57 protein-coding genes and 2 pseudogenes (2 of these 59 running past the window's edge) are annotated in these 57,671 nt (G+C 40.5%); 19 read left to right on the top strand and 40 right to left on the bottom strand.

Translation table 11 applies throughout. The features are described 5' to 3' along the window. A protein-coding gene (locus tag ACIQCE_RS00880) for a CcdC family protein (RefSeq protein WP_353855629.1) crosses the window boundary here: on the top strand, positions 1-292 show its 3' portion. 191 nt of this gene lie to the left of the window's left edge; the window shows 292 of its 483 coding nt (coding positions 192-483); its start codon lies off the left edge, out of view; the stop codon is at positions 290-292. A gap of 21 nt (positions 293-313) precedes the next feature. On the opposite strand, the gene ACIQCE_RS00875 is transcribed toward ACIQCE_RS00880, so the two are convergent. From ACIQCE_RS00875 to sspO, 4 genes and pseudogenes are all read right to left on the bottom strand, one after another. Then, on the bottom strand, positions 314-742 hold the full coding sequence (locus tag ACIQCE_RS00875) for a DUF2621 domain-containing protein (protein WP_400493220.1): 429 nt from the start codon (positions 740-742) through the stop codon (positions 314-316). 258 nt (positions 743-1,000) lie between these two features. After that, entirely contained in the window at positions 1,001-1,402 is a 402-nt protein-coding gene (locus ACIQCE_RS00870; protein WP_400493219.1) for an Hsp20/alpha crystallin family protein, read from the bottom strand. Between the two features lie 101 nt (positions 1,403-1,503). Then, entirely contained in the window at positions 1,504-1,650 is a 147-nt protein-coding gene (locus ACIQCE_RS00865; protein ID WP_400493218.1) for a small acid-soluble spore protein P, read from the bottom strand. 15 nt (positions 1,651-1,665) lie between these two features. Beyond that, positions 1,666-1,764 (bottom strand): annotated as a pseudogene (sspO, locus tag ACIQCE_RS00860) (small acid-soluble spore protein O); the annotation flags it as partial. 232 nt (positions 1,765-1,996) lie between these two features. Here sspO and acnA point away from each other — a divergent pair. The 7 genes from acnA to ACIQCE_RS00825 all read left to right on the top strand — a co-directional run bounded on the left by acnA (position 1,997) and on the right by ACIQCE_RS00825 (position 6,786). Further along, positions 1,997-4,729, top strand: a complete 2,733-nt coding sequence (gene acnA / locus ACIQCE_RS00855; protein WP_400493217.1) for an aconitate hydratase AcnA — start codon at positions 1,997-1,999, stop codon at positions 4,727-4,729. A gap of 63 nt (positions 4,730-4,792) precedes the next feature. Then, entirely contained in the window at positions 4,793-5,299 is a 507-nt protein-coding gene (locus tag ACIQCE_RS00850; protein ID WP_400493216.1) for a TlpA disulfide reductase family protein, read from the top strand. Between the two features lie 68 nt (positions 5,300-5,367). Continuing rightward, positions 5,368-5,493 (top strand): FbpB family small basic protein, encoded by a 126-nt coding sequence (locus ACIQCE_RS00845; protein ID WP_353855623.1) that lies wholly within the window; start codon positions 5,368-5,370, stop codon positions 5,491-5,493. 51 nt (positions 5,494-5,544) lie between these two features. Next, positions 5,545-5,688 carry an acid-soluble spore protein N gene (locus ACIQCE_RS00840; protein ID WP_008357830.1) on the top strand — a complete coding sequence of 48 codons (144 nt, stop codon included), beginning with the start codon at positions 5,545-5,547 and terminating at the stop codon, positions 5,686-5,688. A gap of 14 nt (positions 5,689-5,702) precedes the next feature. After that, on the top strand, positions 5,703-5,945 hold the full coding sequence (tlp, locus tag ACIQCE_RS00835; protein WP_400493215.1) for a small acid-soluble spore protein Tlp: 243 nt from the start codon (positions 5,703-5,705) through the stop codon (positions 5,943-5,945). Positions 5,946-6,048: 103 nt separating this feature from the next. Continuing rightward, positions 6,049-6,471 (top strand): acyl-CoA thioesterase, encoded by a 423-nt coding sequence (locus ACIQCE_RS00830; protein WP_400493214.1) that lies wholly within the window; start codon positions 6,049-6,051, stop codon positions 6,469-6,471. 3 nt (positions 6,472-6,474) lie between these two features. Further along, positions 6,475-6,786, top strand: coding sequence for a hypothetical protein (locus tag ACIQCE_RS00825; RefSeq protein WP_400493213.1), 312 nt, complete (start codon positions 6,475-6,477; stop codon positions 6,784-6,786). Positions 6,787-6,822: 36 nt separating this feature from the next. On the opposite strand, the gene ACIQCE_RS00820 is transcribed toward ACIQCE_RS00825, so the two are convergent. Both ACIQCE_RS00820 and plsY read right to left on the bottom strand, forming a co-directional pair. Beyond that, entirely contained in the window at positions 6,823-7,098 is a 276-nt protein-coding gene (locus tag ACIQCE_RS00820) for a HesB/YadR/YfhF family protein (protein WP_400493813.1), read from the bottom strand. 126 nt (positions 7,099-7,224) lie between these two features. Next, positions 7,225-7,806 (bottom strand): glycerol-3-phosphate 1-O-acyltransferase PlsY, encoded by a 582-nt coding sequence (gene plsY, locus ACIQCE_RS00815; RefSeq protein ID WP_400493212.1) that lies wholly within the window; start codon positions 7,804-7,806, stop codon positions 7,225-7,227. Between the two features lie 155 nt (positions 7,807-7,961). Here plsY and ACIQCE_RS00810 point away from each other — a divergent pair, with 155 nt between their 5' ends. The 3 genes from ACIQCE_RS00810 to parC all read left to right on the top strand — a co-directional run bounded on the left by ACIQCE_RS00810 (position 7,962) and on the right by parC (position 13,193). Further along, positions 7,962-8,375: a CoA-binding protein gene (locus tag ACIQCE_RS00810; protein WP_353855617.1), complete on the top strand. Its 414-nt coding sequence runs from the start codon at positions 7,962-7,964 to the stop codon at positions 8,373-8,375. Positions 8,376-8,787: 412 nt separating this feature from the next. After that, a complete protein-coding gene (parE, locus tag ACIQCE_RS00805) occupies positions 8,788-10,755 on the top strand; it encodes a DNA topoisomerase IV subunit B (RefSeq protein WP_400493211.1) in 1,968 nt (655 codons plus the stop codon). Positions 10,756-10,757: 2 nt separating this feature from the next. Then, on the top strand, positions 10,758-13,193 hold the full coding sequence (parC, locus tag ACIQCE_RS00800) for a DNA topoisomerase IV subunit A (RefSeq protein ID WP_400493210.1): 2,436 nt from the start codon (positions 10,758-10,760) through the stop codon (positions 13,191-13,193). Positions 13,194-13,254: 61 nt separating this feature from the next. Here the strand turns inward: parC and ACIQCE_RS00795 are convergent, their stop codons facing one another. The 3 genes from ACIQCE_RS00795 to ACIQCE_RS00785 all read right to left on the bottom strand — a co-directional run bounded on the left by ACIQCE_RS00795 (position 13,255) and on the right by ACIQCE_RS00785 (position 15,122). Continuing rightward, positions 13,255-13,380 (bottom strand): hypothetical protein, encoded by a 126-nt coding sequence (locus ACIQCE_RS00795; protein WP_353855614.1) that lies wholly within the window; start codon positions 13,378-13,380, stop codon positions 13,255-13,257. A gap of 43 nt (positions 13,381-13,423) precedes the next feature. Then, the gene (locus ACIQCE_RS00790) at positions 13,424-13,753 is read right to left on the bottom strand and encodes a hypothetical protein (protein WP_400493209.1); all 330 of its coding nucleotides are present in this window, start codon (positions 13,751-13,753) and stop codon (positions 13,424-13,426) included. Positions 13,754-13,949: 196 nt separating this feature from the next. Next, positions 13,950-15,122: an MFS transporter gene (locus ACIQCE_RS00785; protein ID WP_400493208.1), complete on the bottom strand. Its 1,173-nt coding sequence runs from the start codon at positions 15,120-15,122 to the stop codon at positions 13,950-13,952. Between the two features lie 327 nt (positions 15,123-15,449). Here ACIQCE_RS00785 and ACIQCE_RS00780 point away from each other — a divergent pair, with 327 nt between their 5' ends. Further along, complete coding sequence (locus ACIQCE_RS00780) at positions 15,450-15,650, top strand: hypothetical protein (protein WP_400493207.1); 201 nt, start codon at positions 15,450-15,452, stop codon at positions 15,648-15,650. Between the two features lie 14 nt (positions 15,651-15,664). Continuing rightward, positions 15,665-15,877 (top strand): bacteriocin-like WGxF protein, encoded by a 213-nt coding sequence (locus tag ACIQCE_RS00775; RefSeq protein WP_400493206.1) that lies wholly within the window; start codon positions 15,665-15,667, stop codon positions 15,875-15,877. 503 nt (positions 15,878-16,380) lie between these two features. On the opposite strand, the gene iolG is transcribed toward ACIQCE_RS00775, so the two are convergent. The 18 genes and pseudogenes from iolG to ACIQCE_RS00685 form a co-directional block, all read right to left on the bottom strand. Continuing rightward, positions 16,381-17,412, bottom strand: a complete 1,032-nt coding sequence (iolG, locus tag ACIQCE_RS00770; RefSeq protein WP_400493205.1) for a bifunctional inositol 2-dehydrogenase/D-chiro-inositol 1-dehydrogenase — start codon at positions 17,410-17,412, stop codon at positions 16,381-16,383. A 63-nt stretch (positions 17,413-17,475) separates the two neighbouring features. Beyond that, entirely contained in the window at positions 17,476-18,936 is a 1,461-nt protein-coding gene (locus ACIQCE_RS00765) for a CoA-acylating methylmalonate-semialdehyde dehydrogenase (RefSeq protein WP_400493204.1), read from the bottom strand. Further along, on the bottom strand, positions 18,909-19,949 hold the full coding sequence (gene iolC / locus ACIQCE_RS00760; protein WP_400493203.1) for a 5-dehydro-2-deoxygluconokinase: 1,041 nt from the start codon (positions 19,947-19,949) through the stop codon (positions 18,909-18,911). Before iolC ends, ACIQCE_RS00765 begins: the two co-directional genes overlap by 28 nt. Beyond that, a complete protein-coding gene (iolB, locus tag ACIQCE_RS00755) occupies positions 19,949-20,779 on the bottom strand; it encodes a 5-deoxy-glucuronate isomerase (RefSeq protein ID WP_353855608.1) in 831 nt (276 codons plus the stop codon). The genes iolC and iolB overlap by 1 nt, the downstream gene beginning before the upstream one ends. A 28-nt stretch (positions 20,780-20,807) precedes the next feature. Continuing rightward, positions 20,808-22,736, bottom strand: coding sequence for a 3D-(3,5/4)-trihydroxycyclohexane-1,2-dione acylhydrolase (decyclizing) (iolD, locus tag ACIQCE_RS00750; protein WP_400493202.1), 1,929 nt, complete (start codon positions 22,734-22,736; stop codon positions 20,808-20,810). A gap of 56 nt (positions 22,737-22,792) precedes the next feature. Continuing rightward, entirely contained in the window at positions 22,793-23,566 is a 774-nt protein-coding gene (locus ACIQCE_RS00745) for a DeoR/GlpR family DNA-binding transcription regulator (protein WP_400493201.1), read from the bottom strand. A gap of 225 nt (positions 23,567-23,791) precedes the next feature. After that, positions 23,792-25,207, bottom strand: a complete 1,416-nt coding sequence (locus tag ACIQCE_RS00740) for a sugar porter family MFS transporter (protein ID WP_400493200.1) — start codon at positions 25,205-25,207, stop codon at positions 23,792-23,794. Beyond that, the gene (gene iolE, locus ACIQCE_RS00735; protein ID WP_400493812.1) at positions 25,204-26,121 is read right to left on the bottom strand and encodes a myo-inosose-2 dehydratase; all 918 of its coding nucleotides are present in this window, start codon (positions 26,119-26,121) and stop codon (positions 25,204-25,206) included. The genes ACIQCE_RS00740 and iolE overlap by 4 nt, the downstream gene beginning before the upstream one ends. Positions 26,122-26,617: 496 nt before the next feature. Then, positions 26,618-27,943, bottom strand: coding sequence for an alpha-glucosidase/alpha-galactosidase (gene melA, locus ACIQCE_RS00730; RefSeq protein ID WP_400493199.1), 1,326 nt, complete (start codon positions 27,941-27,943; stop codon positions 26,618-26,620). Between the two features lie 35 nt (positions 27,944-27,978). Continuing rightward, complete coding sequence (locus ACIQCE_RS00725; protein ID WP_353855603.1) at positions 27,979-28,809, bottom strand: carbohydrate ABC transporter permease; 831 nt, start codon at positions 28,807-28,809, stop codon at positions 27,979-27,981. Beyond that, positions 28,809-29,744, bottom strand: coding sequence for a carbohydrate ABC transporter permease (locus tag ACIQCE_RS00720; protein WP_400493198.1), 936 nt, complete (start codon positions 29,742-29,744; stop codon positions 28,809-28,811). The genes ACIQCE_RS00725 and ACIQCE_RS00720 overlap by 1 nt, the downstream gene beginning before the upstream one ends. A 41-nt stretch (positions 29,745-29,785) precedes the next feature. Beyond that, on the bottom strand, positions 29,786-31,042 hold the full coding sequence (locus ACIQCE_RS00715; protein WP_400493197.1) for an ABC transporter substrate-binding protein: 1,257 nt from the start codon (positions 31,040-31,042) through the stop codon (positions 29,786-29,788). A gap of 217 nt (positions 31,043-31,259) precedes the next feature. After that, complete coding sequence (locus ACIQCE_RS00710) at positions 31,260-32,300, bottom strand: LacI family DNA-binding transcriptional regulator (RefSeq protein ID WP_400493195.1); 1,041 nt, start codon at positions 32,298-32,300, stop codon at positions 31,260-31,262. 185 nt (positions 32,301-32,485) lie between these two features. Beyond that, positions 32,486-33,178 (bottom strand): D-allulose 6-phosphate 3-epimerase, encoded by a 693-nt coding sequence (alsE, locus tag ACIQCE_RS00705; RefSeq protein ID WP_400493194.1) that lies wholly within the window; start codon positions 33,176-33,178, stop codon positions 32,486-32,488. Between the two features lie 18 nt (positions 33,179-33,196). Beyond that, on the bottom strand, positions 33,197-34,459 hold the full coding sequence (locus tag ACIQCE_RS00700) for a PTS ascorbate transporter subunit IIC (protein WP_400493193.1): 1,263 nt from the start codon (positions 34,457-34,459) through the stop codon (positions 33,197-33,199). Positions 34,460-34,486: 27 nt separating this feature from the next. Continuing rightward, positions 34,487-34,753 (bottom strand): PTS sugar transporter subunit IIB, encoded by a 267-nt coding sequence (locus ACIQCE_RS00695; RefSeq protein ID WP_400493192.1) that lies wholly within the window; start codon positions 34,751-34,753, stop codon positions 34,487-34,489. 14 nt (positions 34,754-34,767) lie between these two features. Continuing rightward, entirely contained in the window at positions 34,768-36,810 is a 2,043-nt protein-coding gene (locus tag ACIQCE_RS00690) for a BglG family transcription antiterminator (protein ID WP_400493191.1), read from the bottom strand. 179 nt (positions 36,811-36,989) lie between these two features. Beyond that, positions 36,990-37,330, bottom strand: a pseudogene (locus tag ACIQCE_RS00685) (MarR family transcriptional regulator); the annotation flags it as partial. 195 nt (positions 37,331-37,525) lie between these two features. Here ACIQCE_RS00685 and ACIQCE_RS00680 point away from each other — a divergent pair. Then, entirely contained in the window at positions 37,526-38,929 is a 1,404-nt protein-coding gene (locus ACIQCE_RS00680; RefSeq protein ID WP_400493190.1) for a phospholipase D-like domain-containing protein, read from the top strand. Positions 38,930-39,059: 130 nt separating this feature from the next. Here the strand turns inward: ACIQCE_RS00680 and ACIQCE_RS00675 are convergent, their stop codons facing one another. Next, positions 39,060-39,224 carry a hypothetical protein gene (locus ACIQCE_RS00675; RefSeq protein ID WP_400493189.1) on the bottom strand — a complete coding sequence of 55 codons (165 nt, stop codon included), beginning with the start codon at positions 39,222-39,224 and terminating at the stop codon, positions 39,060-39,062. A gap of 256 nt (positions 39,225-39,480) precedes the next feature. Between ACIQCE_RS00675 and ACIQCE_RS00670 the strand changes: the two genes are divergently transcribed. Both ACIQCE_RS00670 and cysI read left to right on the top strand, forming a co-directional pair. Beyond that, positions 39,481-41,292, top strand: coding sequence for an assimilatory sulfite reductase (NADPH) flavoprotein subunit (locus tag ACIQCE_RS00670; RefSeq protein WP_400493188.1), 1,812 nt, complete (start codon positions 39,481-39,483; stop codon positions 41,290-41,292). Positions 41,293-41,324: 32 nt separating this feature from the next. Further along, positions 41,325-43,040 carry an assimilatory sulfite reductase (NADPH) hemoprotein subunit gene (gene cysI, locus ACIQCE_RS00665; protein WP_400493187.1) on the top strand — a complete coding sequence of 572 codons (1,716 nt, stop codon included), beginning with the start codon at positions 41,325-41,327 and terminating at the stop codon, positions 43,038-43,040. A gap of 27 nt (positions 43,041-43,067) precedes the next feature. Here cysI and ACIQCE_RS00660 read toward each other — a convergent pair whose 3' ends face one another. From ACIQCE_RS00660 to ACIQCE_RS00610, 11 genes are all read right to left on the bottom strand, one after another. After that, a complete protein-coding gene (locus ACIQCE_RS00660; protein WP_400493186.1) occupies positions 43,068-45,011 on the bottom strand; it encodes an AMP-binding protein in 1,944 nt (647 codons plus the stop codon). A gap of 13 nt (positions 45,012-45,024) precedes the next feature. After that, entirely contained in the window at positions 45,025-46,548 is a 1,524-nt protein-coding gene (locus ACIQCE_RS00655; protein ID WP_400493185.1) for an acyl-CoA carboxylase subunit beta, read from the bottom strand. Positions 46,549-46,566: 18 nt separating this feature from the next. Then, positions 46,567-47,349 carry an enoyl-CoA hydratase gene (locus ACIQCE_RS00650; RefSeq protein WP_400493184.1) on the bottom strand — a complete coding sequence of 261 codons (783 nt, stop codon included), beginning with the start codon at positions 47,347-47,349 and terminating at the stop codon, positions 46,567-46,569. Between the two features lie 12 nt (positions 47,350-47,361). Beyond that, positions 47,362-48,270 (bottom strand): hydroxymethylglutaryl-CoA lyase, encoded by a 909-nt coding sequence (locus tag ACIQCE_RS00645; protein ID WP_400493811.1) that lies wholly within the window; start codon positions 48,268-48,270, stop codon positions 47,362-47,364. A gap of 13 nt (positions 48,271-48,283) precedes the next feature. After that, positions 48,284-48,499 (bottom strand): acetyl-CoA carboxylase biotin carboxyl carrier protein subunit, encoded by a 216-nt coding sequence (locus tag ACIQCE_RS00640; protein ID WP_353855587.1) that lies wholly within the window; start codon positions 48,497-48,499, stop codon positions 48,284-48,286. After that, positions 48,496-49,845, bottom strand: a complete 1,350-nt coding sequence (locus ACIQCE_RS00635) for an acetyl-CoA carboxylase biotin carboxylase subunit (protein WP_400493183.1) — start codon at positions 49,843-49,845, stop codon at positions 48,496-48,498. Before ACIQCE_RS00635 ends, ACIQCE_RS00640 begins: the two co-directional genes overlap by 4 nt. A gap of 8 nt (positions 49,846-49,853) precedes the next feature. Next, complete coding sequence (locus ACIQCE_RS00630; RefSeq protein WP_400493182.1) at positions 49,854-51,488, bottom strand: AMP-binding protein; 1,635 nt, start codon at positions 51,486-51,488, stop codon at positions 49,854-49,856. 45 nt (positions 51,489-51,533) lie between these two features. Further along, positions 51,534-52,676 (bottom strand): acyl-CoA dehydrogenase family protein, encoded by a 1,143-nt coding sequence (locus ACIQCE_RS00625; protein WP_400493181.1) that lies wholly within the window; start codon positions 52,674-52,676, stop codon positions 51,534-51,536. A gap of 183 nt (positions 52,677-52,859) precedes the next feature. Beyond that, the gene (locus ACIQCE_RS00620) at positions 52,860-54,398 is read right to left on the bottom strand and encodes a glycoside hydrolase family 10-like protein (RefSeq protein ID WP_400493180.1); all 1,539 of its coding nucleotides are present in this window, start codon (positions 54,396-54,398) and stop codon (positions 52,860-52,862) included. A 24-nt stretch (positions 54,399-54,422) separates the two neighbouring features. Beyond that, positions 54,423-54,641, bottom strand: coding sequence for a tyrosine-protein phosphatase (locus tag ACIQCE_RS00615; protein ID WP_400493179.1), 219 nt, complete (start codon positions 54,639-54,641; stop codon positions 54,423-54,425). Continuing rightward, entirely contained in the window at positions 54,577-54,807 is a 231-nt protein-coding gene (locus ACIQCE_RS00610) for a tyrosine-protein phosphatase (RefSeq protein WP_400493178.1), read from the bottom strand. Before ACIQCE_RS00610 ends, ACIQCE_RS00615 begins: the two co-directional genes overlap by 65 nt. Positions 54,808-54,914: 107 nt before the next feature. Here ACIQCE_RS00610 and ACIQCE_RS00605 point away from each other — a divergent pair, with 107 nt between their 5' ends. After that, complete coding sequence (locus ACIQCE_RS00605; protein ID WP_400493177.1) at positions 54,915-55,667, top strand: DeoR/GlpR family DNA-binding transcription regulator; 753 nt, start codon at positions 54,915-54,917, stop codon at positions 55,665-55,667. Between the two features lie 144 nt (positions 55,668-55,811). After that, a complete protein-coding gene (locus ACIQCE_RS00600) occupies positions 55,812-56,012 on the top strand; it encodes a tautomerase family protein (protein ID WP_400493176.1) in 201 nt (66 codons plus the stop codon). An 84-nt stretch (positions 56,013-56,096) separates the two neighbouring features. Here ACIQCE_RS00600 and ACIQCE_RS00595 read toward each other — a convergent pair whose 3' ends face one another. Next, positions 56,097-56,675 carry a branched-chain amino acid aminotransferase gene (locus tag ACIQCE_RS00595; RefSeq protein ID WP_400493175.1) on the bottom strand — a complete coding sequence of 193 codons (579 nt, stop codon included), beginning with the start codon at positions 56,673-56,675 and terminating at the stop codon, positions 56,097-56,099. A 121-nt stretch (positions 56,676-56,796) separates the two neighbouring features. Between ACIQCE_RS00595 and ACIQCE_RS00590 the strand changes: the two genes are divergently transcribed. Next, on the top strand, positions 56,797-57,671 hold the 5' portion of the coding sequence (locus ACIQCE_RS00590; protein WP_400493174.1) for a CdaR family transcriptional regulator. 259 nt of this gene lie beyond the right edge of the window; 875 of the gene's 1,134 nt are visible here — the first part of the coding sequence; it begins with the start codon at positions 56,797-56,799; the stop codon falls past the right edge of the window.

The raw sequence follows: 57,671 nt of genomic DNA, 5'->3' as shown, positions 1-57,671 counted from the left end.
TACAGTGGGGATGTTTTTCTCGATCTTTTTAATTAAAACATCAAAATTTGAAATTAGAGACAATGAAATTTACTTGAAGCGGTCAAAAGCATTCGTTTTCATCTTGATTGGACTTCTCATTCTTCGTATCGGCATGAAAACGATACTAAGCTCTTCAATTGATTATGGTTCATTAAGCGGGATGTTTTGGATACTTGCCTTTGGTATGATTGTACCGTGGCGGGTGGCAATGTATTTATCCTTCAGAAAGCTGTCTAAAAAATTAGATCCACAACAGATTCAAGTGAATTAAACCTCCTTTTAAATAAGGAGGTTATTTTAATAAAGATTTATAAGGTGTATAATCGATGTTTTTCTCTTGAAGACATTTCAGCAAAAACTTATGATCGCGTTTTGGTGTAGCCATAATATACCCTCTAATGATTAAATCTAAGTTAATGCTGGCAGCCTGTTCTTTTAATGCTAGTTCTCCAATTTTTCCAGCGATTTTTTCTTTAGCGACATCCCTAAATAGCTCTGGAACGGGTAATACTAGTTCATTTAAAAGCTGTTTGTCCTCATCTCGCCATAAATGAAGGCTCTTTTGAATATATTCATCCTGCCAATCAAGCTCTGATTTACCGTCTTCTTTTGGCAATCGTTTTAAAAATTTGCGAAACATAAAAAAGCCACCGACTGCTAGTAATCCAATCATGATGGTACCCCAAAATAAAATAAACCACAAAAACCAGCCGCTTAGCATGTTCTCACTCCTTATACCCCTTATCTCTATCTTATTTTACATGAATAGATGATAGAAGAAAATAACAAAAATGTATAAAGGTCTTTGCTATAAACGCCTCTTTTTCCTTGATAGATGCCCATTTACTAGAATAACCCAAACAATTCAATAGAAAAAGAATACGTTATCATATAGCGACTCTACTATTTGGCCATGGTAGTTCGCAAGGTATTGACTTGAAACGTACGGGAAAGAGCCCACCGCAATTAAGGTGGGCTTTTATTGATTGAAGTGAGTCATTTGAAAGGAAAATATGCCTTCTTGTTGAACAGTATATTTTTTAATTTTGATCGAAAAAATCTGGTTTTCATAATCTGTGTCAATTTCTTTATCATTCAAGTAAAAGGGGAGCATCATGCTCTTTTCGATGAGATGTTCCTCCTCGTTATTTGTCTGATGAGCAGCATAGGCTAAAATGAGTTCATGACCAGCAAAAGTCAGCTTTAATTTATTGATTGACAAGGAAGATAAATCCATTTCAATAATATATTCACAGCTTGTTTCATAAAGATCAATTGGAAGCTGTTCATCATACCAAGCAAATGGATCGTCCATTAATAAATTGAGCCAATCATCTATCTCAATAAAATCAGAGGAATTCGATTGCTTTTTATTATCCATAAACACTCCTCCATCACATCTCATATTCAATCATATGATGACAACTGAAATGTGTGAAAGACCTAAAACATTCCGCTTGGTAATGGGATGAGGAGAAATGTTTACATATCATGATGCGTGTTATGCTTTTGTCTTGAGTGGTTACGATTTTTTACTTTTTTACTGCCAGATAATGGTTCTGGCTGCCCGCTATGATGCTCCTTTGGGGAGTTTTGACGGATGTCTTTACCTGGTTTTTTATTTGTCAAGATGATACTCCTTTCCTATTGATTTTTTTTACGTTTTTTATTGTTTTGCCTTTGTTCTTCTGTTAAAACGAGCTGATCATTTTCGATAGAACCTGCACCTTTTCCTTGGCTTTTCGTTTTGTCATTATTATCTCCTTACTTGTAGTATGATCCTGAGCACCTTGGTTTATGAAGAGAGTATTCATATTCCTTATGATAAGATAAACTTATTGAATTTAATAAAAGCATTGTTATTTACTTATGTATGAAATTGTTTTAAGATGAAATTGTGAGAAAATTGTGGTGAAATACGACGATTTTTCTGAGAATTGAATTGATCTTGATCATCAAAAGGGGGATTTTGGACATGTCGAAACAGCAGCAAGTCGCTAAACAAGACGCTTTTCAATCTAGAAAAACGTTTTCGACAAATGGGAAGACTTATCACTATTATTCGTTAGAAGCACTTGAAAAACAAGGAATTGGAAATGTTTCTAAATTGCCTTATTCCATTAAGGTGCTGTTAGAATCAGTGCTTCGCCAAGTAGACGGTAAAGTGATCAAAAAGGAGCACGTTGAAAACTTGGCAAAATGGGGAACTGCCGAGGTAAAAGATATTGATGTTCCATTTAAACCATCACGTGTTATTTTACAAGATTTCACGGGTGTACCAGCCGTCGTTGACCTTGCTTCTTTAAGAAAAGCAATGGCTGATGTCGGTGGAGATCCAGATAAAATTAACCCTGAAATTCCAGTTGACCTTGTCATTGACCACTCTGTACAAGTCGATAAAGCTGGAACTGAAGACGCATTAAACTTTAACATGGATTTGGAATTTGAACGTAATGCAGAGCGTTATAACTTCCTTAGCTGGGCAAAGAAAGCGTTTAATAACTATCAAGCTGTTCCGCCTGCAACAGGTATTGTTCACCAAGTTAACTTAGAGTATCTTGCAAGTGTTGTTCATGCGGTTGAAGAAGATGGTGAGATCATCACATACCCAGACACACTGGTTGGGACTGACTCTCATACAACAATGATCAACGGTATTGGCGTTCTTGGCTGGGGCGTTGGCGGTATTGAAGCTGAAGCTGGTATGCTCGGTCAGCCTTCTTACTTCCCAGTGCCTGAAGTAATTGGTGCAAAACTAGTCGGCGAACTTCCAAATGGAACAACAGCAACTGACTTAGCGCTAAAAGTAACACAAGTATTGCGTGAAAAAGGTGTAGTAAACAAGTTTGTTGAATTCTTTGGACCAGGTGTAGCACAGTTGCCATTAGCTGATCGTGCAACAATTGCAAACATGGCTCCTGAATATGGTGCTACTTGCGGTTTCTTCCCGGTAGATGCTGAAGCACTTGCATACCTGCGTCTAACTGGTCGTGATGAAGAGCAAATTAATATCGTTGAAGAATATTCGCGCGCAAACGGACTATTCTATACACCAGATGCGGAAGAACCAATTTTTACTGACATCGTGGAAATTGACCTTTCTAAAATTGAGTCAAACTTGTCTGGACCAAAACGTCCACAGGATTTGATTCCACTTTCTAAAATGAAAGATACATTCCATAAACAACTTGTCAGTCCAGCAGGTAACCAAGGGTTTGGTTTAGACAAATCAGAGTTAGATAAACAAATCGAGTTCAATCTTCAAAACGGTGAAAAAGCTGTCATGAAGACGGGAGCAATTGCGATTGCAGCAATCACTAGCTGTACAAATACGTCTAACCCATACGTGTTAGTCGGTGCAGGTCTTGTTGCGAAAAAAGCAAGTGAACTTGGCATGAAAGTGCCAAATTACGTGAAAACATCACTTGCGCCAGGTTCTAAGGTCGTCACAGGATATCTTAAGAATTCAGGCCTTCTTCCATATCTGAAAAATCTCGGTTTTAATATTGTAGGTTATGGCTGTACGACATGTATTGGGAACTCTGGTCCACTTGAAAAAGAAATCGAAGAGGCTGTGGCAGAAAATGATCTGCTTATCACGTCTGTTTTATCAGGAAACCGTAACTTTGAAGGTCGTATCCATCCGCTTGTCAAAGGTAACTACCTAGCATCTCCACCATTAGTTGTGGCTTATGCACTTGCTGGTACAGTTGATATTGATTTAACGAAAGACCCTATCGGTGTTGATAAAAACGGTGAAAATGTGTATTTCAATGACATTTGGCCGACAATGGATGAAATCAACAGTGTGGTGAAGAGCACAGTTACACCTGAACTTTTCCGTTCAGAATATGAAACTGTTTTTGACAGCAATGAGCGTTGGAATGAAATTAAAACAACAGATGATGCTCTCTATAAATGGGATGAAGACTCAACATATATTGCGAATCCGCCATTCTTTGAAAACCTATCCGTTGAGCCTGGTAAAGTTGAACCGCTTAAAGGCTTGCGCGTCGTTGCTAAGTTCGGCGATTCTGTGACAACTGACCATATTTCTCCTGCTGGAGCAATTGGTAAGGATACACCTGCAGGGAAATACTTGCAAGAAAGAGGCGTTTCGCCTAGAGACTTTAACTCATACGGATCTCGCCGTGGCAACCATCATGTCATGATGAGAGGTACATTTGCAAACATCCGTATCAAGAACCAAATTGCACCAGGAACTGAGGGCGGATATACAACTTATTGGCCAACTGGTGAAGTGACATCAATCTATGATGCATGCATGCGTTACAAAGAAGATGGAACGGGTCTAGCGATCCTAGCAGGTAAAGATTATGGAATGGGTTCTTCACGTGACTGGGCTGCAAAAGGAACAAAACTTCTCGGTATTAAATTTGTTCTTGCTGAAAGCTTTGAACGTATTCATAGAAGTAACCTTGTGTTCATGGGTGTACTTCCTTTACAGTTTAAAGATGGGGAAAGTGCAGACACTTACGGACTAACAGGAACGGAAACATTTGAAGTAGATGTGGACGAAACAGTTCGTCCGCGTGATTTGGTCACTGTGAGAGCAATTGATGCAGATGGCAATGTAAAAACTTTTGAAGTCATTGTACGCTTTGACAGTGAAGTAGAAATCGACTACTATCGCCATGGTGGTATCCTTCAAATGGTACTGCGCGAAAAATTGGCAAACAAATCATGAAACGAAAGAAGAGAAGGCACTCGAAAGCTTTCTCTTCTTTTTTAAAATAGTGGAGGATCAATCATGTGGAAAAAAGTGATGGCAAGCGCTGTTTTACTTGTGTTGATTGGTTTACTTGCGTGGAATTTATTTGGAGAGAAAGAGCCAGCAATTGGTCTGGAAAAAGGGGATCAAGCCCCTGATTTTGAATTAGAGACACTTGATGGTAAAACAGTATCGTTGTCTGATTATCGCGGGAAAAAGGTACTTATCAATTTTTGGGCCACATGGTGTAAACCATGCAGAACGGAAATGCCAGATCTAGATGCGATCAGAAGTGAGAATGATCAAATCGAAGTACTAGCGGTGAATTTGACCACGACTGAAAAGAGTGTGGAACATGTCGCAGCATTCAGAGATGAATTAAAACTGAGCTTTCCTATTTTACTGGACCAAAAAGGCATTCAAGCGAGGTATCAGGTGCTATCGTATCCAACAACATACATATTAGATGAAAAAGGACGTATCATGTCTGTGAAGCATCAAATGCTGTCAAAAAAAGAAATAAAAGCAGAGCTGGGTCTGTCATGACTCAGCTCTGTTGCTTATTTTCTAAATTTTTTGGCAAAGATGTAATTAAAACAATGGAGGTGAGCGGTATGAAAAGAAGAAAGAGACGTACATTTGAAGAGCTAGTGCTTGAAAATAAAAAAGAATTACTAAGCAATAAGGAATTTTTAAACCAGCTTGAAGAAAAGTTGGAAGAACGTTTTAGACAGAAATAAGTGATAAGTTTGCCTCATTTCGTTCATCCTAAAATAGAGGAGGGGTGAATGATGGGTAGAGAGCATGATAAACAGGCACAATTTACACCGGACCATTTAGGGACAAAACCAGTGGCGTATAAGCGCAATAAAGGCAAAAAGATGCATAATAAATCGAATGAACAGCCTGATGTGATACAAACAAAAGGGGAATAACAGGAGGAATAGAAATGAGTGATACATCATATAAATCTCATCCAGATGACCGTTCTGACAATGTTGAGAAGCTGCAAGATATGATCGAGAACAGTCTCAAAAATATTGATGAATCTGAAGCAGCCATGGCTTTTTCAACAGAAGAAGACCAAAAGATAATTAAGCAAAAAAATGAAAACCGCCAAGCAAGTATTGAAGCAATGCGTAATGAGATAAAGGAAGAAGAGGCGGCAAGGAAACATGGCTTTACTGAATAAACCAGGAATTCCTGGTTTATTTTATTGCCTCTTTTTAGAAGAATTTTTTGGAGTGTGGTAAAATGGCAGAGAACTTACGTTTCGATAGGAGAGCGATGAAAACGTGTATGTATCTAAAAAAGAAATAGAAGTCCGGTACGCAGAAACAGATCAAATGGGTATCGTCTATCATGCCAATTACTTAGTCTGGATGGAAGTCGGCAGAACAGCGTTGATTAAAGAACTTGGATTTTCTTATGCACAACTAGAGGCAGATGGTGTGCTTGCACCTGTGATAGATCTTCAGGTTCAATATAAAAAACCATTGCTCTATGGTGAAACAGCTACAGTACATACGTGGATTGAAGAGTACAATGGCGTGAAAATCGTGTATGGCTATGAAATTCAAAAACCTGATGGACAAACGGCCATCACAGGTATAACCTCCCATATTTGTGTTGATAAAGAAACTTTTAGACCTATTCAATTCAGAAAAGCATTTCCGGCATGGCATAAAGTATACGAACAGTCGAAGAAGCAGGCTTAATTCATGGCATTTGGTATAAAACGAAAAGACTTGAACGCATGGAAATCGGCTGTTCAAAGGGGTGAAATCGCCTTTCTTACGCATTATTGGCTAGATGACCGTTTTCCAAATGCTAATACTGTGACAAAGGCGGCCTGTCAGGATATGAAGCAATTAATTGAGTGGGGAGAAAGGCATGGATTAAAAAAAGAATGGATTCATGTCCGAGATGGCTACCCTCACTTTGATCTTATTGGAGATGTTCAAATAAGAATACTGAAAAAAGAGCGTTCCTTAGGACACATTCAGGCGTATGGACTGCATATAGACGTATAAAACAAAAAAGATACCCGAGGGATGAGGTATCTTTTGTTATTCATAATGAAACTCTGGTTCTTTTACTGACTCGTTGTAATCAATATGCAGATCATGGTTGTCAAAATACCAAATATCACTTTCCTCAATAAAGAAAGTGATGCCTTCTATTTCAAAAACTGCGCCGGCATTTTGAGGTTCATCTTTTGCAACGCCAAGAGAAAAGCCTTTTTGTACATTACTGCAACCGCCATATCTCACAAAAAAGCGAACATGATCACCTTTTTCTAAATTTAGCTCATCTTTGTACCATTTCAGTGCATCATCTTTCATCGTTAATTTCAATGTGATCGCCCCTTTTTGAAGTGATGCCGTTTTCCAAAAATGCAGGATGCAAAAAACAGCTTTTCCTTTTCCTTTTCCTGTAGTTGTACCACGTATTCATGCCATTCAAACGGCTTAGAGCCATTTAATTTTCGGTTCAGTTTTATTGATAATTCGCTTGAGGTTGGCGATGTGTCTGTAGATTACAAAGCCAGCAAGAACGGCAACAACAATAATTAAGAACAGATCTTTAGTGAAAATACTGTAAATGAATGTATAAATCCCAGTCAGGATAGATGATAACGAAACATATTTAGTCATGTATAAAAATAAGAAAAAAGCAGCGATCATCGTAATAAATAGAACTGGGGCATAAAATAGCAACACGCCGCCTGACGTAGCAACTGCTTTTCCTCCTTTAAATTTTGCAAATACAGGAAAGCTGTGACCAAGGACAGCAGTCACTCCTGCTAATAAGGGATGGATATCTAGATGCATGAAAAACGGTAATGCTGAAGCAAGTGTGCCCTTTAAAATATCGGCTGTAATGACGATAGAGCCTGCTTTCACCCCAAGTGTACGAAATGCATTCGTTGCACCTAAGTTCCCGCTGCCATGTTCTCGGATATCAATTCCCTTTGCAGCTTTCCCGACAATGAGACCGGATGGAATACTGCCGAGAAGATAAGCCAAAATAAACATCAAAGCAATTAACATCTGCATTACTCCTTTATATTTCTCCCTCTTGTCTTACATTTTAACATGTTCTTAAGAAAAACATGGGGATCTTTTTTTGAAAAAATACAAGGCAATGATTTCAGCTTTGTTTTTAAGAAGAAAATTCGCTAAAATAGAAGAAAAGGAGTGACTGGATGAATTATCCTAACAAACATGAAATTGGTCGTATTTTAAACAGCAGCAGACGAATTGCTGTTGTCGGTTTATCAGATCAGCCGCACCGCACTTCTTATATGGTCTCAAAAGCAATGCAGGATGCTGGTTATGAAATCATCCCGGTCAATCCAACGATTGATCAAGCACTTGGTGTAAAAGCGGTTGCCTCGTTAAAAGAAATAAAGGAGCCAGTTGATATCGTGAATGTCTTTAGGCGTTCAGAATATTTGCCACAGGTCGCAGAAGAATTTATTGAAATCGATGCACCCGTTTTTTGGGCACAGCAAGGAATATATCACGAAGAAGCAAAAAGGCTGATTGAGGAAAATGGAAAGATTGCCATCATGGATTTATGCATCAAGGTTGCACATGCAATGACAAAAACTCATTAATTCGTCAAAAATCCTTGGTTTTTCAAGGATTTTTGCTTTGTTGTATAAGAAATATATTTGCGATTCTTGAAGAAAGCGATAAAATAAGGCGACAGGGACATACCGTTGATCTTGCACATAGAGAAAAGGAGCGATCAAATAACATTAGAACATCTGTTCTTTTATAAAAAACAGCATTTGATTGTATTTGGCTTATGAAACAGTCTTGTTTATAATGGACATCTAGTTCAGGTTGCTGAACAAAGGGATTTTTCATCCGCATGCAGAAGAGCATGTATTAGATGAAGCACACGCATGGTGATGATGCAGCTTATTAAAATGAACTGTAATGAGCAGCATGATCATCATGAAAATCTAAAGAATCATTTGATGATTAGCCGGTTATGTTTGGTAGTGAAAGGGGATTAAGCATTTGGTTAAAAAACAACAAGTAGATTATAACGATGATTCTATTCAGGTGTTAGAAGGACTTGAAGCTGTCCGTAAACGTCCTGGTATGTATATTGGATCAACGGATACACGCGGTCTGCATCACCTTGTCTATGAGATTGTAGACAACTCTGTCGATGAAGTGCTCGCTGGCTATGGAGATCATATCATTGTCAAAATACATAAAGATAATAGCATATCAGTTCAAGATAAAGGACGAGGAATGCCAACTGGTATGCATAAGCTCGGAAAACCAACACCTGAAATCATTTTAACTGTCCTGCACGCAGGTGGAAAATTTGGTCAAGGCGGATATAAAACAAGTGGAGGACTTCATGGTGTGGGGGCTTCTGTTGTAAACGCACTATCAGAATGGCTCACTGTGACGATTGAACGTGATGGCTTTATTTATCATCAGCGCTTTGAAAACGGCGGAAAGCCTGTTACATCACTTGAAAAAATCGGAAAGACGAAAAAAACTGGTACATTGATTCACTTTAAGCCAGATCCGACGGTCTTTAGCTCGACAACATATAATTTCGATACATTATCTGAGCGTTTGAGAGAATCAGCCTTTTTACTTAAAGGACTGAAAATTGAGCTTATAGATGAAAGACATGATGTAAAAGAAACTTTTTATTATGAGAATGGAATTGAAGCATTCGTTGCTTATTTAAATGAGGAAAAAGATGTGCTTTGCGAAGTGGTCTCTTTTGAGGGAGAGCATCAGTCCATTGAAGTGGATTTTGCTTTTCAATTTAATGATGGATATTCAGAGAATATCCTCTCGTTTGTCAATAACGTCAGAACAAAAGACGGTGGTACACACGAGTCCGGTGCAAAAACAGCGATGACAAGAGCCTTTAATGAATATGCGCGCAAAGTAGCCCTGTTAAAAGAAAAAGACAAGAATTTAGAAGGCACTGATATTCGAGAAGGACTGTCTGCCATTATTTCCGTCAGAATTCCTGAAGAGCTGCTCCAATTTGAAGGACAAACAAAAGGAAAGCTTGGGACAAGTGAAGCGAGATCAGCGGTTGATGCAGTCATTTCTGAAAAACTTGCTTATTTCCTTGAAGAAAACCGGGAAACGGCGACTCTTCTTGTGAAAAAGGCCATGAAAGCGCAGCAGGCAAGAGAAGCGGCACGAAAAGCAAGAGAAGAAGCAAGAAGCGGCAAGAAACGAAAAAAGTCCGAAGCCACGTTAAGCGGAAAATTGACGCCTGCCCAATCCAGAAACCCTGCAAGGAATGAACTTTACTTAGTAGAAGGTGACTCAGCAGGTGGATCAGCAAAGCAAGGGCGTGACCGGAAGTTCCAAGCGGTGTTGCCACTGCGCGGGAAGGTCATTAATACAGAAAAGGCCAAGCTTGCTGACATATTTAAAAATGAAGAGATCAACACAATTATCCATGCAATCGGTGGTGGTGTGGGTGTCGATTTTAATGTAGAAGACATCAATTATGACAAAGTTATCATCATGACAGATGCTGATACAGATGGAGCCCATATACAAGTACTTCTATTAACGTTCTTTTATCGTTATATGAAGCCGCTCATCGAGCATGGGAAAGTATTTATTGCGCTTCCGCCATTATATAAAGTCAGCAAAGGAACAGGCAAAAAAGAAATCATTGAGTATGCATGGTCTGATGAAGAAATGGATGACGTGCTTAAGAAGGTTGGAAAAGGTTACACCATCCAGCGTTATAAAGGATTAGGTGAAATGAATGCCGACCAGCTATGGGAAACGACAATGAATCCAGAATCCAGAACACTTGTCAGAGTGAAAATTGATGATGCTGCACGAGTAGAGCGCCGCGTCACAACACTTATGGGTGATAAAGTAGAGCCACGTCGAAAATGGATTGAAAAGAATGTCGCCTTTGGACTTGATGAGGAAAGCAACATTCTTGAAAATGAAAACTTGTCGCTAGCTGAGGAGGTATAAATATGGCACAACAAGAACGCTTTCACGATTTACCGTTAGAAGAAGTAATTGGAGACCGATTTGGTCGCTATAGTAAATATATTATTCAAGACCGTGCGCTTCCTGATGCGCGCGATGGTCTAAAGCCCGTACAACGAAGAATTTTATATGCGATGTATGCGGAAGGGAATACACAAGATAAAAACTTCCGTAAAGCGGCGAAAACAGTCGGTAACGTAATTGGTAACTATCACCCGCATGGTGACTCGTCTGTTTATGAAGCCATGGTGCGAATGAGCCAAGAATGGAAAGTACGTAATGTGCTGATTGAGATGCATGGTAACAACGGAAGTATTGACGGAGATCCGCCTGCTGCTATGCGTTATACAGAAGCGCGACTTTCAGCTATTGCTTCAGAGCTTCTCAAAGACTTAGACAAGGAAACGGTTGAATTTGTTGCGAACTTTGATGATACTAGCAAAGAGCCAGTTGTATTACCAGCGATGTTTCCCAACCTTTTGGTGAACGGCTCAACAGGAATTTCAGCTGGTTATGCCACTGATATTCCTCCACATCATCTCGGTGAAGTCATTGACGCTGTCATTAAACGGATTGAACAGCCAGATTGTACGGTAGAAGAATTAATGACCGTCATTAAAGGGCCAGATTTCCCGACAGGCGGTATTATTCAAGGTGTTGAAGGCATTAAGAAGGCATATGAAACGGGTAAAGGAAAAATTATGATACGCGGAAAAGCTGAGATTGAAACCATTCGAGGCGGACGTCAGCAAATCGTAATTACAGAGATTCCTTACGAAGTCAATAAAGCCAACCTCGTCAAAAAAATGGACGAGTTTCGGATTGAAAGAAAAGTAGAAGGTATTTCAGAGGTCCGAGATGAGACAGATCGTACAGGACTTCGAATTGTTGTAGAGCTGAAAAAAGAAGCAGATGCAAACGGCGTCTTAAATTTCTTATATAAAAATTCAGATTTGCAAATCCCATATAATTTTAATATGGTAGCGATACATAATCGAAGACCAACCTTAATGACGCTCACAACAATACTTGATGCATATATTGCCCACCAAAAAGAAGTGGTAACAAACCGCTCAGCTTACGAGCTTCGAAAGGCGAAGGAACGTCATCACATTGTAGACGGTTTAATTAAGGCACTCTCCATTTTAGATGAAGTCATTGCAACGATCCGTTCGTCTAATGATAAACGTGATGCGAAAAATAACTTGATGGAGAAATACGACTTTACAGAAGCACAATCAGAAGCAATTGTTTCTCTCCAATTGTATCGTCTAACGAACACAGATATTACGCAATTAAGAGAAGAGGCAAGAGAGCTTGATGTGCGTATAGCAGAACTTGAAGCGATTTTAGCCAATGAGAAAAAGCTACTCAAGGTCATTACGACCAGCTTGAAAAAGCTCAAAAAAAATTATGCGGATGTGAGACGATCTGTTATTGAGGAGAAAATTGAAGAGATTAAGATTAATCTTGAAGTGATGGTTGCATCAGAAGATGTGTATGTAACCGTAACAAAGGATGGTTATATCAAACGTACAAGCCAGCGTTCATATGCCGCTTCTAACGGTAAAGACTTTGGCATGAAAGATACAGACCGTCTCATTCATCAGTTTGAAATGAATACGACAGATGTTCTTCTTTTGTTTACGAATAAAGGGAGTTACATTTACTGTCCGGTTCATCAACTGCCAGATATACGATGGAAAGACATGGGGCAGCATATTACGAACATTATCTCAATTGATCGAGATGAATCGATTCAAAAAGCGATCCCAATTAGAGAATTTGATGAATCGTCGTATCTTGTGTTTTTTACAAAAGGTGGTATGGTAAAGAAAACAGAGTTGCTTCAATATAAAGCGCAACGTTACTCTAAGCCCCTTGTTGCATTAAACTTAAAAGGTGATGATGAGCTTGTGGATGTTCACATCACATCAGGACAGCAAGATTTGTTTATTGCAACGAAAAATGGTTATGGACTATGGTTTGGTGAAGAAGATGTGAGCATTGTTGGTCCAAGAGCGGCTGGTGTCAAAGGGATTAACTTGAAGGATGGGGATGAGGTTGTCTCTGGACAAATAATGGATCCGAAGACCCACGTGCTTGTTCTCGTCACACAAAGAGGTGCCGTGAAACGAATGAACCTCTCTGAATTTGATAAAACAACAAGAGCGAAACGCGGTGTTATCATGCTAAGAGAATTGAAGAAAAACCCGCACCGAATTGTTGCTGTGATTGCTGCCGAGGTGCATGAAACGCTTGAGATAGATACGGAGAAGGGAGCAACGATCCCACTTGATATCTCCAGTCTTAGAGTGAATGATCGTTATAGTAATGGTTCCTTTGTTTTAGATGTGGAAGAGCAAGGAGAAGTGACACATGTCCTCATCTCTCCTGTCAGCAATCAAGACAAATCATAAATAGCCAAAACGAAAACCCCCTGTAATCAAAAACAGGGGGCCTTTTAATAGGATTGTCGGTTTAGCTCTCGTGGTTGCCAAACATACTTGTAATGGCATGCACCACTTCAATTCCTTGGTAAACGAAAAGAGAAAGTGAAGTGACAGAGAAGAGACCTATTATGAATAATCTTAAGAAAAATAACATCGTGTAAAACCTCCCAATTTCTGTTTTGATTTAGATGGTTGGGTTAAACACGAGCTCCTCGGAAATAAGAAGATTGATAGAACACTGCTAGTAAATGCTTCTTTTTCCGATCAAATCGATCAGTATATGTGATGCGTGCAAATCCAGCTATCATACTGCCAATGATGAGCAGTGCTGTAAAAGCAACAAATACTGCGCCCACATGTTTCTTTTCATCGCCAGTTGTCTGAACGATTTTCATTTCATGTGTTTCTTGATCAGCAACCACCTTTGGGTGATGGTTCACTTGAACGGAATGAGGCATTGAGAACAAATGAAAACTTGCGAGTGCTATGAATAGTACTGCCAATTTCAACAGCGTATTTTTTTTCATTTTTCTCACCCCTTCCTGTTTATTTTCATGATCTTACCACGTTTTCAGTTATTTGAAAAGTCTTGTTTTTTTATTTTCCCTTTTTAAAAATGCTGTAAACATGAGGACATTTATAAGACTATTTCACTTTATGAAAAGTTTCAATTTTATTTTTTAAAATTAAAATAAGTGCCATGATCTACGATCGTGACACTTTTCAGTGAGATTGCAATGAATGCGGTTTTGCTACAGTTTTTGTAAAGATTCCTGCAATACATATCGCGAAAAGAACAAATATAAATGCATGAAGCAGTCCTACCTCATTGGCGAGAAGTCCTAAAATAGGTGGGCCAGAAAGGGAGGCTGTGTAACCTGATAAGGTCACAATGCTGACGCGTTTGACGGCGTAGCGGCTATCATCACCAGCTGCAGAAATGGTCAGTGGGAAGCCTAAAGAAGCGCCAAGTCCCCATAAAAAGATGGATATCATACAGACAACTAGTGAAATTTTTAAAATCACCAAGAATAGTCCGATAGCCGCTGATAAAATAGCGATTCTTAGCAATAAAACCCTGCCGAAGCGATCAATCAGACGTCCGCTAATCAGTCTTCCACTAATCATTCCACACAAAAATAGAGCATAAATGACGGTACTCATTGAATGTGAGACCTTGTAGCCATCCACCATCGCAAGTGGAATCCAATCATTTGCAGAGCCTTCTACAAATGCAAGACATAAGGCGATCATTGCAAGTGATACCGTTCGTTTGTTCAGCCAAGCATTTTGAGAAGAATCGACTGTTTTTGGCTGTTTCTCATGCTGATCCTTTCCTGTCCCGTGCGGAATAAACCGTGTACAAATCAAAATGCTGAGAAAGAAAAGAAGGGCAATGATCAGAAGGTGGATCAACACGGATACGCCTAGATGAATAAAGAGGATTCCAGCACCTGCACCAACTAAAGTGCCAATACTGAAGGACGCATGCAAAATAGGCAGGATGGTTTTCTTGATTTGGTACTCAATTTCTGTCCCTTCTAAATTCATCGCTACATTGCACATGCCTGAACCTGCTCCAAAAAGAAAAAGACCGGCAGTGACAACAAACGTAGAAGAGAGCGTTGCACCGATTGCAAGGGTGGTGAATCCAATGAACATCAAATAAGCGCTGATCACAAGGGCCACTCGTCCGCCTTTTTTACGAACGAATACATTGGCAAGAACAAGTCCAACAATTGAACCAACGGATAAGCCGAGTAAAATAAGTCCCATCGCCCCTGTGTTTGCTTGCAATAAATCTCTAACTTCTGGTGTCCGCGAAAACCATGTGGAGATGGAGATCCCAGACATCGTAAAAATGACAATAATCGCTTTATACCACTTTAATTCCATCTAATCCCTCACATCTAATTATGAATATGTTACAGAACAAATCTACTCGATTATAAATGAGACTTCCTGATTCGTAAATAACATGAGAGGAAACATCATGAAATTTTGGTTGGAAGGGGGCACACCGTCAATTTGAAGAGGGAATAAAATAAAAACAAAGAGGGCGGAATTAAATCGAATCAGTGTATTAAAATTGTAAAATTTTCAAATTTACCATTGTATACATTTTCTTAAAATGGTAAATTTAATACCAAATAAACATCTTTACTAGGAGGACAAGCTGTTTTTGCTAATCAATCAAACGATGTCAATCACGAGGAAGTTAATTTGAATGAAACAAGAGACTTAATGAGCGCCATGAAGCTAACTAAAACAAAAGCGGGCGGCGATACTTGGTATCAAGGGTTCGAAGATGGTCAAGTTAAATCCAATTACAATCATATAAAAGGGATGGGGAAAACGATTATTTGTGTTACTCATGATCAAAAAATCGCCGATGGTTCGGATAGAGTTATCCATCTTTCATAAGGAGAGGTTCTATAATGAAACATATTGTTTTTGCGCTGTCTACAAGTGCCCTGATTGTTATGACAGGGGTCATTCACAGAGTAATCTTTAGAATGTTTAATCTTCCGTTTGATCAGGCTATTTTCTTCTGGGGTGGATTCGTTGTTATTTATTTTGTGTTAGCGTTGCTTTCTTCTTTACTCTTTAGGAATTTAGGTTCAAATAGCAGAAAATACGAGGCTTCATAAAGACGATCTCTTGCTCCTAAATCAATCAGGGGGATACAGGTGGATAGTAAAAAGGATCGGCGCTGACCGATCCTTTTTACTATCAGCTATTTGCATGGAGGGTCGCTGTCATAAGTCTTTCATACAGCTTAAAGTGCTACCTAGAAAGAGGTCAGGAATGGAAAAGAATCTCCAATATTTTTTATCTGAAAATAACTCAAAAAGATAGAAGGAAACATAATACTAATCGAAACAAATAATTTGATGATTATGAATGATAGCAGACTCGCTAAATTTTTATTTTTAATTCTATCTCAAAATTAAAGTATACTTAAGATTTTGAGATAGAAATTTCATTGGATGCTTAACTTCCTAGAATATATATTATGTAAACTAAAATTTTATGTCTTTTAAGGACAGTAGTCATAGTCAAGTGTTGATCTTTCCCTCTTTCTCTCATCAAAAAAAGATGCAACGCAACATTAAGTGCTTGCATCTTTTTTTGATTTTGGGCAATACGGTGTTTATCTTTTTTCAGCTATAAATGGTTGATTGAAAAATGGGCGCTCTTTGAGATGAATCATTGTTGTTTCACCGGTTGCTTTTGCTTTGAGACAAGCATCAGCTGTGACGGCAGCAACATATCCATCCCAAGCGGATGGTCCATTTACTTCATCTTTTAGTGAAGAATGAATCCAATCCTGTAATTCTGCGTCATATGCTTCTTTAAATCGATATTGCCAGTCTGTTAATATGTTTGTTGAACATTTTGCCTCACTACGCAAGATGACACTAGCAGGGTCAGGCAAGTAAGCAATTCCTTTCTCTCCAACAACCTGGCACTGAATATCATAACCATACTGACAATGAACAAATATTTCACCATTTATGACTGTGCCTTGTTTGGTTTTCATGATAACGATTAAAGGATCTTGCAAATGGTCAGCGGCTTCCCTCGTTTTTTTAGGTGCAATAACTTGTACGGATACATAATCATCGTTTAGTAACCAGCGATGAATATCAATTTCATGAATGAATGTATCGACAATTGACATATCGGCGGTATACCTATTAGGGACTGTTGGGTTACGGTGTGCGGCATGAATGATTAACGGCTGACCTATTTGTCCTTCATCTATCACTTGTTTTAATGCGCGATATCCAGTATCGTATCGGCGCATATATCCAACTTGTACCAATGCCTTTTCAGCTTTCATTTCAGCTTCTACAATTCGCATACACCCTTCTTTCGTTGTTGCAAGTGGTTTTTCACAAAAAACAGGTTTTTTTGCTTCAATCGCAGCTAGTACAAATTCTTCGTGTGTTGGCCCCCATGATGTGACCATGATTGCCTCTACTTCATCAGCTTGAATTAATTGATGACCATTTTCATAAATGCGTGCATCTAGATCAAAGGCTTTCACAATTGCTTTGGCTTGCTGGTCGTTCACATCTGTAACAGCAACAATTTTCCCATTTGACAGTGTATTTGTGATGCGTTTAATATGATCTTGACCAATAGCGCCCACGCCAATAACACCAATCTTTAATTCCATCTTTGCTCCCCCCCTGTATTTGTGCTTTCTGGCACGGCTGATTTTGATAGGAGTGCTTTCAGCTTATAAATAGCGAGCGGTGACCATTTTCTTTCTTGTGTAAAATTCAACACCGTCTGTGCCATTTGCGTGAAGGTCGCCATAGAATGAATCTTTCCATCCTGAGAATGGGAAAAATGACATTGGTGCTGGAACGCCAACATTAATTCCTAACATGCCTGCTTCTATGTTCTCGCGGAATTCTCTCACTTTTGATGCACTGTCAGTGTATAGACAAGCGCCATTTGCAAATCTCGACTCATTGGCAAGGTCAATGGCGTCAGCAAGTGATGAAACACGCACGATTGATAAGACTGGCGCAAAAATTTCATCTTGCCAAATTTTCATTTCTTTCGTGACATGATCAAAAATAGTCGGGCCGATAAAGTATCCTACGCCTTTCGTCTCATTGTCTTTACGACCATCCCGAATAAGATTTGCTCCTTCTTCAATACCTGATTGAATATATTGAAGTGTTCGTTCTTTGTGACTTTCCCGAATGACTGGGCCGAGGAAGACATCTTCATTGATGCCATTTCCGATCACCATTTGATTGGATTCAGCGATCAATTTTTGAATAAGTGTATCAGCAATTTCCTCTTCTACAGCGACAACAGCGGCAGCCATACATCTTTCTCCAGCAGAGCCAAAGGCGGCGGCAGCAATTTGTTTTGTTGCCACATCTAAATCTGCGTCTTTTAGCACAATGGAATGATTTTTTGCCCCTGCGAGTGCTTGGACTCGTTTTCCATGCGCTGTGCCTTTTTTATAGACGTATTCTGCGACTGGCTGAGAGCCAACAAATGAAATGGCTTTGACCTTTTGATGTTCAAGTAACCCATTGACTACATCGTGTGCTCCGTTGACAATGTTGAGGACTCCTTTTGGCAATCCCGCTTCCTCAAATAGTTCTGCTAATCGTGCTGCAAGAATCGGTGTGCGTTCTGAAGGTTTAAGGACAAATGTATTTCCGCAAGCAATGGCTAATGGGAACATCCAGCAAGGAACCATCATAGGAAAGTTAAATGGTGTGATGCCGCCAATCACTCCGATTGGGTAGCGATACATACCAGATTCTAGTCCAGTCGCAATATCAGGCAATTGTTTTCCCATCATGAAAGTCGGGGCGCCGGCTGCAAATTCTACGCATTCGATTCCTCGTTGTACTTCTCCGCGTGCTTCTGTTAAGCTTTTACCGTTTTCAAGCGTGACCAGTTCCGCTAGTTCTTCCCATTTTTCGACAAGTAATTGCTGATATTTAAAGAGAATACGTGCTCGTCTTGGCACAGCCGTTTTCGACCAACTTGAGAACGCTTCTTTTGCTGCTTGTACGGCTTGTTCTACATCTTTTTTTGTCGATAGGGGCACTTCTGCAATGACTTCTCCAGTTGCTGGATTATAAACGGGTTCAGTATGGTTAGTTTCCGCACTCACCCATTTACCTCCAATATAATTTTTCAATGTTTTGACAGTTGTTTTGGACATGATCTTCTCTCCTCTACGGTTTCTTCGTTTGCAGCGTTTATAAAGGCTTTAATGTCTTGGACTGTTGGCATCGCATCTGAAGAACTATGTTTAGATATCACGATTGATGCCGAGGCGCTCCCAAAACGCATGGCGTCTTGAAGAGACATGTTGTTCATCAGTCCATAAATAAAGGCAGAGGCATATGCATCACCTGCTCCAAACGTTTTGAGTACCTCTGTTTTAAAGATGCCGCCTCGATATGTCTTGCCATCTTTTGTATATGCAATGGACCCATTGCCACCGCGTTTGATCACAACGATCTTCGCATGATGGGAAAACCATTTTTTTGCTGTTTTTTCATCATTGGGCGGTCCATCTACAGTCAGCTTTTCCATTATGTCAAACTCTTCCCTTGTGCCAATGATGACGTCTGATTTTTCAGCAGCTAAATTGTAATAAACGGCTGTTTCTTGATCTGATTTCCATGTGTATGGGCGATAATCTAAGTCGAAAAATACGGTTACATGATGTTTACGTGCGTAATCTAATGCAACAAACACCGCTTCTCTTGATGGACTCTTTGCAAGAGCTGTGCCTGATATAAGTAAAGCTTTTGTCTTGAGAATATACTGCTCAGAGACTTCCTTTACGTCAATTTTTAAATCCGCTACATTGTCTCGGTACATTAAGATACTACATTCTTCCGGACTCTTAATTTCTGTGAAGGCAAGGCCGGTGACAGCACCAGTTTGATCAATGACAATGCCATCTGTGTTGATGTTGTTCTTTTTAAGATAGCTCGTTGCGAATCGTCCCATTTGGTCATTTGCGACTTTCCCGATGAATCCAGATTTCATGCCAAGTCTTGCTAATCCGATGGCAATATTGGCTGGTGACCCACCAACATATTTGGTGAATGTCATTGTCTCTTCCATTGGACGGTTCAACTCGTTTGCATTTAAATCAATACATAATCGACCCATTGCAATGACATCGAGTTCACGCTCTTCTTTAAACATTAAGTCAGGCATCATGATCCCTCCTTGTTCACTTTTAATTTGTTTTCCATTACCCATTCATGTTCTGTACTGTTGTGAAATTTCCAAGTCCGCACTGGACCTGCCATGACATTCAAATAATAAATTTCATAGCCTGGCGGAGCTGACACTGGATGATATCCTTTTGGTACAAGAACAGCGGTGCTATCTGTTACAGCCATTGTCTCATCTAGTGAGAGATCATCTGTATACACTCTTTGTAAAACAAAACCTTGTTGTGGTTTTACTTTGTGATAATACGTTTCCTCTAAATAGGATTCGTGTGGCAAATTGTTTTGGTCATGCTTATGCGGTGGATAGCTTGACCAGTTTCCTTCTGGGGTGAATACTTCTACAACAAGGAGATGATCAGCAGGCTCTTGTTCTGGTAAAATGTTGTGAACCTGTCTTGCGATATTGCCTGCCCCCCTATGTTCAACGCTTACTTGTTCAGGAGCAATGAGGCGAGCTGGATAAGTCCCTTTTCCTGGCGCAGCACAGATGGCGATTTCGCTATCTGTTATGGCTTTCATCTCATAGTAATCGTCGTTTGGTACATAAACGGAGAAAGGGGGTATTTTCTCGAATACATTCATTCGTTCTCCAATCTCATCCCATGCTTTGTTTTTGGTTGAAAGATGGAGCTTACCAGATAGAATGACGATGCATACCTCTTTTTCACCTGTTTCTTTGCGGACAGTTTCGCCTTTTTGAAGTGTATATACGTCAAAACCAATATATGTCCACCCAGCTGATTGGGGTGTGATGCTTATCACCTTTCCCTCTTTGTCTCTTTTTTGTTTCGGTACAATTAAATTTGCCATTTTGCTCATACCTTCCATTTGGATTGATTTAATATTTTCTTGCTTGCTTTAATTGGCGTTCCTTTTCTTCATATACGATGTTTATTCTTTCATTTTCAGAGACTTGTGCAATACCTACGTGCCACCACGATTCGCCATAGCCTGCTGTCATGGTTTTTGGCAGTACTTTCACGTCAATAAGAGTACTGACTGTCTGTTTTTTTGCGTCTTCGATGGCTCCTTTCAGTTCATCAAGTGTATGAACTTCATATGTTTTGGCACCATATCCTCTTGCCGATTGGGCATAATTGATTCTCATAATCTCCCCATCTAGCAATCCCGTTACCTTGTTTCTTTTCCGAAATTCAGTCGCAAAACTGTCCATACCATGACTCATTTGTAAGTTGTTGATACAACCAAACCCAGAGTTGTCAAAAAGGATGATGTTGATCTTATATCCTTCTTGAATACTTGTTACAAGTTCACTATGCAACATTAAATAACTACCATCACCAGTTAAGGCATATACTTCTTTGTTTGGTTCTGCCATTTTGACTCCAAAGGCAGAAGCGATTTCGTAGCCCATACAGGAGTAGCCATACTCAAGGTGATACGTGTTACGTTCTTTTGAAATCCACATCCGCTGTAAGTCTCCCGGAAGACTGCCGGCAGCGCATGTAATAATGGCGTCAGATGGAATCCATTCATTCAAATGCCCAAGGACAGTAGTTTGCGGCAGTGTTGAGTTGAGCTGTTCTTGATATTCCTTTAATTCATGATCAAAGTGGTTTTTGATCTCAGGGATAAAGTTACTTTCAGTGTATTGAATATGGCGAAGTCGATGAAGCTCTTGTTCCCAGCGATTCTTTGCTTCTTTTATTTCAGTTCTATAAGTTGTTTGATAGTCTTCTAGTTCTTCCATTAATGCAAGCAGCGCCAATTTGGCATCAGCAATCATTTTCGTTGCATCTAATTTAGATGCATGGTAGTCAGATAAATTGATGGTCAAGACATCGCTATGTGCGTAAAGTCGTTTAGAGGCTGTTGTAAAGTCCGTAAACCTCGTACCGACTCCAATGATGAGATCTGCTTCCTGTGCAAGTTCATTTGCGGCGCTATTTCCAGTAACACCAAGTCCACCTACATTTAATGGGTGGGTAGTTTCGACGCAGCTTTTTCCAGCTTGTGTTTCACTAAAAGGGATATTGAATCTTTCAGCGAATTGTAAAAATTCGTCTGCTGCCTCTGAATAGCGAACCCCTCCGCCTAAAATGAGGAAAGGTTTTTTCTTCTTACGAATTAGTTTCGCTGCCTCTTGAATACTTCTTGTTGAAGGCTGTCGTCTATCTAAGTAGTGAGTCCGCTCTTGAAAGAAAGATAACGGATAATCCCATGCTTCCCCTTGAACATCTTGAGGGAGTGAAATTGTGACAGCACCCGTATCAGCTTGGTTTGTTAAGACGCGCATGGCGCTAATCATGGCAGACATGAGTTGTTCTGGTCTTGTCACTCGGTCCCAATATTTACTGACAGCCCGAAAGGCATCATTGGTGGATAAACTCAAATCGTATGTTTGTTCGATTTGTTGAAGGGCAGGATCTGGTTGCCGCGTGGCAAAGACATCACTTGGGAAAAGTAAAAGTGGAATTTGATTCGCTGTTGCAGTAGCTGCAGCAGTCACCATATTGGCTGATCCAGGTCCTACAGACGAGGTACAAGCTATCACCTGTTTACGGTGTTTTTGCTTTGCAAAGGCAATTGCGGCATGTGCCATCCCTTGTTCATTTCTACCTTGATATACCTCAAGTTTTCCTGGGTTCTCTTGAAGGGCTTGTCCAAGCCCCATCACATTACCGTGACCGAAAATCGTAAATATTCCTTTCATCAATGACTCTTTTTTACCATCATCAAATTCAACATATTGGGCATTTAAAAATTTAACCAATGCCTGACTCATGGTTAGTCTGATTGTGTCCATTTCATTCCCCGCCTTATCTTAAAAATGTTTTTGAAACGTCTTCTTCTTACTCAAGCTTATTTATCTTCGCCTTGTGAAGAAGCGACGACCAGTTCGATGTGATGCTCTTTGAAAAAGGTGGTGTAGGTATTATCGAGAGAATTGTCAGTAATTAAGTAGTCAATCTCATCTAACCCGCAATATGTCACCATAGCATATTTATTAAATTTTGTATGATCGACTACTAAAATGACTTCTTTCCCTTTTTTCACGACCATTTCTTTCATACTTGTTTCAACAGGTGATGAATTTGTGACTCCATTTGAGATAGAGACACCTGTTGATGCCATAAACACTTTATCGAAATTGTAATGAAGAATCTCGTTTGTATAAGCAAAGTTGGAAAATGATTTTGTTTTCCGTTCTAAAAGTCCACCAGTTGAAATGACATGTAATTGTGCGTAAGGCAATGCTTGCACAATAAAATCTAAATTGTTCGTGACGATCGTTAATTCTTTGTCGTTCAAATAATGAATCATTTCTAACGTTGTTGTGCCGGAGTCGATAAATATGACATCGCCATTTTCTACTATGCGAGCCGCTTCTTTAGCGATCCATTTTTTTTGAAGTTGATTTCGTGTTTGTCTGTCATGAAATGATTCAAGCCTCGCATGGTTTACTGCTACTCCCCCATAAACCTTATGGATATGTCCTTCTTCAACCAGCTTTTGTACGTCGCGCCTAATCGTATTCTTTGATACGCCGAAGGTCGTGACTAGATCGTCCAATGAGACAGATTGATGTTGGATGACATATTCTTTTATTTGCTGGATTCTTTTTGTTTTGAGCATACACATCTTCCTTTTCATCTTCTCTATGGGAGAGTGCGTTGGTCGTTAATCGGCGCGATGGCTTGCTCCAAATTGTTTTATGCTGCTAAAAGATAGGAGACTGCTCCTCTTTTGCTTCATGAAGCATGCTTTTCATTGAGACGAGACTTGATTCCATCACAATCTTCATTGAACACCCTCTCCTGTTTCATCCCATATTTGTTCATTGTTCATATAAATCCATGTTTAAGATAATGACTGATCTGTTGTCATATCGAGTGATGATTGGTTGTGCTGACGGAAATTCATTTCTAGTTGTTCTAGTGTTAGTCCTTTTGTTTCTGGTAAGAATTTCAGCACAAATAAAATTGACAGGATGCCGAAGGCTACAAAAAGGAAGAACGTCATCGACAGTCCCATATGAGCTAGTAAAATCGGGAATGTTAAACCGATTAGGAAATTTACTATCCATAAACAGAACACACTCACACCCATACCAAGCCCTCTTAATCGAAGTGGAAAAATTTCTGACAGCATGAGCCATGTCACAGGAGAAATTGCTCCTTGCTGAAATGCAAGGAAGGTAATCGTCAACAGCAAGATCAAATACGGAAGAAAAGCTGTTCCTAGAAAGAGATTAGAACATATACCGATACATAGTAATGTGATTGTTGTTCCAATCAAGCCTGTCACTAACATCGGTCGACGTCCTACTTTGCCAAGCAACCAAATGCCAACAAATGTTGCGAGAACAGAAATCACACCATTGCCAATATTCCCAATAAGAGCTGCTTTCGTTTCAAACCCTGCATCCTTTAAAATTTCCGTTCCGTAATACATGATGGAATTGACACCAGTAATTTGTTGTACAATCGCAATGCCGATTCCAATACCCATGAGACGTCTAATCCATGGAGTGGCTAAATCTTTAAACGTAGCTTTGTTTACTTCCACTTCTTCTTTGTAAGCGTTCTCAATTTCTTGAAGTTCTGCACCGGCTGACCCTTTGGTGCGAATGCGTTCAAGTACATGAAGAGCCTCTTTGTTTTTTCCCTTTGTCACAAGCCATCTCGGGCTCTCTGGTACTGTTAGCATCCCAAAAAATAAAACAATGGCTGGAATCGCTGCAATCGGAAGCATGATGCGCCATACATAAGGGTTTTCTCCAAGTAAGTTCCCAATGATTGCATTAAAAGTAAAAGCAAGCAATTGACCAGATACGATCATGAGTTCATTTTGTGTTACGATTCTACCACGATTCTCTGCAGGTGAGATTTCTGCTAAAAATGTTGGAACGATCACTGAAGCGCCTCCAACTGCTAAGCCTAATAAAAATCGAAATAGGACCATTACTTCTGCGTTTGGCGAAACAGTACATCCTAATGTCGAAAAAAAGAACAGAACGGCTAAGTAAAAGATGCTTCTGCGCCGGCCATACCTGTCTGATAATCGTCCGCATATGACTGCGCCTAATGCAGCGCCTAATAATAATGCACTCGTCACAAGCCCTTGCATCAGCGCTGTTAAGTTTAATTGATCAGGCAAAGACATGTAAGGTAATGCACCATTTAATACACCCGTATCATACCCAAAAAGAAGTCCGCCAAAAGTTGAAATTAAGATGATAGACCTTAGATTAGTTTGTTGGTTGACTTTGTTCATGCTCGTTTCTCCTGTTCTATTGAAGAATGAATAGCCAAGTTCTCATCAATGTACTGACGTGCCTTTAATGCATATTCTAAAGGGTGAGCAATTGCTGGATTTTGTTCAGCCTCAATAATGATCCATCCTTTATAGCCATGTTTGATTAACAAACGGTATACTTCAATAAAATCAATGCAGCCATCACCAGGAACAGTGAACATTCCGTTTAAGAAGGATTGAAAAAATGATAACTTCTCTTTTCGGCAGTTCTCTAGCACGTCTTTTCTTACATCTTTGAAATGGACATGATGAATACGGTCGATATGCTGCTTTAGTAAGGATATATAATCACCATCTGATACGAAAATGTGCCCTGTATCATATAGGAGGTGAACATACATTGGATCTGTCCCAGCTAATAGCCTCGTCACATCTGATAAGGTTTGAACCCCTGTGCCAAGATGGTGATGGTAGACAAGCTTGAGGTTGTAGGTGTTTGCTATTTGACCTAATGTATTAAGGCCTTCTAAAAGGTGAGACCATTCTTCATCTGTAAAAGATGGTTGGTTTTGATAAATGTTGATGTCTTTTTTTTGAATGGAATAGGACTGCTCTGAAACAACAGCTACACTCGCATCAACGTTTTGTAAATACTGACAATGCTTTTTAAATGCTTTTATTGAAGCATCTAAACCGTCTCGTATCATATAGCTACTAAACCATTTGCCGGCTATTTTTAAATGGCGTAGTTTTAGCTCTTTATTCAAAATAGCTGGTTTTGGAAAAAAACCACCTGCTTCAGTTCCTTCAAAGCCAGCAACACAAATATCACTTAATAAATGAGAAAGTGTAGTTTCAGCGCCAATTGCAGGAATATCATCATTCCTCCATCCAATAGGCGCGATCCCCCATAAAATCCCGTCTTTCGCCACTTTATTTGTCATCCCCCTTTACGTTTAAATGCACTTCATTTGAATTAACCATAAAGTAACCAATATATAATCAATTATTTGGATAACTTTTGGTCAAGTTTGAAATAATCATAATATTAAAAGCGCTTTCAGTCAATTCATTTTTTGAATTTTTCTAAATGATTTTTTACAACAAAAAACCTGATGTATATATTCACATCAGGTTTTTTCACCTTTTTGATAGCTCATATATTTGACTTAAAATCATGGCTTCTCCATAGTGCTTCATGGATTCTTTCAATTCTTTGATAATTTTTTCACATGTGTTTTCACAATGAATGACCCCTTCTTTTATTGGCTACTTTCATTATGAAGAGTTTATGTTTTTTAGCAAAGCAGATGAATGCGGATACATTGAGTATGAGAGCGTAAACATTCTATCAAATTGTGCTACAGCAGAAAAAGCTGAAAGAAGTAAGATGCTTCCTTCAGCTAAGTCTATCTGGTCACCAGTGGTTTATGAAAAAATATGTTGTGATGTTTCCTTGTAGGTTGGTAGCATTTCACCATGTGCTTCAATCAGATCATCACAAAGCTTGACGATATCATTCATTGATAGCTCTGCACTTGTGTGAGGGTCTAATAATGCTGCTTGATAAATATGCTCTTTTTTGCCGGTAATGGCTGCTTCAATCGTCATCAGTTGTGAGTTAATATTGGTTCGGTTGAGTGCGGCCAACTGTTCAGGTATTTCTCCTATATAACAGGGCATGATGCCGCTCCGATCCGCAATACATGGTACTTCGACACAGGCTTTTTCAGGCAGATTGTGAATGAGTCCTCCTGTGTTCAATACATTTCCGCCAAATTTAAATGGAACATTGGTTTCAATGGCTTCTATGATGCGGGAGCCGTATTCTTTTGAGCGAGTGTGGGTAATTTGTGTATTGCCGACGATATCATGTTTCATTGTATTCCAGTTATTGATTTGCTCTTCGCACCGACGAGGATACTCATCAAGCGGGATATTTAATTGTTCTATTAATTCTGGATAACGCGATTTAATGAAATAAGGATGGTATTCGGCATTATGTTCTGAGGATTCTGTCATGTAGTAGCCGAATTTATCCATTAATTCAAAACGAACCATGTCATGATGCTGCGTTTTTTGTTTTTCTTTTGCTCGTCTTTTGATTTCTGGATACAAGTCCTTCCCGTCCCGCTTGACTTCTAACAACCATGCCATGTGGTTGATGCCGGCGATTTTTTCCTCAATTCCTTCATGGTCCATTTCAAGTGATTCAAACAGATCTTTTGTACACACCTGTACACTATGGCAAAGACCGACAGTTTGTATCGGTGTGTAACGAAGCATTGCCCCCGTAAGTGTAGCCATAGGGTTGGTGTAATTTAAAAATAGGGCATCCGGACAAACCTCTTCCATATCCTTCGCAAACTCAAGCATGACAGGGATTGTTCTAAGTGAACGAAAGATGCCGCCGATTCCAACCGTATCTGCAATTGTTTGTCTTAATCCATATTTCTTAGGGATCTCAAAATCAATGACAGTGCTTGGTTTATAGCCCCCCACCTGGATGGCATTGATCACATATTTGGCGTCCTTTAAGGCTTCTTTACGATCATCATATGACTGGATGGTCACGCTTGCGCCATAGTTATCTTTTAAATGCCGCAACATCGTTTCTGATTCTTTCAGCCGGTTGTGGTCAATATCATATAAGGCGAATTCAAATCCAGATAGCGCTGGAACGAACATACAATCTCCTAATATATTTTTAGCAAACACGGTACTTCCTGCACCGATAAATGTAATTTTAGACATAAACGACTCTCCTTTTTTTCACATGCAATGATGGATTATCCTTTGACAGAACCTTGCGAAAGCCCTGCGATAAAATACTTTTGCAAAAGTAGAAACATTGTGATCATTGGTAGCATTGCAATGAGAGCAGCGGCGCCAACGAGCTGGAGCTGGTGCTGATTTTGACCAAAAAAATTGGATAATGCGATGGTGAGTGTATGCATCTCCTTATCTTGTAAAAAGAAGATGGCAAACTGATAATCGTTCCAAATAAATACACACGCAATAATTAAGACAGAAGCTGTAATCGGCTTTAGTAATGGGAAAACGACAGTGAAAAAGACTTTAAGTGTGCCCGCCCCATCAATACGAGCCGCTTCTTCGAGTTCTTTTGGAATGGTAGACCGGATAAAACCTGCGTATAAAAAAATCGTCAGCGGCAAAAAGGCAGCAACATTGTTTAAAATAGCGATTTGATAAGTATTCATCATACCGAAGTTGACGACCATTTTATATAGCGGGACAAGCGCTGTCAGCGGCGGGATGACCATGATGGCAATAAACAGAATATAAACAACTTTATTCAGCTTCGTCACTCTTCTTGCGAGCGGATAGGCTGCAAGAGATCCGAAAATGATGAGTAAAAGAGCTGAGCTAAACGTGATGATGATTGTATTCAAAAATGATTGACCCAATTGGGCTTCCTGCCATGCAATGCGAAAGTTTTCAAAATGAAGCTGTGTCGGAAACAGCCATTTTGAGCTGAAATCCCCAATGCCTTTTAGCGACGTGGTCACTAATATATAAAATGGAATCAAATGAAGCAGTGTAATGAAAAGAGCTAGTAAGGATAAACGTCTTTTCTTTCGTTTATAAGCGTTATCCATCACATCTCGGTCTCCTTTCGTTTGAAATAGATCAGCGCCGCTATACTCATGACAAGGATAATCAATGCCATAAAGACACCTTGAGTCGCAGCATAGCCTGCATCCTGCCGTTTGAAATATAAGTCATACATAAAGGTAGACATGGATTGCGAGGCATCTCCTGGTCCGCCGCCTGTTAGTGCGACAATGACATCAAACAGCTTCAGTCCGCCAATGACATTCAGCACGACGTTGATGGTGATAGATGGCATTAACAGCGGCAATGTAATACGCCAGAATTGTTGGAGACTGGATGCACCGTCTAATTGTGCCGCTTCATAATAGTCCTTTGGAATACTTTGAAGCCCTGCTAAATAAATAATCATTGCAATACCAACGAATTGATACGTATTCACAAATACAATAATCCACGTGTTCAATTGCGGATTGCCAAGGGCATTTATTGGCTCAAATCCAAATAGCATCACGACGTCATTTAATGCACCGCCTTGGTACGCAAAAATGAAATACCATATATAGCCCATTGCAATAGGGCTGATCATCACCGGTAAATAAATAATCGTTCTTGTGACAGCTCTCATTTTCAGGCTGTGATTTAAGAGCAAGGCATAACCGAGTCCGATGATGTTTTGTAAAATGGTGCTTCCAATCCCGTAAAGCAGTGTGTTTTTGACAACAAGCCAAGTTGTTGGATCTTGAAGCAACCGTTTGTATTGATCTAACCCAATCCATTGATAATTTTGCGAGAAACCGTTCCAATTTGTAAAAGAGAGCTGAATCCCGTTGAAAAAGGGATAAATGATAAAAATACTGACAACGAGAACGGCTGGCATATACATCCACCATAGTGAAGAAGTGTGGCTTCGTTTCATCTTCTGTTTTGGAAGAGAGGTGGATGTTGCGGCTGCTTGTTTTGTTTTTGTGATGTCACTCATTGGCTTCACTCCTGTTTCAGCTTTCGGCTGCCTTGAGTCGGCTATTGTTTTTGAAGGCGCTGATATTCCTCTTCCATCTTTTTAGACAACTGCTCTGGTGTCATGGAACCAGCTAATAGCTCTTGACCGGTCGTTGCCATGACAGCCCACATGCCGCTAGGTAAATATTTTCGATCAAAGTAAGGTTCAATTTTTATATGTTGATAGCGTTTATAGAACTCAGAGTAATAGTTTTTAGCGTGCACCTGCTTAAGGGCTGTTTCAGAGGACGTACCTTCTGCGATTTTCTTCGCGTTTGCAGGCTTGGCTAAAAAGGCAATGAATTGTTTTGCTTCTTTTAAATGTTTTGAGTCCTTCCATGCGGCTACGGTAAACCTTTCTCCCCCGATCCAGCTTTGCTTATCTCCTTCATAAATGGCTGGAACAGGCATTGTTCCTACTTTTATGGATGAATTCAATTCCGTCGCTTCAGGGCCTAAAGAACCTCCGACAAATGTGAACGCAATTTTATTTTGAGCCATCAGCTCAGGAGCTTGAGAAAGTTTAGCTGTGAGAACATCTTTGTTTAAAAGCTCTTGATCTTTTAAGTCCTTCATAAGCTGTGCAAGAGGCGTATACTTAGACCAATCAAACGTCCCATTCTCGAGTTCTTTTCCATGATGATGATTCTGATCTGTAATTAATAGAGGAGTTGCCAGTTCATCGAATACTTGGGCAATGTTTGAATTATCTCCCCCAGGTATCCATAGCGGCACGACCTTCCCTTTACTTTTTTCTTTGACGGTTTTCAAAGCGTGCTTTAGTTCATCCAGTGTTTCGGGCACTTTAATTCCGTATTCTTTTAAAAGGTTCGCATTGTAACTAAGACCATCTTTGGCTTGATTCAGAGGATATGCATACACTTTGCCATCTTTGTCCTTTAAGATTTTATCAAGTGAAGGGTCCAAGTGTTTAACCCAGTCCATCTCTTTTAAATCAGCAACATACTCGCTATAACGAAGTTTGGCCCAGCCATGCGTATCAAAAAGGTCTGGCATATCGTTTGCACCCATTTTGACGCGTATCATATCTTCATAGCTGTTTCCTGGGAAATTGGCATCAATTTGAATGTTCTCATGCTCCTTTTCAAAATCACGAATCACTTCTTCAAATGCTTTCCTTTCACCGTTGTTACTCATGGTTGAAAAAAGGGTCAAGGTGACCTTTCCATTCGTTTCAGAAGATCCACTGTTTCCGCAAGCAGACAGCAAAGCCGTCAAGACAATAGCTAAACTGAGCATCATGATTTTTTTATTCATTGTATCCTCCTTTTGATCACTGAAAATTCTGACTATATTAAGTGGAATTTGTGCAGTTGCGCAAACAAAAGAAGTCCATTATACTGGAATTCTATTCTTTTACAAAGAGATCAGAGAGCATTTAGCAGGCTGTTTTCACCAAGCATGATCTGGCCATCATGTTTAGCTGTCCTCCATTTGCTTTTTTGTCTCTTTTTTGTTTGCTGAAATCGCATGTTCACCCCCTTTCATGTTTTGGACATGTACTGTCTCTTTCGATTAGTTTTGTTGGCACGACAACTTTTAGAGGCAGTTTTCTTCCGTTTATTCGCTCAATTAGCAGCTTTAGACCGACTTCCCCCATTTGTTCTGTATACACTTTGACGGTCGTAAGCGGCGGGCTTGAAAAAGAGGCCGCTTCAATATCGTTAAAGCTGACGATAGATACATCTGAAGGAACGCGGAGACCAGCTTCATGTAGAGCTCGCATGGCTCCGATCGCCATGGAGTCACTTCCGATAAAAAAAGCTTCCGGCAAATTTCCGTTTTGGATGGCTTGCTTCATGAGGTCATATCCTTGTTGCATGGAATATTCACCGATATGTATATCCTCCATTTTAAGGTTTCCCGCTTCTTGCATTCTTTTCATAAAGGTTGTTTGTCTTTCATCTTCAATGACAGCGTTCCCATCGAAATAATGCTCTCGTTCTTTCCCGCCAATATAGCCTAAGTGTGTAAAACCGAGAGAGCGCAGATGGGATATGGCGCGATCTGCTGCTTTGACAAAGTCCACATGTACACAATCGTACAAATCTTCATCCGCATAATGATTGATAAATACAATATGCTCCATGCGGTTTGTCATTTTCTCTACAGTGTCTGGGCTGATTCGACCAATCACGATTAACCCGTCCATGCCCTTTAGCATCTCGCCTTGATCCATGCTTTTTAGCCGAAATGTATGAAGGGTGGATAGGCCTCGTTTTGCATATTCTTTTTCAATTCCTTTTCGGATGGATGAAAAAAATGGATCATTTAATTCTTCTTCGATAGACTGTGCAACAACGACGCCGATGACTGGGGAATCAGCTACTGTTTTTCCTTCTGATTTATCTGCTTTCCTTGCTCTCACTGGGGTATAGTTCATTTTCTTGGCGATGTCGAGGATGTTTTGTCTTGTTGCTTCTGATACAGCTAACGTGTGATCGTCATTTAAGACACGAGATACAGTGGAAACGGATACATTTGCGTCATGAGCGATATCTTTTAGGGTTGTCATAGGCAAACTCCTCATGGCTTATTTGACTAAATATTTACTAAATATAATTGAAGGTTACCACATTAATAAAGCGCTTTCAATCATTAATTTCAATTATTGATTTATTTTTTGAGTATGTATTGGTGAATTCGATGGGATTTTAGTAAATTTACTAAAAAAGAGGATGATCTTCATCCTCTTTTTTACTAGGGCGATTCAATTGTAGCTGTCTCTTTCAAAAACAAGCGCTTCATCTTTTCCCAAGCGATATCGAGCTGTTCATTGAGTCCAAATAAGCCTGATGTCCCGACAATATAAATTTCATTCCCAGCCTCAGCAAGTAAGCGATATGTGCTTTCATTACAAGAGCCGTCTACCTCAATCGAAAATGAATATCCTCTTTTCTTTTTCAATTCTTTGGCTTGTTTGATTTTGCTCAGCATTTCTTTTAAAAATGGCTGTCCGGCAAATCCTGGATCTATGGTCATGATTGTGACTCGGTCAATTAAATGGATATAAGATTCTAAAGTATCAAGTGGTGTTGCAGGATTTAAGACAAAACCGATCTGACAACCTCTATCATGGATGTGACGTATGATTCTAAAAACGTCTCTTTGCACGACATCCGGATGTAAGCAAATCATTGATGCACCTGCATCTATACAAGCATCAATCAAAAAGTCTTGAGGGTGTTCCGCCATCAGATGTACATCAATCGGCAAAGTTGTTAGTTTGCGAAGTTGTTCAATGAAAAATGGTGATAGGGTGATATTTTTCACGTAATGACCATCCATCACGTCGACATGATATCGATCCGCTCTGTTGTTGAGAATACTGATTTGTTCGCGGAAATTCGTTAAATCCATGCACATCAGTGAGGGTGAAAAGACTGCTTTCAATCTGCTCCTGCTCCTTTCTTATAGACCAAATAAGAATTTGATCAATCCAATGAAGATGCCAATGATGCCAAAGTCAGTATCTCCAAAGGTCGTGCCTTCAAAGCCGAGTGTTCCTAATACAGGCAATAAACAAGCAGGTAAGAATGACAGCAATAGTCCGTTTACAAAGGCTCCCGCTACCGCTCCCCTTATGCCGCCTGTTGAATTACCGTATACCCCTGCTGTTGCACCGCAAAAAAAGTGCGGCACAAGACCAGGTACAATGACTGTTAAACCAAACAAAGGCAGAAGAAAAATGGACAATATCCCTCCTGCAAAACTGCATAAAAATCCAATAATAACGGCATTTGGAGCAAACGGAAAGACAGTTGGTGCATCAAGAGCCGGCTTTGCTCCTTTGACAAACCGATCAGCAATGCCTTTAAAGGCGGGTACAATCTCACTGATCGCCATCCGCACACCTGCTAAAATAATGTAAACGCCAGCTGCAAATGTGATCGACTGTATGAGGATGAAGACCGCAAAGTTCGTTCCCCCGCTTAATTTTTCAATAAAAGTAACCCCTGCAAACGGTGCGATCGCAAAAAATAGCAAAGCCATTGTGATCGAAATAGCAACAGATGTATCTCTCAAAAAGCCGAGCGATTTAGGAACCTGTATGGTTTCGGTTGATTTCTCCGGCTGTCCAATCATTTTGCCGATCATTCCCGCAGTAAAATAACCGAATGTGCTAAAGTGACCGAGCGCAAGATCATCATTTCCAGTGATTTTTCTTGTGAAGGGCTGAAGGATGGCGGGTGTAATAACCATGGCTGTACCTAAAATAATGGAACCAGTGGTCACAAGCAGTCCCCCATTCATCCCAGCAGTTGAGAGAACCACTGCAAGCATAGCCGCCATATATAAGGTGTGATGACCTGTTAAAAAGACGTATTTAAATGGAGTGAATTTTGCCAACAACAGATTGACGATCATGCCAAAGATCATAATGAGGGCTGTCTGTGTGCCGAATTCTTTTTGAGCAATGGCTGCCATCGCATCTGTATTTGGAACAACCCCTTGAATGTGAAAAGCCGCTTCAAACATTTTTCTGAAAACACCGAGTGAATCAGATACAACTGTGGCACCTGCGCCTAAAATCAGGAATCCCATTGTCGTTTTAAAAGTACCTGAAACCGTATCGGCTGCTGATTTTTTCTGTAAAAGTAAACCGACGAGTGCAAATAAACCGATGAGAATCGCTGGTGTGCCTAATATATCGTTCATGATCAGTTTTATCATGATGTAAATCCCCCTTTTTCAAATGACCTAAATGTGCTTGCGAAGGACGTCTTTTATCGCTTCCTGATCTAGCAGGTTGTTTAATCCAGCGACCTTTCTTGTGCCGTCATCCAGTTGATCAATGATATCTTGTGCACCTATATACAGATCAGCCGATTCGGTTTTGCTTGTACTTAAATCGGTATGGTCAACTTCAGCAGAAAGACCTAACTCCTCCAACGCTTTCTTGACATTCATTTCTACGATAAAACTGCTTCCTAAACCATTTCCGCAAACAACAAGAATCTTTTTCATTTTCTTTTCCTCCTTTACAAATTTGAGAATTGTTCAATCAATTCTTTGATCGTTGTTAACTCATCTGTCTCAATTAATTGCTCGATGCGCTTTTCTTCACTTAACAGCATGGTCAACTGTTTGAGTGCTTTAAGATGGGTCATGCTGTCAATGGCTGCTAGTACAATGACAAGACTAACCTGCTTTTTTCCACTTTCAGAAAAAGAAATGGGCTTTTTTAATGACATGAGTGACATGCTCAGCTTGTTTACACCGTCTTCTGGTCTTGCGTGTGGAATCGCTACTTTAGGTGCAATCACAATATAAGGTCCATGTTGATTAACAGAATCGATCATGGCCTCAACATAACTTGGCTGAATAGCCTTTTGTTCGATCAATGGCTGTGCAGCTTTTGAGATAGCCTCTTGCCAGTTTTCTGCTGATTGTTGGAGCTGAATCGTTTCTTCCTTTAATAAATCATTTAACACAGGTTGCCACCCTTTCTGATGTGATGCAAAATGGGGGAAAAGCAGCTCCTTAATGTCTTGAAGCAGTGCTTTCTCATTTTGCACAATGGTATGCTGCTCAATTATTTTGACGAGCTCTTCGATTCTTTGATCATCAAACCGACTTTCTCCGCCTTCACAATATTGAAGCAGTGTTTTTTTCTCATATGCGGTTAAAATGGGATGAACCACGTGGACGGGTTTCCCTTTTGGTGAAATGGGGGTTGTTGACACAATAAAGTCGACATCAACTGAGGGCAATACATCATACGCCCGCTTTGATAACACGCCGCGAATTTCTATGTAGCCGATTAATTCAAGCAGTTGCGTTTTCAGCATGTGACTTGTGCCAATCCCTTCACCGCATACAATGTAAACGGAACGTTTCTTAATGGGAGAGATCCCTTCTCTTCTCATCCATCCGCCAAAATGCATCGCTAGATATGCGATTTCATGCTCACTCACTTGTGAACAGGTGGCCATTTCTAAATGACAAGCTACTTTTTTGGTGATGTCAAACACTTCTGGCTGTGCCTTTTTAATAGATTCCGTTAATTCATTGATCACACTTATGTTATAGATGAGCCGGTAATAGGCAGGGATCAAATGCATCGTCAAGTTTTGTTCAAGGCTTTCTCGTTCTTGAAAGGAAATGCATGCATAACGCTGAAAGTCAAAAATCATTTGTCTGGCAATGGTGCGAATGAGATGCTCCTCAGGTTTTTTACTATTTGGAAGCTTTTGTTTTTTTGCACTGAGCAATAATGTGCTTAGAAAATAGATTTCGTCATCTTGAACGTTAAGCTCACTTTCCTTTTGGACCTTTGCAATGAAGCGAACAGCAGCCAAACATTCATCTGTTCCCTGCAATGTACGCTTTTCTTCGTTCGAAATGTGTACCGCACGTCCTAAATAGATTCGTTTAAAATAGAAAAAGAGATCTAAAGACAGTTGATCTAGCATATCGTCAGCAAATTCGAGCGTGAGCTCCTGCTCTGATTGCTGGAGTAGAATTTTTAGTCTGTTGTGTGAAATGGGACCGCTTAACCAAATAGATGTGAAAGGCTTTTCATCTTTAAGCATCGTGCGAATCAGATGAATGTACGGCTTCAATGCCAATCGAATGGTTCTTTCTGCTCCTGATAAAAAATAACCGTTAGCTGCCTTATAATAAAGCGTGATCTGCTGCTTTGAGAGCTCTTCTTTTAACTGTTTAATATCTTCAAGAATCGTATTGCGGCTGACCTTCGTTATGGACATGAAATCCTCGATACATAAGGGCTTCTGGCTGCATGCAATAGATAAGAGGATGATAGCCCTTCGCTCTTTTACACATGGCTCATAATCATCACCAATAAGAAAAGCCTCTGCCTTTTGACGGATAGCCGCCTTTTCATCTGGCTTTAAATAATAGCCACCCCGCTCTTTTCGCTGAATGCAGCTTTGCTGATTCGTTTCGAGCCAGCTATTTATGCGTTTGATTTCGTTGTAAATGGTTCGGGAAGAGACATCTAGTCTATTCTGTAAATCTTCCATTGATAGATAAGATGTCGTGTGAAGAAGCATAGACAATAATGTTGTACCTCTTTTGGTTAAATACAGATTGAATCCCTCCCTTCTTCCCTTTGTTTATAAGTTTAATCAATAGACATGAAGTAAAGAAGTCCAAATGTCTTCAGCAAGTGATGTGCATCTATTGGATGGCGATTTTTTTGCATTATAAAGAAGCACATCTATATCAGTGTGCTTCTTTACGTTTTGGATTTGAGCAGTCGGAGCTCCTGATCCATCATATCATCAGTTTAGAAATAAATTGTATGATCAAATCTAATTCTTCTTGGTCATACTCTTTTGTCAGCAGTTTCGTTGAAGCAGATCATGATTGAAAGAGTTTTTTTACCTGTGATTTGCCGGCAGTAAGGGGAACAATGATCACCCTTCGTCTGTCCTCTGGATCTTTCTCTCTTTTGACAAAGTCAGCCTTTTTATGTCGATCAATGAGGACGGTTACCGCACTTGAGCTAAGTCTTTTTTCACTTAATTCACCTGCTGTTAAAGGACCTACCTCATTTAATAGGTCAGTCAATCGCACTTACTGCCATGATGGTCTTGTTTATGGGTGATACACGTTTACGTACGTCACATGAAATGAACGAAAACGAATAAGCTTGAAAAGCAGAGCGATTTGCCTCTGCTTTTGTTTGCATTGATATAACACGATGAGTGAAATTTTTGTTATTAACATAAGATAAGCAAAATGAGTGCTACTTGAAGGGAGCTGATAGGAATGCTTCACATCTTATTATTTCTTATTCTGTTTTATGTGATGTATGTATTCATCACGGCATTTGTTCTCTTTTACTTACCGATTCCAAAAAAATGCAAAAAACATTGCACCTATAAGGCTTCTTCTATTTCTGGAGACGACCAAGGCATCAATCAAGTCATGCTGCTTGATGATGGGTTTGAATCAGGTCAAGTGAGAATACAAATGATTCGTGAGGCTAAAAAGAAGATTCGTCTTAGTTACTATTCCATACAAAAAGGAAAAACGGCAGAATGGTTACTCGGTGCTTTAATAGAGGCAGCTGATCGAGGTGTGAAGGTACAGCTATTATTAGACGGCATATGTCACAGCCTTCGCGGACCGCTAAAGCATTTGCCTTATACAGTGGCTCATCATCCGAATATGGCGATTCGGTTTTACGAGCCCTTACGTTTGCTAAAGCCGTGGACATGGCATAATCGTCTACATGATAAGCTTCTTTTGACAGATGGGCGTGTGGCTGTGATGGGCGGCAGAAATATCGGGGATAAATATTTTGCCGATCAGCCACCAAAAGACTTCGTTTATGATCGTGATGTGCTGCTCTATAATTCAAAAAAGGGAAACGTATTAGATAAAATGGAGCAATATTTTGTTGATCTATGGAACCATGCGTTTACAAAAAGGACAAAAGATGTTTTTTCAACGCAAAAAGCGAAAAAACTGAGAAATCAACTGATCAGGTCATATCAAGAAGCGATTCGTAAAGAGGAACCTTTTGTTATGTCTGCCTTTGATTGGGGCAAGGATGCCATTTCCGTAAAACAGATTTCTTTTTTTACAAATCCTGTTGAGCGGTTTAATAAGCGTCCTCTCGTGTTAATGAAATTAAATGATATGGCTCACCGAGCGAAGCGTTCCGTTCTTATTCAGGCCCCCTATGTGATACCAACACGTCCTATGAAGGATGGACTCACTTTCTTATCTCAAGAAATTCAAACCACGATTGTGACGAATTCTCTCGCTACTACCCCTAATCCTTTAGCATTTGCAGGATACTTGAGTACAAAAAAAGAATTGATGAAAACTGGTGCCCATATATATGAATATAAAGGTCCGTATTCCATTCATGCGAAATCGATGGTGATTGATGATGATTTAAGCATGATTGGGACGTATAATTTAGATGCAAGGTCAAGCTTTTTAAATACGGAATCGATTTTAGTCATTGATAGTGCTCCTTTTGCCTTATCACTTACACAAGCTATTGAACAAAAAATGGCCTATAGTGATCTCGTCGCAAAGGACGGTATGGAATTAAAAGTTGATGCTGATGGACATGGACAGAAAAAGAAGCTTTTGATCAAAAGACTCCTGTTAAATGGCTTATCTACGATAACAGTACTTTGGCGAAGACTGATATGAAAAAGGGCTCCTACTTCTGGTGTAGCCCTTTTTTGTCATGTTTGTTCAATTGGGATTAGCTTAAAACGCAATATACCTGCCACAATGACAAAAACGCCAAACAGTTTTGTTAGTGAAAAGTCGACTTTTGCTAAACCGTGCCCCCAAGCGGTTCAAACAGAAATATACACCCTAGCTGTAAGCTCAAAACAATGGATATACCGTAAGTTGGACCAAGCTGATGAATGCTTTGGCCAAGGAAGGTCACACCCCCTACCCCGATGGCTCCTTTCATCCAGTGTCGTAATTGAAACATAGTGGTTCCTTCTAACAAAATACCCATGAGGAGTGAGGCAATTAAGCCCATGTGAAAAACGATATGGTCACTCTCAGGAAGAAATATTTCTTTGAAATCTCCAATGAAACTGTAAAGGTATTAGAAATCTTAATCATGACAATCAATATTATATATTTTACTTAATGGCAAACTTTCGGTAAAGTTCAAATTGAATCTATATATATAATTCCTATCGAATTAATCTATGTTTATATTCCTTGTGAGGTGGATATCGTTGCAACTTCATGTATTGAACAGTCCGTTTAGTCAGCAGCAGGCAGAGTTACTCAATCAGCTACTTCCGACATTAACAGATCAGCAAAGAATTTGGCTAACCGGCTATTTATCAGCACAGGCAGCTCTCACCAAACGAGAAGATGCCGCTCAAGTGCCTTCTTCTGCATCTGTTACACAGCCTATCATAAAAGATGTGACAGTGCTTTATGGCTCCCAAACAGGTAATGCTGAAGGTTTAGCGAAAAAGACAGCGAAAAGCCTTGAAGAGAAAGGTTTTCAAGTGACGCTCTCTTCTATGACAGATTTTAAACCAAATAGTCTGAAAAAAATAAACAATTTACTCATCATTGTCAGTACACATGGTGAGGGAGATCCGCCAGATAATGCTATCTCATTCCACGAATATGTACATGGCAGACGTGCGCCAAAGCTTGACCATTTGCGCTATTCTGTACTTGCGTTAGGGGATAGCTCATACGAATTCTTCTGCCAAACGGGCAAGGAATTTGACGAGCGCTTAAAAGAACTTGGCGGAAAACGCCTGTTTGATCGGGTAGACTGTGACCTTGATTATGATGAGCCGTTTTCAGAATGGCTTCAAGGTGTGACCCTTTCTCTTAGTGAAGGAGAAACAGCGTCATCTCCACAAGGACCCGCTGTCAAAGTAAGTGAAAATGTCTCTGAATACTCGAGAACGAACCCTTTTTATGCGGAAGTGCTTGAAAATATAAATCTAAATGGTCGTGGTTCTCATAAAGAAACACGTCATTTGGAACTTTCTCTTGAAGGATCAGGGCTTGTATATGAGCCTGGCGACAGCCTTGGTATCTATCCGACAAATGATCCTGAGCTTGTAAATGAACTGATTAACACGTGCAAATGGGATGAACAGGAAACTGTCACCATTCATAAGAATGGAGATACACTTCCCTTAAAAGAAGCCCTCACCTCCCATTTTGACATTACAGTGTTAACAAAACCTCTTCTTCAAAAGATGGCACAATTTACGAATAATGAAGACTTTCATGCGCTAGTAGAAGAAGGAAACGAAAAAAAGTTAAAAGAATACGTCGCAGGCAGAGACTTGTTAGATGTGGCTCGTGATTTCGGCCCATTTGATGTATCTGCTTCAACGTTTACTTCTATTTTAAGAAAAATACCTGCACGTCTTTACTCCATTGCGAGCAGTCTAAAAGCACATGATGAAGAGGTTCATTTGACAATTGGTGCTGTCAGATATGAAGCACATGGGAGAAAACGTCATGGTGTCTGCTCGATTTTATGTGCAGAACGCCTTAAACCAGGTGATAAATTGCCTGTTTTTATTCAGCCTAATCAAAACTTTAAACTGCCTCAAGATCCTGATGCGCCAATCATTATGGTTGGACCAGGTACTGGCATTGCCCCCTTCCGTTCATTTATGCAAGAACGCGAGGAAATCGGTGCGAGCGGAAAATCATGGCTGTTTTTCGGTGATCAGCACTTTGTGACAGACTTCTTATACCAAACAGAATGGCAAAAATGGTTAAAAGATGGTGTTTTAACAAAAATGGACGTGGCTTTCTCAAGAGATACTGAGGAAAAGGTATATGTCCAGCATCAGATGATGAAAAACAGCAAAGAATTATTTGAATGGCTCAAGCAAGGTGCATACGTCTATATTTGCGGCGATGAAAAGCATATGGCCCATGATGTACACAATACCCTTCTTTCGATCATTAAAGAAGAAGGGGGCATGAGTAAAGAGAAGGCAGAGAGTTATCTTGCTAACTTACAGCAACAAAAACGCTACCAGCGTGACGTATATTGATTGAATGCTTGAAAGAAAGGAGTTTTTACCACATGGTCAAGACCGCATTAACAGCGCCGGATGGACCTCCGAGCGATGTAGAAGAAATTAAAGCAAAAAGTAACTATTTACGGGGGACGTTAAAAGAAGTGATGCTCGACCCGATTTCAGCGGGTATTCCTGATGATGATAATCGGCTTATGAAGCATCATGGCAGCTACTTGCAGGATGATCGTGACCTGCGCAACGAACGTCAAAAACAAAAACTTGAGCCAGCTTACCAGTTTATGCTACGCGTCCGATTGCCAGGCGGAATTGCCTCACCGAAGCAATGGCTAGTAATGGATGAACTTGCTCAGAAATACGGCAATGGCACACTAAAATTGACAACTCGTGAAACCTTTCAGCTTCATGGTATTTTAAAGTGGAATATGAAAAAAACGATTCAAGAGATTCATTCCACGATGCTTGATACAATTGCTGCTTGCGGGGATGTGAATCGGAATGTCATGTGTACATCCAATCCTTATCAATCAGAGGTGCACCAGGAAGTGTACGAGCTTTCAAAAAAGTTGAGTGATGACTTGCTTCCAAAAACAAGAGCGTATCACGAGATTTGGCTCGATGAAGAAAAAGTAGCTGCAACACCAGATACAGAAGTCGAACCAATGTATGGACCGCTCTATTTACCGAGGAAATTCAAGATTGGTGTTGCGGTCCCTCCTGCCAATGACATTGATGTCTTCTCGCAAGATCTAGGTTTCATTGCCATTTTAGAAAATGATCAATTGGTCGGCTTTAATGTAGCGATTGGCGGCGGCATGGGCATGACGCACGGTGACACAGCGACCTATCCACAGCTTGCGAAAGTCATCGGCTTTTGCATACCTGAGCAGGTTGTGGATATAGCGAAAAATGTGATAATGATCCAGCGTGACTATGGAAACCGTTCAGTGCGGAAGAATGCACGTTTTAAATACACCGTCGATCGCCTCGGTCTCCAACATGTGAAAGAAGAGCTTGAACATCGTCTTGGATATGCACTTTTAGACGCAAAAGATTATCACTTCGATCATAATGGTGACCGCTACGGCTGGGTAAAAGGAATCAATGGCAGATGGCATTATACAATGTTTGTGGAAGGTGGACGGATCACAGACTTTGATGATTATCCACTCATGACAGGCATTCGTGAAATTGCCAAAGTTCATACAGGTGACTTCCGTCTAACAGCGAATCAAAACCTAATCATTGGAAATGTGACGTCCCATAAAAAGAAACAAATTGAGCAACTGATCAAAAAATACGGTTTGTCAGATGGTCAGAAGCATTCTGCTTTGCGCCGAAGCTCCATGGCATGTGTCGCACTTCCAACCTGCGGTTTAGCGATGGCCGAAGCAGAGCGATACCTCCCTCGGCTCATTGATCGCATTGAAGAGATCGTCGAAGAAAACGGTTTAAGCGATAAAGAAATCACGATACGAATGACTGGCTGTCCAAACGGATGTGCCCGGCATGCTTTAGGTGAGATTGGTTTTATCGGCAAATCGCTTGGCAAGTACAATATGTACCTTGGGGGAGCATTTGATGGTAGCCGATTAAGTAAACTCTACCGCGAGAATGTGGGTGAGGAAGAAATTTTAAAAGAGCTTAGCTCTCTTCTGCCACGCTATGCAAAAGAACGAAAAGAAAACGAACATTTTGGTGATTTTGTCATTCGAGCAGGAATTGTAAAAGAAACAACGGATGGAACGAATTTTCATTTGTGATCAAAAAGACAGGAGCAATTCCTGTCTTTATTTGATTGATCCTGTTATGTTCTTTTTCAATTGATCGACGATGTCTTCGTACACGTCTGGGTTTTCAAGTGAAGAGACATCTGGCGACCCTTTATGCTCGTATGCATCTTTTAATAAACGCCTGACGATTTTTCCATTTCTTGTTTTCGGTAAAGCTGAAATAATATGAATTTCCTTTGGTGTTAGCGCTTTTCCGGCGTGCATTCCAACATGCTTTGAGAGTTCTTGAACGAATTTAGCTTTATCAAGACATTGTTTGCTGATCACAACAAAACAAACGAGTGCTTCTCCTTTCACATCATCCTTTACTCCGATGACAGCAGCCTCTTGGACGGCTCGATGACCAACAAGAATTGATTCAATCTCAGCTGGACCCACCCGTTTCCCCGCCGTGTTAATGACATCATCAGATCTGCCTGTGAGATGGAATTCTCCGCTCTCACTTTGCATCACCCAATCACCGTGCGTCCAAACCCCATCAAACCGTTTGAAATACGTTTCTTCATAACGCTCTGGCTCGTTCCAGAAACCACATGTCATTCCGACCCATGGTTTTTTCACCACAAGCTCTCCTACTTCATTTATGACAGAGTTTCCTGCATCATCATACACATCAGCAGCCATTCCTAAAATCGCCGCATTAAAAAGAATCGGTTTGATTGGACGCAGTAATGTGCTCCCTAGGATCCCGCCAGATACTTCCGTCCCGCCTGAGTAATTTAAAATCGGGATGTTCTTCTTTCCTATTGTTTCAAAGAGCCATTGCCAAGGAGCTTCATTCCAGGGTTCACCGGTTGAAATGATGGCTTTGACATGTGGCAGTTGAATGTTGGCGGTTTTATGTTGCATGGCAGAACGTACAAATGTAGGAGAAAGTCCAAAATGGGTCACTTGATGTTGGTTGATAAATGACCAAATATGTTGTTCATGTGGATAATCGGGCGCCCCATCATATAGGACAATCGTCGATCCATTGACAAGTCCGCCAAACACAAGAAATGGTCCCATCATCCAGCCCATATCTGTAAGCCAACATAGGCGATCTCCTTTTTTGATATTCATACATAGACCTGCATCAAAGGCGGCTTTCACTGGAAAGCCTGCATGTGTATGCACTGCCCCTTTTGGAGTGCCTGTTGTACCAGAGGTGTATAAAATCATCAGCGGTTCTTCATTTGTAACATAGACCGTTTCAGTTTCTGGTTGTTCTTTTAACAAATTGTTTAAAATAATATCATGTGTATAGCCAGTATCAGAAGAAGAATGGACAATGACTTTCTCAACAGTGTGTGTTTTTTTGATGGCATCAGCCACACATTCTCTCATATTAATGGTCTTACCTCGTCTTGTCATCTCATGCCCTGTAACAACAATTGTTGCACCAGAAGCTCGAATGCGCACGGCAAGTGGCTCACTTCCATAGCCGGAGAATACTGGACTAAAAATGACCCCAATTTTTGCAAAGGCAAGCATGACCGCAACTGTCTCAGGAAGCATGGGCATATAGATGATGGCGACGTCCCCTTTTTGAAGCCCCTCCTTTATAAAACCAGCCGCCAGACGATTAACCTTTTCTTGTAGTTGGTTAAATGACCATGTACTTTCTTCACCAGCTTCATTTCCCCAAATAATGGCTGGTTGATTCTTTGTATCTTCTTCACTTGCCCATTTGTCCACGGCAGTTTCAACGATGTTTAATTTACCGCCTTTATACCACTTTGGCCACATGAATTGATGATCTCCAAGTGCTGCTTCATACGGCGTAGCCCACTGTATGCCAACTGCCTTTTCTGCTTCCTTCCAAAACCAATCTGTCTGCTTGATACTGGCTTGATAAAACTCATCATAAGAGGAAAATCCAAGAGAATGCATCCATTGATAAAGGCGTGTTTCTTTCATCATCTTCTCTTCCGGTACCCAAGACGGTCTAAGGTTCATCATTTTGACTCCCCCTTTATACCGGATATACCGGATGTTTTCTTCTCGTAAATGTCATGTCTTTTGATGTATATGCGCGTAATCTACTGCAAAGTTCATGCCTTAATTGGTCAAACGGGATGACACCATCGACAATCATCTCAGATGCAAGTTTGTATATATTCATGTCTTCTTGGTATTCCTTCCGTTTGGATTGAATAAATGAGGCTCTCTCCTCTTCGGGGAGTGCTGCTATTTTATTAGCATAGACGGCATTAACCGCTGCTTCTGGACCCATGACAGCGATTTGTGCAGATGGAAGTGCCAAGCAGCAATCAGGTTCAAAAGCAGGTCCGGCCATCGCATATAAACCCGCACCGTATGCTTTGCGAATAATGACGGAAATTTTTGGAACGGTTGCCTCTGACATAGCGGAAATCATTTTCGCTCCATGACGAATAATGCCTGCTTGCTCAACTTTTGTTCCAATCATAAAACCCGGAATGTCAGCAAGAAACAGGAGCGGAATATGAAAGGCGTCACAAAGTTGAATAAACTTGGCGGCTTTATCAGCAGAGTCATGAAATAACACACCGCCTTTCACTCTTGGCTGATTGGCAATAATACCAACAGGCTGCCCATTGAAGCGACTAAAGCCGGTGATGATCTCCGAGGCAAACAGCTTCTTGATTTCAAAAAAAGAACCTTCATCAATAAGTAAATCAATGAGCTCATACATATCGAAAGGGGTGTTCTGACCCTTAGGAATAAGGTCTTGGATAGAGAGCTCAGATGGTTTTGGGGGGATAGCCGCTTTCACTTTTGGTCTTTCAGTATAGTTGGCGGGCATGTAGGCTAAATAGTCCCGAGCCATTTGAATGGCCTCTTCCTCTGTTTTGGCTAATAAATCCCCGCAACCCGAGATGCTGCAATGCATTCTAGCGCCGCCCATTTCCTCTAGTGACACTTTTTCTCCGATGACCATCTCCGCCATGCGAGGAGAGCCTAAATACATGGAGGCATTCCCCTCTACCATTACGACGATGTCACAGAAAGCAGGGATGTAAGCGCCACCGGCCGCTGATGGACCGAATAGTAAACAGATTTGAGGAATTCGCCCAGACAGCTTGACTTGGTTATAAAATATGCGGCCAGCTCCCCTTCTTCCTGGGAACATAGCCACTTGATCAGTAATTCTTGCACCAGCTGAATCGACTAAATAAAGCATTGGGCAGTTGAGCTTTTCCGCTGTTTCTTGAATTCTAATGATTTTCTCTACCGTTTTGACGCCCCACGAGCCTGCTTTTACGGTAGAATCATTCGCCATGATACAAACAGTTTGCCCATTTATGCGTCCTGTGCCTGTCACAACACCATCTGCTGGTAGACTTTCATCTTCGCACTCTGCAAATAATGCATCTTCAATGAATGATTCTTCATCTAGTAACAGACTGAGACGATCACGGACAAATAATTTCCCTTTTTCTTTGTTTTTCTCGTGATATTGTTCAGCACCCCCTTTTAAAATGCGCTGTTTTTGTAACTCGTGCTCCTCCATCATGTCAACTCCCCTTTCATGCTATTTGCCTGTATAATGAGGCATTCGTTTTTCTTGAAAAGCTCGAAGACCCTCGATTCGGTCTTGTGTATGAAGCAGGCGCAAATAGGCTTCGTATTCTTTCGCAAGACCTGTGTGTATATCGTGATCAAGCCCAGATTGAATGGCTCGTTTTGCTTCTTTTAATGCGATAGGCCCATTGTTAGTGATTTGTCTTGCAAGCGTTAAAGCATCATGGAAAAGTGTATCTTTTGAGGATATGTGTTCGATCAAACCGATCTGAATGGCCTCTTCAGCTCGTAATGAGGCGCCTGTGAAAATGAGCTCCTTTGCCTTGCCGATCCCAATCAGGCGCGGAAGTCTCTGTGTTCCGCCAGCACCTGGAATGATGGCTAGTCCTGTTTCTGGCAGACCGAGTCTTGCTTCGGCTCTTGCTATGCGAAGATCACAAGCCAAGGCAAGCTCAAGACCTCCGCCAAGTGCGTGTCCATTGATTACGGCAATCACAGGTATGGGCAAGGATTCTATTGCTGTAAAGGTTTGCTGGATGTTGAGGACTACTTGTTTGGCTTCTTCTTCTGACATCTTTCGTCGTTCTTTTAAATCTGCCCCTGCACAAAAGACTTTTGCACCAGCACCTGTGATCAGGAGGCAGCGGATTTTTTGATTGTGTTTGACTTCTTGAATGATGCCATTGATCTCTTGAAGCATCGCTACTGATAAGGAATTGGCTTTTTCTGGCCTGTTTAAGGTCATAATGCCAATCTGCTCATCTTGCCTAGAAAATTGAACGTTTTGTTCCATGTCATTCACCCTTTATGAAGTAGTGTGAGAGTGAAAAGCACGTAAGCAATGACTAGGCAGCGTGCGGTCCACTTTCATTTCAATCCATTCTGCCGCTTTGATCAATGCTGGAAAGTCGATATTTGTTTCAATCCCCATTTTTTTCAACATATGAACAACGTCTTCTGTTGCAACATTCCCGCTAGATCCAGGAGCATAAGGGCAGCCGCCAAGCCCTCCAGTAGATGAATCGAATTTGGTGATCCCGACTTTTAATGCTGTATACACATTGGCAAGCCCCATTCCCTTCGTATCATGAAAATGAAGGGCAATCTTGTCAGCGGGGAAACGTTCAAGCAAAATGTCTAATCGCCTTTCTACTTGGAGCGGATGGGCTTCACCAATTGTGTCTCCAAGTGAGATTTCATCGATGTCATAGGAAAGCAGCCTATCGGTTAAACGCAGTACCTGATCCATTGATACTTGTTTTTCGTAAGGGCAGCCAAATACAGTGGAAATATAGGCACGAGTTTTTAGCCCTTCTGCTTTTAGCTCAGCTGTCATTTGTTTGATTACGGAAAGTGTTTCATGAATGGATTGATTCATATTTTTTTTGTTGTGTGTTTCGCTCGATGAGATAAACATAGCTCCTTCATCAAGGTTTGCTTCGAAAAAATGTGTTAAGCCTATTTCGTTAGGAATGAGTGCTGCATAGGTGATATTGTTCTTTTTGTTCAGAGATGCAGCCAATTCTTTCGCATCCCTTAAGGCAGGAACCCAATCAGGATGAACAAATGATGTGACTTCAATATAAGGAAGATGAGCTGCTGAGAGCAAGTTGATCCAGGTTTGTTTCTCTTTTGTTTCAAGCCAAATCGGTTCGTTTTGCAGACCATCTCTTGGGCCTACCTCTCGGATATGCACTTTTGTTGGTAACATGATTTTATCTTCCCTCCTATTCTGTTAATTGAAGAAGCACCTCGCCCTCATCGACAAATTCACCCTCCTTTTTATACACTTTCGTAATTATGCCTGCATTTTCTGCAAGAATAGGGATTTCCATTTTCATAGATTCTAAGATGGCGACCTCTTGCCCTTTTTGCACTTTGTCTCCTTGTTTGACAAGAAGCTTCCATAAGTTTCCGGCCATTTGAATCGTGACGGTTTTCATGAACGTTTTTCCTCCCTTTCTCTTGTCAAAAAATCTGTCGTGATCCCGCCTTTTAAAAAGGCAGAAGAACCGGCTATTTCTCTTAAAAGTGGTAAATTGGTTTTGATCCCTTCTATTTCATATGCTTGCAAAGCCTGTTTTAATCGTTTTATTGTGAGTTCTCGTGTGTCGCCGTAGACAATCATCTTTGCGATCATCGGATCGTAAAATGGGGTAATGACACTGCCACTTGTTACGCTTGACTCATGACGTATATAGGTGGCTAAAGGTGCAGAAAATTGAGTGATCGTACCAGGTGATGGGAAAAATGTGACTGGGTCTTCAGCGTATATTCTGACTTCTATTGCATGCCCGTCTTTATGAATGTCTTCCTGTGTGAAAGAAAGCGGCTCTGATGCAGCCATTCTAAGCTGCTGCTCTACAAGATCAATACCTGTAATTTCTTCAGTGACAGGGTGTTCGACTTGCAATCTCGTATTCATTTCTAAGAAGTAAAATTGTTGCTGTTCATCTACTAAACATTCAATGGTTCCAGCATTTTCATAGCCAATTGCTTTTGCTGCCTGTAAGGCCATCTGACCCATTTGCTGTCTGACGGTTTCATCAAGACAGGAGGCTGGTGCCTCTTCGATGATTTTCTGATGTCTTCGCTGAAGTGAACAGTCTCGTTCAAATAGATGAACCCCATGGCCAAAGGAATCAAAGAGGACTTGAATTTCAACATGCCGTGCATGCTCAATTACTTTTTCCATATATAATGTGCCGTCATTGAAAAAGCTTTGCGCTCTCTTTTGGTTTCCTTCAAATGCCCGGTAAAGCTCATCATCATTCCGAACGAGCTGCATGCCAATCCCTCCACCTCCGCTGGATGCTTTCAGCATGACAGGATAACCAAGTGTCTGTGCTTGTTTTACTCCTTCATCAGCATCATGCAGTGCGGCTGATATGCCTGGCACAATCGGAATGCCCGCCTTTTCCATTGTTTTTCTGGCCTCAATTTTATTTCCCATTTGGGCAATGACTTGTGCAGATGGTCCAATGAAAGTGATCCCTTCTTTGCGGCATAGGTCAGCAAAGGTTGGGTTCTCTGATAAAAGACCATATCCAGGATGGATGGCATCCGCTTTTGTTTTTTTCGCTACTTCTATGATGGCATTCATATTTAAATAGCTTTCTGAAACTTTCGCACCTCCGATATGATACGCTTCATCCGCTGCTTTCACATGAAGTGCATTCTTGTCTGCATCTGAATAGACGGCAACGGTTGTAATGCCGAGTCGTTTGCATGTTCGGATAATTCTAAGAGCAATTTCACCTCGATTGGCTATGAGTACGTGTTGAAACATCGCTTTCTTCACTCCTTTATCAAATCAAGTGCTTGTTCTTTCAGCCGAAACTTTTGAATTTTCCCTGAAGCTGTCATTGGGTAATCTTCCGTAATGAAGAAATACTTCGGTATTTTGTAACGAGCCATTTTTTTCTTACAATAGCTGGTTAAATGGTCAATTGTGACTGTGCAGTTTGTTTTTAGCCGGATAAACGCCGCTGTTTCTTCCCCGTATGTCTCGCAAGGAATACCAACGACTTGTGCATCGAGAATCGCTGGGTGAGTGTAAAGAACGTCCTCAATCTCCTTTGGATAAATGTTCTCACCACCTCTGATGATCATATCTTTTAACCGCCCTGTAATCGTTACATATCCGTCATGATCCATTTTCGCTAGATCTCCTGTATGAAGCCAACCTTCTTCATCAATGACTTCATTTGTTGCTTCTTCATTTTTATAGTAGCCTTTCATCACATGATAGCCTCTTGTGCACAGCTCCCCTTGTTCTCCTCTTTTCACTTCGTTTAATGTGCCAGGTGTTACAATTTTCACTTCAATATGGGGGAGGGCTCGCCCGACAGTCTGAACCCGTCGTTCAAATGAATCGTCCGTTCTCGTTTGTGTAATGACAGGTGAGCTTTCGGTTTGACCATATGCCGTTGTCATCTCTCGTAGACCCATTTTTTCAATGACTGCCTTCATCACATGGGGAGGGCAGTTCGATCCAGCCATGATACCTGTTCGTAATGTAGACAGATCATAATGGTGAAAGTTCGGATGATCAAGCTCTGCAATGAACATCGTTGGTACACCATGAAGAACTGTGCACTTCTCTTTTTCAACGGTTTGTAACACACGCTCAGGATGGAATGACTCGAGCGGGATGATTGTTGCCCCTTTGGATATACAGGCAAGAACGCCAAGAACGGAGCCAAAACAATGAAAGAAAGGGACCGGAATGCACATACGATCTTCCTCGGTTAACTTCATACAGTCTGCAATTTGGATTGCATTACTGACAATATTTGTATGACTTAGCATCACCCCTTTTGGGTAGCCGGTTGTGCCTGATGTATATTGCATGTTGATGACGTCATCTGGCATAAGCTGATTCATTCGTTTATGCCATGCCTGATCATCGCTTCTTTTGGCTGCACTCTGGATACTGTCCCAGCCAAGCATACCGTTTGGTACGTGTTTACCGATATACACGCAGTTTTTTAAAAAAGGGAACTGTACAGATGTCAGTTCTCCATTTTGTACCGTTTGGATTTCTGGCAAAAGATCTTGAAGCATCTTAACATAGGATGTTTCTTTATATCCATCTACTATAAACAGCATTTTACTATCAGAGTGTTTGAGTAAATAAGCGAGTTCCTGTGACTGGAAATTCGTATTCACTGTCACAAGAACAGCTCCAATGGAAGCGCAAGCAAATTGTAGAATGAGCCATTCAGGTACGTTTGGCGCCATGATGGCTATATGATCGCCTTTTTGAATCCCTAGTGCCATCAATCCTTTTCCCGTTTCCTTCACATGTGTATAAAACGCTTCATATGAATAACGTAAAGAACGGTCTGGATAAACAATGGCTTCATGTGATGGATGTAGCTCTTTTTTCTCTTTTAATAGTGAGCCAATCGTTTGTGGGTGAATCGCCACCTTTTCATCCCTCCTTCACTTTAAGAAAGCGTTTTCATTTGAATTTTAGGCTAATAGTTGTCTAGCAATGACCAATCGTTGAATTTCAGATGTACCTTCTCCGATTTCCATCAGCTTGGCATCTCTAACGAGTCGTTCCACACCACATTCTTTCATGTAGCCTGTACCCCCGTGAATTTGGACAGCTTCAAGACTTGCTTTTGTTGCCATTTCAGAGGCAAAAAGCTTCGCATAAGCTGCTTCTTTCGTAAACGGCTTTCCGCTATCTTTCAGCCAGGCTGCCTTCCATACCATTTGTCTTGCCAGCTCTATATGCATCGCCATATCTGCCAGCTTAAACTGAATGGCTTGAAAAGATGAGATGGTTTGGCCAAATTGTTTTCTTTCTTTTGCATAGGAAAGTGAGGCATCTAATGCAGCTTGTGCAATACCAACAGATAATGCTGCAATGGAAATTCTTCCGCCGTCTAATGTATATAAAAACTGCTTGAATCCTTTGGCTGGGTCACCTAATATATGCTGCTCTGGGACACGAACTTGATCTAATATAATCTCAGCAGTATCTGAACCACGCACCCCCATTTTGTTATAAGGACTTGTTATAGACAGTCCTTTTTGACCTTTCTCAACAATAAAGGCGGAGATAATGGGGTTTCCTTTGTCATCATGGTCTGTTACAGCGGTGACGATAATGGTTCTGGCAAAGTTAGCATTTGTAATCCAACACTTCTCTCCGCTAATGACATATTCTTGTCCGTCTTTTATCGCTTTTGTTTTGGTCCCTTTTGCATCTGACCCGGCATTTGGTTCAGTTAATCCAAAGGAACCGAGCGCTGTTCCAGAGGCAAGCGGGACGAGGTGATCCATCTTTTGCTGCTCTGTTCCGAAATAATAAAGCGGGCTTGCGCCTAATGAGACAGCTGCGGCATAGCTAAGACCTGTACTTGCACAATGCTTGCCGATTGCTTCTACAGCCAGTACATATGATATCGTATCTCCTCCTGAGCCTCCATATTTCTCTGGGAAGGGAATTCCCATCAAGCCAAGCTCCCCCATTTTTTGAAATGTTTCTACAGGAAATTCAGCCTGTTCATCGACGGTTTGAGCCTGCGGCGCAATTTCTGCTTTCGCAAATTCTTTGACCATATCGCGTATCATTTGTTGTTCTTTTGTTAATTCAAAATTCATGTCGCTGCCTCCTTTAACTGCTTTCTATCATATTTATTGTTCAAGTAGCTGCTTCATGCCACGATTAAACAAATTCAGAAAATTAAAACAAGAATCTATATCTATTTGTAGAAACATCATGAAGAAATTGAAAACGTGAAAAAGCATGAAAGATGGTAATCCCTCATTTCATGCTTCTTCACGTTATTTGAATGTTTTTGAGGAAGGCTGACTTTCATGGTGGAGGCGATTAAGAGCTGTGACTTTATATGTATAGCTCTTCTTCTTATCCACTGTGAGGTCTTTCGTGGTTGTCATGGCTCCTTTTTCTTTACGGACAGTTTGCAGTAATTCATACGTTCCCTTATTCGTTAATCGATAGATGGCATAATAGGCTGCAGTAGAATGGGCATCATTTCGAATTTGTAATGCAATGCCCTCTGATGTCTTCTTTACTGAATGGATGACAGGTTTTTGTGGTGTCTTTTGATGAAGCCACGGCATTTCTGGGATGAGAGCAGGTTCATTGTATGCCTCCTTCATCAGTCGGTCCTTTACTTGTAGTGGATTACGCATAATATCCTTCAGGCTAAAATGCATGCTTCCTAGAACGAGTGGAAAATGGCGATTCAGTTCAATCTGGCGGAAGTATTCATCAGGGTCAGACCAAGCAGGATCACTATTTTGGTTGATTTTATAAGTTGCCTGACCAATGTAAAGATGAACGGGTCTTCCCTTTACTTCATTTGACCACCATTTCGTTAGCACATCATAGGCCGCTGGCTGAAAGCCAATGCTCCAGTAAATTTGCGGTGTCACATAATCAATCCAGTGCTGCTGAATCCATTCTCTCGTATCAGCATACAAGTCATCGTAATTGGTCATGCCTGCTGTTGTATTTGAACCACTTGGGTCGTCTTTTATATTACGCCATACACCAAAAGGGCTAATACCAAATTTGACATATGGTTTTTCTCTCTTAATCGTTTCATTGATTTGCTGGACTAAATGATTGACGTTATGTCTTCGCCAATCTTCAATATGGGTAAATTGTTTTTTTCCGTATGTGTCATATGTTTCTTGATCTGGAAAAGTTGCACCGGAAATTTTATTCGGGTAAAAATAATCATCCAAATGAACCGCATCAATATCATAGTTCTTCACCACTTCTTCGATGCCTTTTACGATAAAGTGTTGTGCGTCAGGAATGCCTGGATTAAAGTAAAGCTGGTTTCCGTAAGCAATCGTCCAATCAGGATGCTTTCTTGCGGGATGATCTGCCGATAATCGATTGAGATCTGTATGGTTCATGGTAATTCGATAAGGATTAAACCAAGCATGAAACTCCAAGTTTCGTTTATGTGCTTCTTCTATCATAAATTGAAGAGGGTCATAACCCGGATCTTTCCCCTGCGTCCCTGTGAGATATTCTGACCATGGTCCGTATGCAGATGGATAAAAAGCATCTGCGGTTGGTTTAATTTGCATGATGACTGAATTCATATTCATCGCTTTGATTTCATCAAATAGCTTCGTGAGTTCTTGTTTTTGCTCCGTGACAGACAGACCTTTTTTTGATGGCCAATCTAAGTTGAAAACGGAAGCTAGCCACACTGCACGCATCTCTTTATTTCCTTCCAGTTTTCCTTTCATGCTTGGACGAGCTAGACCACTAGATGGAATAAATAAGAAAACAAGCATGAAAGCAATTGTCAGGATCATCATACACGTTTTTTTCATCATGATTTCCATCACCTCTTATCAAGTTTATTCTTCCTTCTGTGATGGAATGCCAGCAGATGGTTCAAGTAAAATATTTTTTATTTGATTAAGCTGCGCTTTTGGTACTCGACAGGCTTCGATTAAATATTGATCTGCGCTCCCGTATATTTCGATCATTTCTTGTAAGACATCCTCTAAATCATCTTGTTGTACCCCTAAAAGTGGCTGAATCTGTGCTTTTGATACCCGATACAAACTCATCATACGAACAAATCATTCTTGCCGTTTCACAAGCATTTGAACGCATGTATTCAGTTAATACGGTGTCAATGGGTACACCAGCTACTAATTGAATGAGTGCTGATAAAAAACCAGTACGGTCCTTTCCGCTTGTACAGTGAAGAATAATTGGATAACTTTTCTTTATCAAAAGAGAAAGGAATCGCCGGATTATCTCTCATTCATATATAGTCATCATTTACGGTCAATTATTGGTATAATAGAGCAAGCACAATAGAAATGATTGGAGATTGTAGCATGATAAAAACAAAACGTATTCAGCAAATAAAAGAATATGTGTTTGACAAAGAATCTGCATCGCTCGATGAGCTGATGGCACATTTTGGCGTGTCAAAAAACACCATACGTCGTGATGTTCAAACATTGGTTGAATCGGGTGTGCTAAAGAAAGTGTATGGCGGAGTGGCTGTGAACCATTCTACTTTAGTGACCTATCAAGAACGAAAGACGCGTCATTTAAGTAAAAAACAATTGATTGGTCAAATGGCTGCCTCATTTGTGGAAGATGGAGATATGATTTTTGTAGATTCTGGTACAACGACGCTAGAAATGCTCCCCTATTTGGCTGATAAACAGGTGACCATTGTTACAAATAATGTTGATTTCATTACACAGGCTATGCCTTATGCAAATCTCACCATCTTTTCGACTGGCGGGATGCTGGAGAGAAAAACAAACTCTTTTGTTGGTTATCAAAGTGTTGAGCGCCTAAAAACATATAATGTGAATAAAGCATTTATTGCCTCGACAGGCCTATCCATCGATCATGGGGTCACGAATTCTTCTCCGCTTGAAACGGACCTTAAAAAAACGCTTGTTCATAAAAGTGAGACAACCTTTTTATTGGTAGATGACAGTAAATTTAATCATTTTGCGCTGACGACTTTTTGTGATTTACATGAAATTGATGTCGTGGTTACTAATCAACAGCCAAATGAAGAGTATCTTCAATACGGAAAGGAGCATGATGTACGGTTTGTGACACCTTAACATCAATGCGAGTAAAGGTCGATCTTGATCTGCAATAAAATGGTCAAATTATGGTCATCATCTTATATGATGACATTGGTACGATTTGACATATTGGAAGGTCGTTTACGGGAAAACTTGAAAAATTGTTGGATACATGCCATCATGCTAGTGGTTAAACCTTTTGAAGTAGCAGAATGTAATCGCTATCAAATTGTTCATCAGCTTCGCTCTGAAGATATAGGGCTTAATTTTCCAAAAATAAAAGATATCGTCGTCATTAGTGTTGTGAGTAAACAGCTTACTAAAGAAAAGCTATATGAAATCATACCTAAACGCTTAGAAAAAGAATGCGGCATGGCATAAACAGATGTGATGATTTCAATTGTTGAAAACGAAGAGACAGATTGGAGCATTTGTATGAGAGAGGCTATTGCTATAAAAACCGGCTCAGGAATTTGAGCCGGTTTTTGATTGATTCATCTCAAGCTGCAACATCATATGAAACAGAAAACGATAGATAGCTGATAACATGTCTGCTAAAGACATTTCCTCACTGATTCCCTCCAGCTCAAGAAGCTGTAAATTTACGTCAAACAAGCCATCTTGTCCATTGAATTGAAGCTGAGCTCCATTCAAATGTGACAGCATTTCCTTGAGCAAGGCCGTGTCTTTTTTAGGTCGCTTCAACCCGAATAATGCGGTATATGTTTGAAACACTTCATCCCACTCAATAGCTACTCCATCGACTTTTACCACATCAAACCATTTCGATTCAATATAAATAAATTCTTTTTGATGGCTTTTGACATATGTAAGCGATCTGTTTAAAAATGAAGAAGGCTCTGTTTGAATCAATGCTTCTGATTCCTTGTCAACACGCTCAATGTACACATTGGCGAAGCGTTTTTCTTCTTGAATACTCGCCCCTTCTAATGACCAGTTTTGACGTTTTGCTTGATCATATTCAAAATCTGTCAGTCCTTGACCTTCCTTTAGTAAATCTTGTAAGCGATTTTGCAACGACATGGATATGCCTCCTTTATTCTACTCCGTTTGCGCTTATTATTTTAGCATAACACACATGAAAAGAAAGATACGTACGGGCATGTGATGGTATGATAGTGTTAAAGGGACGGAGGGGTTCGTTTTGCTGACAATGACACTAGCAGAAAAAATAGTAGATGAGGTCAAAAAGGTATTAACAGAGGAAATTATCATCGCTCAAACAAATGGCATCATCATTGCCGCGACGGATAAAGCACGCATAGGTCAATTTCATGAAGGGGCATTCCTTACTTCCTCTGAAGGTCAGAAACGAATTCTCACGAAGGAAGATGAGCAGCACATGAAAGGAATCAAGGCAGGGATCAATCTGCCTATATACTTTAAGCAGCATGTCATTGGTGTGATTGGCATGACAGGAGATCCAGTGCATGTTTCCCCTTTTGGAGAAATTCTTCGAAAAATGACAGAGCTACTCATTCAAGAAAACGAATTTTTTCAAGAAACTGAGACGGATGAACGTCACCTTGAAGCATTTGTCTTCGACTGGATTCATATGCCAGAGACATCCATTGATATCACTGAAAAAGCGAATCTTCTTCAGCTCGATCTCAAGAAACAGCGAGTGGTTGTACTGATTGACTATCATGATAAACCGTTTATGAAGCAAGATCAATTCAAAGCTGTGAAAGCCATGCTCCACTTGACCAATCAGGAAATCATGGTGCGCTGGGGACATGCGCGTTTTTTGCTCATGCTGATAACAAATGAAAATGGCCGTAATGATCTTCAGCAACGACTTTTTGACATTCATTCTTCACTTTCTCGACTTTCGCCATCGAAGATTTTCATCGGAGCTGGAAAACCAGCTACTTTTCAGTTGATGAAGCAATCCTTTCATCAAGCATTTCGTGCACTAAAATTAGCCAATGCTGATACACCAATTGTGTTTGATGAAGATTTGACAATTGAACTGTTCATTGAAGAGATCAGTCAAGAAACGAAAGAAGCTTTTATTGA

Source organism: Bacillus sp. NPDC093026 (assembly GCF_044754665.1).
GTDB lineage: Bacteria > Bacillota > Bacilli > Bacillales > Bacillaceae > Bacillus > Bacillus maqinnsis.
The sequence above is the reverse complement of the archived record's forward strand: the minus strand, read 5'-3'. Positions and strand labels throughout refer to the sequence as shown.

Bases quoted from the DNA above. Each gene is read 5' to 3' on its own strand.
- ACIQCE_RS00875 (WP_400493220.1), bottom strand. From the start codon at position 742: ATGCTAAGCGGCTGGTTTTTGTGGTTTATTTTATTTTGGGGTACCATC.
- ACIQCE_RS00870 (WP_400493219.1), bottom strand. From the start codon at position 1,402: ATGGATAATAAAAAGCAATCGAATTCCTCTGATTTTATTGAGATAGAT.
- acnA (WP_400493217.1), top strand. From the start codon at position 1,997: ATGTCGAAACAGCAGCAAGTCGCTAAACAAGACGCTTTTCAATCTAGA.
- ACIQCE_RS00850 (WP_400493216.1), top strand. From the start codon at position 4,793: ATGTGGAAAAAAGTGATGGCAAGCGCTGTTTTACTTGTGTTGATTGGT.
- ACIQCE_RS00845 (WP_353855623.1), top strand. From the start codon at position 5,368: ATGAAAAGAAGAAAGAGACGTACATTTGAAGAGCTAGTGCTTGAAAAT.
- ACIQCE_RS00840 (WP_008357830.1), top strand. From the start codon at position 5,545: ATGGGTAGAGAGCATGATAAACAGGCACAATTTACACCGGACCATTTA.
- tlp (WP_400493215.1), top strand. From the start codon at position 5,703: ATGAGTGATACATCATATAAATCTCATCCAGATGACCGTTCTGACAAT.
- ACIQCE_RS00825 (WP_400493213.1), top strand. From the start codon at position 6,475: ATGGCATTTGGTATAAAACGAAAAGACTTGAACGCATGGAAATCGGCT.
- ACIQCE_RS00820 (WP_400493813.1), bottom strand. From the start codon at position 7,098: ATGAAAGATGATGCACTGAAATGGTACAAAGATGAGCTAAATTTAGAA.
- plsY (WP_400493212.1), bottom strand. From the start codon at position 7,806: ATGTTAATTGCTTTGATGTTTATTTTGGCTTATCTTCTCGGCAGTATT.
- ACIQCE_RS00810 (WP_353855617.1), top strand. From the start codon at position 7,962: ATGAATTATCCTAACAAACATGAAATTGGTCGTATTTTAAACAGCAGC.
- parC (WP_400493210.1), top strand. From the start codon at position 10,758: ATGGCACAACAAGAACGCTTTCACGATTTACCGTTAGAAGAAGTAATT.
- ACIQCE_RS00795 (WP_353855614.1), bottom strand. From the start codon at position 13,380: ATGTTATTTTTCTTAAGATTATTCATAATAGGTCTCTTCTCTGTCACT.
- ACIQCE_RS00790 (WP_400493209.1), bottom strand. From the start codon at position 13,753: ATGAAAAAAAATACGCTGTTGAAATTGGCAGTACTATTCATAGCACTC.
- ACIQCE_RS00785 (WP_400493208.1), bottom strand. From the start codon at position 15,122: ATGGAATTAAAGTGGTATAAAGCGATTATTGTCATTTTTACGATGTCT.
- ACIQCE_RS00775 (WP_400493206.1), top strand. From the start codon at position 15,665: ATGAAACATATTGTTTTTGCGCTGTCTACAAGTGCCCTGATTGTTATG.
- iolG (WP_400493205.1), bottom strand. From the start codon at position 17,412: ATGGAATTAAAGATTGGTGTTATTGGCGTGGGCGCTATTGGTCAAGAT.
- ACIQCE_RS00765 (WP_400493204.1), bottom strand. From the start codon at position 18,936: ATGTCCAAAACAACTGTCAAAACATTGAAAAATTATATTGGAGGTAAA.
- iolC (WP_400493203.1), bottom strand. From the start codon at position 19,949: ATGCCTGACTTAATGTTTAAAGAAGAGCGTGAACTCGATGTCATTGCA.
- iolB (WP_353855608.1), bottom strand. From the start codon at position 20,779: ATGGCAAATTTAATTGTACCGAAACAAAAAAGAGACAAAGAGGGAAAG.
- iolD (WP_400493202.1), bottom strand. From the start codon at position 22,736: ATGGACACAATCAGACTAACCATGAGTCAGGCATTGGTTAAATTTTTA.
- ACIQCE_RS00745 (WP_400493201.1), bottom strand. From the start codon at position 23,566: ATGCTCAAAACAAAAAGAATCCAGCAAATAAAAGAATATGTCATCCAA.
- ACIQCE_RS00740 (WP_400493200.1), bottom strand. From the start codon at position 25,207: ATGAACAAAGTCAACCAACAAACTAATCTAAGGTCTATCATCTTAATT.
- melA (WP_400493199.1), bottom strand. From the start codon at position 27,943: ATGTCTAAAATTACATTTATCGGTGCAGGAAGTACCGTGTTTGCTAAA.
- ACIQCE_RS00725 (WP_353855603.1), bottom strand. From the start codon at position 28,809: ATGGATAACGCTTATAAACGAAAGAAAAGACGTTTATCCTTACTAGCT.
- ACIQCE_RS00720 (WP_400493198.1), bottom strand. From the start codon at position 29,744: ATGAGTGACATCACAAAAACAAAACAAGCAGCCGCAACATCCACCTCT.
- ACIQCE_RS00715 (WP_400493197.1), bottom strand. From the start codon at position 31,042: ATGAATAAAAAAATCATGATGCTCAGTTTAGCTATTGTCTTGACGGCT.
- ACIQCE_RS00710 (WP_400493195.1), bottom strand. From the start codon at position 32,300: ATGACAACCCTAAAAGATATCGCTCATGACGCAAATGTATCCGTTTCC.
- ACIQCE_RS00700 (WP_400493193.1), bottom strand. From the start codon at position 34,459: ATGATAAAACTGATCATGAACGATATATTAGGCACACCAGCGATTCTC.
- ACIQCE_RS00695 (WP_400493192.1), bottom strand. From the start codon at position 34,753: ATGAAAAAGATTCTTGTTGTTTGCGGAAATGGTTTAGGAAGCAGTTTT.
- ACIQCE_RS00680 (WP_400493190.1), top strand. From the start codon at position 37,526: ATGCTTCACATCTTATTATTTCTTATTCTGTTTTATGTGATGTATGTA.
- ACIQCE_RS00675 (WP_400493189.1), bottom strand. From the start codon at position 39,224: ATGTTTCAATTACGACACTGGATGAAAGGAGCCATCGGGGTAGGGGGT.
- cysI (WP_400493187.1), top strand. From the start codon at position 41,325: ATGGTCAAGACCGCATTAACAGCGCCGGATGGACCTCCGAGCGATGTA.
- ACIQCE_RS00660 (WP_400493186.1), bottom strand. From the start codon at position 45,011: ATGATGAACCTTAGACCGTCTTGGGTACCGGAAGAGAAGATGATGAAA.
- ACIQCE_RS00655 (WP_400493185.1), bottom strand. From the start codon at position 46,548: ATGATGGAGGAGCACGAGTTACAAAAACAGCGCATTTTAAAAGGGGGT.
- ACIQCE_RS00650 (WP_400493184.1), bottom strand. From the start codon at position 47,349: ATGGAACAAAACGTTCAATTTTCTAGGCAAGATGAGCAGATTGGCATT.
- ACIQCE_RS00640 (WP_353855587.1), bottom strand. From the start codon at position 48,499: ATGAAAACCGTCACGATTCAAATGGCCGGAAACTTATGGAAGCTTCTT.
- ACIQCE_RS00635 (WP_400493183.1), bottom strand. From the start codon at position 49,845: ATGTTTCAACACGTACTCATAGCCAATCGAGGTGAAATTGCTCTTAGA.
- ACIQCE_RS00625 (WP_400493181.1), bottom strand. From the start codon at position 52,676: ATGAATTTTGAATTAACAAAAGAACAACAAATGATACGCGATATGGTC.
- ACIQCE_RS00620 (WP_400493180.1), bottom strand. From the start codon at position 54,398: ATGATGAAAAAAACGTGTATGATGATCCTGACAATTGCTTTCATGCTT.
- ACIQCE_RS00615 (WP_400493179.1), bottom strand. From the start codon at position 54,641: ATGATGAGTTTGTATCGGGTATCAAAAGCACAGATTCAGCCACTTTTA.
- ACIQCE_RS00605 (WP_400493177.1), top strand. From the start codon at position 54,915: ATGATAAAAACAAAACGTATTCAGCAAATAAAAGAATATGTGTTTGAC.
- ACIQCE_RS00600 (WP_400493176.1), top strand. From the start codon at position 55,812: ATGCTAGTGGTTAAACCTTTTGAAGTAGCAGAATGTAATCGCTATCAA.
- ACIQCE_RS00595 (WP_400493175.1), bottom strand. From the start codon at position 56,675: ATGTCGTTGCAAAATCGCTTACAAGATTTACTAAAGGAAGGTCAAGGA.